The 56,045-nt window shown below is 64.9% G+C and carries 57 protein-coding genes, 1 tRNA gene, 1 other RNA gene and 2 pseudogenes (2 of these 61 cut by a window edge); 39 read left to right on the top strand and 22 right to left on the bottom strand.

Annotated elements, in window-relative coordinates:
- Window positions 1–79 carry the 5' portion of a histidine kinase gene (locus MTX23_RS03460; RefSeq protein ID WP_280975241.1) on the bottom strand. Its footprint begins 992 nt before the window's first position, so only the first 79 of its 1,071 coding nucleotides appear in the window; its start codon is at window positions 77–79; the stop codon falls past the left edge of the window.
- 12 nt (window positions 80–91) lie between these two features.
- A complete protein-coding gene (locus MTX23_RS03455; protein WP_280975240.1) occupies window positions 92–352 on the bottom strand; it encodes a hypothetical protein in 261 nt (86 codons plus the stop codon).
- 13 nt (window positions 353–365) lie between these two features.
- Here MTX23_RS03455 and MTX23_RS03450 point away from each other — a divergent pair, with 13 nt between their 5' ends.
- From MTX23_RS03450 to MTX23_RS03400, 11 genes are all read left to right on the top strand, one after another.
- A complete protein-coding gene (locus MTX23_RS03450; protein WP_280975239.1) occupies window positions 366–716 on the top strand; it encodes a hypothetical protein in 351 nt (116 codons plus the stop codon).
- Window positions 717–835: 119 nt separating this feature from the next.
- Window positions 836–1,462 carry a hypothetical protein gene (locus tag MTX23_RS03445; protein ID WP_280975238.1) on the top strand — a complete coding sequence of 209 codons (627 nt, stop codon included), beginning with the start codon at window positions 836–838 and terminating at the stop codon, window positions 1,460–1,462.
- A gap of 361 nt (window positions 1,463–1,823) precedes the next feature.
- Window positions 1,824–2,276, top strand: coding sequence for a MarR family transcriptional regulator (locus tag MTX23_RS03440; RefSeq protein ID WP_280975237.1), 453 nt, complete (start codon window positions 1,824–1,826; stop codon window positions 2,274–2,276).
- A gap of 123 nt (window positions 2,277–2,399) precedes the next feature.
- A complete protein-coding gene (locus MTX23_RS03435; protein WP_280975236.1) occupies window positions 2,400–2,567 on the top strand; it encodes a hypothetical protein in 168 nt (55 codons plus the stop codon).
- Window positions 2,564–3,802, top strand: a complete 1,239-nt coding sequence (locus MTX23_RS03430; RefSeq protein ID WP_280975235.1) for an MFS transporter — start codon at window positions 2,564–2,566, stop codon at window positions 3,800–3,802. Before MTX23_RS03435 ends, MTX23_RS03430 begins: the two co-directional genes overlap by 4 nt.
- A 360-nt stretch (window positions 3,803–4,162) precedes the next feature.
- A complete protein-coding gene (locus MTX23_RS03425; protein ID WP_280977965.1) occupies window positions 4,163–4,870 on the top strand; it encodes a TetR/AcrR family transcriptional regulator in 708 nt (235 codons plus the stop codon).
- Between the two features lie 20 nt (window positions 4,871–4,890).
- Window positions 4,891–5,862 carry an ABC transporter permease gene (locus tag MTX23_RS03420; RefSeq protein ID WP_280975234.1) on the top strand — a complete coding sequence of 324 codons (972 nt, stop codon included), beginning with the start codon at window positions 4,891–4,893 and terminating at the stop codon, window positions 5,860–5,862.
- Between the two features lie 35 nt (window positions 5,863–5,897).
- A complete protein-coding gene (locus tag MTX23_RS03415; protein WP_280975233.1) occupies window positions 5,898–6,914 on the top strand; it encodes a sugar ABC transporter substrate-binding protein in 1,017 nt (338 codons plus the stop codon).
- A gap of 71 nt (window positions 6,915–6,985) precedes the next feature.
- Window positions 6,986–9,109 (top strand): SMP-30/gluconolactonase/LRE family protein, encoded by a 2,124-nt coding sequence (locus tag MTX23_RS03410; RefSeq protein WP_280975232.1) that lies wholly within the window; start codon window positions 6,986–6,988, stop codon window positions 9,107–9,109.
- Window positions 9,106–10,203, top strand: a complete 1,098-nt coding sequence (locus MTX23_RS03405) for a hypothetical protein (protein WP_280975231.1) — start codon at window positions 9,106–9,108, stop codon at window positions 10,201–10,203. The genes MTX23_RS03410 and MTX23_RS03405 overlap by 4 nt, the downstream gene beginning before the upstream one ends.
- A complete protein-coding gene (locus MTX23_RS03400; RefSeq protein WP_280975230.1) occupies window positions 10,200–11,696 on the top strand; it encodes a sugar ABC transporter ATP-binding protein in 1,497 nt (498 codons plus the stop codon). Before MTX23_RS03405 ends, MTX23_RS03400 begins: the two co-directional genes overlap by 4 nt.
- Window positions 11,697–11,847: 151 nt before the next feature.
- Here MTX23_RS03400 and MTX23_RS03395 read toward each other — a convergent pair whose 3' ends face one another.
- From MTX23_RS03395 to MTX23_RS03385, 3 genes are all read right to left on the bottom strand, one after another.
- On the bottom strand, window positions 11,848–12,291 hold the full coding sequence (locus tag MTX23_RS03395; protein ID WP_280975229.1) for a hypothetical protein: 444 nt from the start codon (window positions 12,289–12,291) through the stop codon (window positions 11,848–11,850).
- A gap of 246 nt (window positions 12,292–12,537) precedes the next feature.
- Window positions 12,538–12,614, bottom strand: a tRNA-Arg gene (locus MTX23_RS03390).
- Window positions 12,615–12,881: 267 nt separating this feature from the next.
- Window positions 12,882–14,354, bottom strand: a complete 1,473-nt coding sequence (locus MTX23_RS03385; protein WP_280975228.1) for a HAMP domain-containing sensor histidine kinase — start codon at window positions 14,352–14,354, stop codon at window positions 12,882–12,884.
- A 368-nt stretch (window positions 14,355–14,722) separates the two neighbouring features.
- Between MTX23_RS03385 and rpmH the strand changes: the two genes are divergently transcribed.
- The 10 genes from rpmH (at window position 14,723) to dapE (ending at window position 23,536) form a co-directional block, all read left to right on the top strand.
- Complete coding sequence (rpmH, locus tag MTX23_RS03380; protein WP_008542748.1) at window positions 14,723–14,857, top strand: 50S ribosomal protein L34; 135 nt, start codon at window positions 14,723–14,725, stop codon at window positions 14,855–14,857.
- A gap of 30 nt (window positions 14,858–14,887) precedes the next feature.
- The gene (gene rnpA / locus MTX23_RS03375) at window positions 14,888–15,253 is read left to right on the top strand and encodes a ribonuclease P protein component (protein ID WP_280975227.1); all 366 of its coding nucleotides are present in this window, start codon (window positions 14,888–14,890) and stop codon (window positions 15,251–15,253) included.
- 3 nt (window positions 15,254–15,256) lie between these two features.
- Window positions 15,257–17,107 (top strand): membrane protein insertase YidC, encoded by a 1,851-nt coding sequence (gene yidC, locus MTX23_RS03370; RefSeq protein ID WP_280975226.1) that lies wholly within the window; start codon window positions 15,257–15,259, stop codon window positions 17,105–17,107.
- Window positions 17,108–17,236: 129 nt separating this feature from the next.
- The gene (yihA, locus tag MTX23_RS03365) at window positions 17,237–17,887 is read left to right on the top strand and encodes a ribosome biogenesis GTP-binding protein YihA/YsxC (protein ID WP_280975225.1); all 651 of its coding nucleotides are present in this window, start codon (window positions 17,237–17,239) and stop codon (window positions 17,885–17,887) included.
- On the top strand, window positions 17,887–18,255 hold the full coding sequence (locus MTX23_RS03360) for a DUF423 domain-containing protein (RefSeq protein WP_280975224.1): 369 nt from the start codon (window positions 17,887–17,889) through the stop codon (window positions 18,253–18,255). Before yihA ends, MTX23_RS03360 begins: the two co-directional genes overlap by 1 nt.
- A gap of 200 nt (window positions 18,256–18,455) precedes the next feature.
- Window positions 18,456–19,349 carry an acetylglutamate kinase gene (argB, locus tag MTX23_RS03355; protein ID WP_280975223.1) on the top strand — a complete coding sequence of 298 codons (894 nt, stop codon included), beginning with the start codon at window positions 18,456–18,458 and terminating at the stop codon, window positions 19,347–19,349.
- A gap of 152 nt (window positions 19,350–19,501) precedes the next feature.
- Entirely contained in the window at window positions 19,502–20,488 is a 987-nt protein-coding gene (locus tag MTX23_RS03350; protein ID WP_348637564.1) for a DUF1036 domain-containing protein, read from the top strand.
- Window positions 20,489–20,630: 142 nt separating this feature from the next.
- A complete protein-coding gene (locus MTX23_RS03345) occupies window positions 20,631–21,326 on the top strand; it encodes a pyrimidine 5'-nucleotidase (RefSeq protein WP_280975221.1) in 696 nt (231 codons plus the stop codon).
- Window positions 21,327–21,420: 94 nt separating this feature from the next.
- Entirely contained in the window at window positions 21,421–22,266 is an 846-nt protein-coding gene (gene dapD, locus MTX23_RS03340; protein ID WP_280975220.1) for a 2,3,4,5-tetrahydropyridine-2,6-dicarboxylate N-succinyltransferase, read from the top strand.
- A 103-nt stretch (window positions 22,267–22,369) separates the two neighbouring features.
- Complete coding sequence (gene dapE, locus MTX23_RS03335) at window positions 22,370–23,536, top strand: succinyl-diaminopimelate desuccinylase (RefSeq protein ID WP_280975219.1); 1,167 nt, start codon at window positions 22,370–22,372, stop codon at window positions 23,534–23,536.
- 63 nt (window positions 23,537–23,599) lie between these two features.
- On the opposite strand, the gene truA is transcribed toward dapE, so the two are convergent.
- From truA to def, 3 genes are all read right to left on the bottom strand, one after another.
- The gene (gene truA / locus MTX23_RS03330; protein WP_280975218.1) at window positions 23,600–24,337 is read right to left on the bottom strand and encodes a tRNA pseudouridine(38-40) synthase TruA; all 738 of its coding nucleotides are present in this window, start codon (window positions 24,335–24,337) and stop codon (window positions 23,600–23,602) included.
- A gap of 133 nt (window positions 24,338–24,470) precedes the next feature.
- Window positions 24,471–25,406: a methionyl-tRNA formyltransferase gene (fmt, locus tag MTX23_RS03325; RefSeq protein WP_280977964.1), complete on the bottom strand. Its 936-nt coding sequence runs from the start codon at window positions 25,404–25,406 to the stop codon at window positions 24,471–24,473.
- A gap of 135 nt (window positions 25,407–25,541) precedes the next feature.
- Window positions 25,542–26,069, bottom strand: a complete 528-nt coding sequence (gene def / locus MTX23_RS03320) for a peptide deformylase (RefSeq protein ID WP_280975217.1) — start codon at window positions 26,067–26,069, stop codon at window positions 25,542–25,544.
- 170 nt (window positions 26,070–26,239) lie between these two features.
- Here def and rmuC point away from each other — a divergent pair, with 170 nt between their 5' ends.
- The 3 genes from rmuC to MTX23_RS03305 all read left to right on the top strand — a co-directional run bounded on the left by rmuC (window position 26,240) and on the right by MTX23_RS03305 (window position 29,331).
- Complete coding sequence (gene rmuC / locus MTX23_RS03315) at window positions 26,240–27,448, top strand: DNA recombination protein RmuC (RefSeq protein WP_280975216.1); 1,209 nt, start codon at window positions 26,240–26,242, stop codon at window positions 27,446–27,448.
- 78 nt (window positions 27,449–27,526) lie between these two features.
- Entirely contained in the window at window positions 27,527–27,820 is a 294-nt protein-coding gene (locus MTX23_RS03310) for a GIY-YIG nuclease family protein (protein ID WP_280975215.1), read from the top strand.
- Between the two features lie 140 nt (window positions 27,821–27,960).
- Window positions 27,961–29,331: an MFS transporter gene (locus MTX23_RS03305; protein ID WP_280975214.1), complete on the top strand. Its 1,371-nt coding sequence runs from the start codon at window positions 27,961–27,963 to the stop codon at window positions 29,329–29,331.
- A 162-nt stretch (window positions 29,332–29,493) separates the two neighbouring features.
- Here the strand turns inward: MTX23_RS03305 and MTX23_RS03300 are convergent, their stop codons facing one another.
- The 5 genes from MTX23_RS03300 to ffs all read right to left on the bottom strand — a co-directional run bounded on the left by MTX23_RS03300 (window position 29,494) and on the right by ffs (window position 33,068).
- Window positions 29,494–29,922 carry a hypothetical protein gene (locus MTX23_RS03300; protein WP_280975213.1) on the bottom strand — a complete coding sequence of 143 codons (429 nt, stop codon included), beginning with the start codon at window positions 29,920–29,922 and terminating at the stop codon, window positions 29,494–29,496.
- Between the two features lie 147 nt (window positions 29,923–30,069).
- Complete coding sequence (recR, locus tag MTX23_RS03295) at window positions 30,070–30,675, bottom strand: recombination mediator RecR (RefSeq protein WP_280975212.1); 606 nt, start codon at window positions 30,673–30,675, stop codon at window positions 30,070–30,072.
- The gene (locus MTX23_RS03290) at window positions 30,676–30,996 is read right to left on the bottom strand and encodes a YbaB/EbfC family nucleoid-associated protein (protein WP_280975211.1); all 321 of its coding nucleotides are present in this window, start codon (window positions 30,994–30,996) and stop codon (window positions 30,676–30,678) included.
- Window positions 30,997–31,016: 20 nt separating this feature from the next.
- Entirely contained in the window at window positions 31,017–32,861 is a 1,845-nt protein-coding gene (locus MTX23_RS03285; RefSeq protein WP_280975210.1) for a DNA polymerase III subunit gamma/tau, read from the bottom strand.
- Window positions 32,862–32,971: 110 nt separating this feature from the next.
- Window positions 32,972–33,068: signal recognition particle sRNA small type (ffs, locus tag MTX23_RS03280), an RNA gene on the bottom strand.
- Between the two features lie 97 nt (window positions 33,069–33,165).
- On the opposite strand from ffs, the gene MTX23_RS03275 reads away from it, so the two are divergent.
- The 6 genes from MTX23_RS03275 (at window position 33,166) to MTX23_RS03250 (ending at window position 38,055) form a co-directional block, all read left to right on the top strand.
- Entirely contained in the window at window positions 33,166–33,585 is a 420-nt protein-coding gene (locus MTX23_RS03275) for an HIT family protein (RefSeq protein ID WP_280975209.1), read from the top strand.
- Window position 33,586: 1 nt separating this feature from the next.
- Window positions 33,587–34,537 (top strand): NAD(+) diphosphatase, encoded by a 951-nt coding sequence (gene nudC / locus MTX23_RS03270; protein WP_280975208.1) that lies wholly within the window; start codon window positions 33,587–33,589, stop codon window positions 34,535–34,537.
- Between the two features lie 75 nt (window positions 34,538–34,612).
- A complete protein-coding gene (locus MTX23_RS03265; RefSeq protein WP_280975207.1) occupies window positions 34,613–35,563 on the top strand; it encodes a sugar kinase in 951 nt (316 codons plus the stop codon).
- A 76-nt stretch (window positions 35,564–35,639) separates the two neighbouring features.
- A complete protein-coding gene (locus MTX23_RS03260) occupies window positions 35,640–36,140 on the top strand; it encodes an Lrp/AsnC family transcriptional regulator (protein ID WP_280975206.1) in 501 nt (166 codons plus the stop codon).
- 96 nt (window positions 36,141–36,236) lie between these two features.
- Entirely contained in the window at window positions 36,237–36,605 is a 369-nt protein-coding gene (locus MTX23_RS03255; RefSeq protein ID WP_280975205.1) for a hypothetical protein, read from the top strand.
- 124 nt (window positions 36,606–36,729) lie between these two features.
- On the top strand, window positions 36,730–38,055 hold the full coding sequence (locus MTX23_RS03250) for a methyl-accepting chemotaxis protein (protein WP_348637544.1): 1,326 nt from the start codon (window positions 36,730–36,732) through the stop codon (window positions 38,053–38,055).
- Between the two features lie 148 nt (window positions 38,056–38,203).
- Here MTX23_RS03250 and MTX23_RS03245 read toward each other — a convergent pair whose 3' ends face one another.
- The 7 genes from MTX23_RS03245 to MTX23_RS03215 form a co-directional block, all read right to left on the bottom strand.
- Window positions 38,204–39,703, bottom strand: a complete 1,500-nt coding sequence (locus MTX23_RS03245; RefSeq protein ID WP_280975203.1) for a phosphomannomutase/phosphoglucomutase — start codon at window positions 39,701–39,703, stop codon at window positions 38,204–38,206.
- Window positions 39,704–39,841: 138 nt separating this feature from the next.
- The gene (locus MTX23_RS03240) at window positions 39,842–40,123 is read right to left on the bottom strand and encodes a HepT-like ribonuclease domain-containing protein (protein WP_348637543.1); all 282 of its coding nucleotides are present in this window, start codon (window positions 40,121–40,123) and stop codon (window positions 39,842–39,844) included.
- A 56-nt stretch (window positions 40,124–40,179) separates the two neighbouring features.
- Complete coding sequence (locus MTX23_RS03235) at window positions 40,180–40,476, bottom strand: nucleotidyltransferase family protein (protein ID WP_280975202.1); 297 nt, start codon at window positions 40,474–40,476, stop codon at window positions 40,180–40,182.
- Window positions 40,477–40,538: 62 nt separating this feature from the next.
- On the bottom strand, window positions 40,539–41,057 hold the full coding sequence (locus MTX23_RS03230) for a TIGR02281 family clan AA aspartic protease (RefSeq protein WP_280977963.1): 519 nt from the start codon (window positions 41,055–41,057) through the stop codon (window positions 40,539–40,541).
- Window positions 41,058–41,245: 188 nt separating this feature from the next.
- Window positions 41,246–42,697: an NCS1 family nucleobase:cation symporter-1 gene (locus MTX23_RS03225; RefSeq protein WP_280975201.1), complete on the bottom strand. Its 1,452-nt coding sequence runs from the start codon at window positions 42,695–42,697 to the stop codon at window positions 41,246–41,248.
- Between the two features lie 123 nt (window positions 42,698–42,820).
- Window positions 42,821–45,358 carry an ATP-dependent helicase HrpB gene (gene hrpB, locus MTX23_RS03220; RefSeq protein ID WP_280975200.1) on the bottom strand — a complete coding sequence of 846 codons (2,538 nt, stop codon included), beginning with the start codon at window positions 45,356–45,358 and terminating at the stop codon, window positions 42,821–42,823.
- 120 nt (window positions 45,359–45,478) lie between these two features.
- Window positions 45,479–46,798 carry a UDP-glucose/GDP-mannose dehydrogenase family protein gene (locus tag MTX23_RS03215; RefSeq protein ID WP_280975199.1) on the bottom strand — a complete coding sequence of 440 codons (1,320 nt, stop codon included), beginning with the start codon at window positions 46,796–46,798 and terminating at the stop codon, window positions 45,479–45,481.
- A 178-nt stretch (window positions 46,799–46,976) separates the two neighbouring features.
- Between MTX23_RS03215 and MTX23_RS03210 the strand changes: the two genes are divergently transcribed.
- From MTX23_RS03210 to MTX23_RS03175, 9 genes and pseudogenes are all read left to right on the top strand, one after another.
- Complete coding sequence (locus tag MTX23_RS03210) at window positions 46,977–48,044, top strand: acyltransferase family protein (protein ID WP_280975198.1); 1,068 nt, start codon at window positions 46,977–46,979, stop codon at window positions 48,042–48,044.
- Window positions 48,045–48,290: 246 nt separating this feature from the next.
- A complete protein-coding gene (locus MTX23_RS03205) occupies window positions 48,291–48,902 on the top strand; it encodes a sigma-70 family RNA polymerase sigma factor (protein ID WP_280975197.1) in 612 nt (203 codons plus the stop codon).
- A gap of 509 nt (window positions 48,903–49,411) precedes the next feature.
- A pseudogene (locus MTX23_RS36340) lies at window positions 49,412–49,546 on the top strand (cytochrome c biogenesis protein CcdA); the annotation flags it as partial.
- Window positions 49,545–49,676: pseudogene (locus tag MTX23_RS03200) on the top strand (thioredoxin); the annotation flags it as partial. The pseudogenes MTX23_RS36340 and MTX23_RS03200, both read left to right, overlap by 2 nt.
- A 230-nt stretch (window positions 49,677–49,906) precedes the next feature.
- Window positions 49,907–51,313: a cytochrome ubiquinol oxidase subunit I gene (locus MTX23_RS03195; protein WP_280975196.1), complete on the top strand. Its 1,407-nt coding sequence runs from the start codon at window positions 49,907–49,909 to the stop codon at window positions 51,311–51,313.
- Window positions 51,310–52,320, top strand: a complete 1,011-nt coding sequence (cydB, locus tag MTX23_RS03190; protein ID WP_280975194.1) for a cytochrome d ubiquinol oxidase subunit II — start codon at window positions 51,310–51,312, stop codon at window positions 52,318–52,320. Before MTX23_RS03195 ends, cydB begins: the two co-directional genes overlap by 4 nt.
- A complete protein-coding gene (locus MTX23_RS03185) occupies window positions 52,320–52,448 on the top strand; it encodes a DUF2474 domain-containing protein (protein ID WP_280975193.1) in 129 nt (42 codons plus the stop codon). The genes cydB and MTX23_RS03185 overlap by 1 nt, the downstream gene beginning before the upstream one ends.
- Window positions 52,449–52,610: 162 nt before the next feature.
- Window positions 52,611–53,204, top strand: a complete 594-nt coding sequence (locus MTX23_RS03180) for a L,D-transpeptidase (protein ID WP_280975192.1) — start codon at window positions 52,611–52,613, stop codon at window positions 53,202–53,204.
- 54 nt (window positions 53,205–53,258) lie between these two features.
- On the top strand, window positions 53,259–54,296 hold the full coding sequence (locus MTX23_RS03175) for an amino acid ABC transporter substrate-binding protein (RefSeq protein ID WP_280975191.1): 1,038 nt from the start codon (window positions 53,259–53,261) through the stop codon (window positions 54,294–54,296).
- 171 nt (window positions 54,297–54,467) lie between these two features.
- On the opposite strand, the gene MTX23_RS03170 is transcribed toward MTX23_RS03175, so the two are convergent.
- On the bottom strand, window positions 54,468–55,607 hold the full coding sequence (locus MTX23_RS03170) for an acyl-CoA dehydrogenase family protein (RefSeq protein ID WP_280975190.1): 1,140 nt from the start codon (window positions 55,605–55,607) through the stop codon (window positions 54,468–54,470).
- A 183-nt stretch (window positions 55,608–55,790) separates the two neighbouring features.
- On the bottom strand, window positions 55,791–56,045 hold the end of the coding sequence (locus MTX23_RS03165; RefSeq protein ID WP_280975189.1) for an acyl-CoA dehydrogenase family protein. The gene runs 930 nt beyond the window's last position; only the last 255 of its 1,185 coding nucleotides appear in the window; its start codon lies off the right edge, out of view; the stop codon is at window positions 55,791–55,793.

The following is a 56,045-nucleotide window of genomic DNA, read 5'->3' as shown; positions in this document are numbered from 1 at the left end:
TTCGGTCGGCGCCGATAATGGCGAGGCCGATGACGTCGGCTTCTGCGGCCGGAAGCAAGTCCGCACTCAGGTCGATCATTCGTTGCCCAAATCAGCTCAGCGAGCCGCCCACTTTGGCGTAAGCCCGCGGCGGCCGCAAACGAATATGACTTTCGTCACGACCGATCCTGACTTTCGTCAGATGCCGCTGCCGCCCGAAATGCGGTTTCTGGTTCGTGAAATCGTGCAAGCCGCGGTGTGCCACATGCGGGTGCACGTGGCGATGCCAGCCGGGCCGCGCCTCACGCAGGCCGCGCCATTCGACCGGAGTGAGCTGACGGATGAGGGTCGCGCCACGAAAATCGTCGCGCACGGAGCCGCGCAGTTTGGGCGACTCGGCCAAGCCCGCAAAGCGGCGCCGCCTGAGCGCGACGCAGAAGGCGGCGCTGCACGGAGCCCTCGCCGGCCGTCTGCAGCTCTATCCGCGCGGATATGCCGCAAGCAAGACCGGACCATTCCACTCGCGACGCGCCGTGCTCGGGCTTGCGCGCGCAGGCCTGATCAAGATCAGCGCGACGATGCGCTACGCCTCGGCAACCAGGCGCGCGCGCGAGATCTTCCTGGGCACAATGGCCGGTGGAGCGGGTGAGCAGGCTGGGCCGCAGGTTGCGAAACATCGTGCCGGCGACCACTTTGATGGGGCTGCCGCTTCCGGCAGCCGAGCCACGGGCGAATAGAGCGCCGGCCGGGCCATTGTCTGCCCCTCGCCGGCGGTGAATGGTAGAAAGGCCCGGAACGCAGGGCAGCCGTCGCCGTTAAGTTGCGCGACCACGGCTGCAACAGACAACGAGGATGCATGCTCGCGCTCTGGATCATTGGGTTGGCGTTCGTCGGCAGCGGCCTCGCCGCGGTCCTGTTCGGCGTCAGCGCACTCGAAACGCCGTTCGGGAGCGCGCTGTTCGGCAGCGGGCTGATCTTCGTTGCCTCGGGGGTCGTGATCTCGGCTCTGGGCCTCGTGGTCCGGAAACTCGACCGGTTGCGGGAGGCGATCGAGACACGCGCGGAGCTGCCACTTGCTGAACCGACCGAAACCGTTCCAGCCATCGCCACCGCGACAGTGGAACGTCCGTCTCCGCTTCGATCGCGCGACGCGAAACGGCAGGCGGCGCAGGATGCCCGCGCAGCGGAAGACGCCGTCGCACCGCAAGAGCCGGCGCATCCGTTGATCGGCCGGTCGTCACGGCCTGGACGGTCCTCGTTGCCCGCGCGCCGAACGCCGGCGAGCGAGGCGCGGCAGGCACCCCCGGTCGTTCACTCCGGCACCGTCAACAACATGGACTATCAGCTGCGCGCCGACGGGACCATCGTCGCGATGTTGCCGGGGCGAAAGCTGGAATTCGCATCGATCGACGAGCTGCGAGCCCGTCTCGCCGCCCTTCCGGACGACGACGAGGACACATCCGCCGGCCAGCGTTCGGCCTGAACGCCGGCACGCCGTCTGACTGGAGCACGGCTCTCCCAGTCCACCATCTATTCGCGAAATCCCACCGACATGCGCAAGTAGGTGCCGATCGGCCTTGCCATCCTGCCGCTCGCGCTGCTCTGGTAACGCATTCGCTGCCCGCTCAGCACACACCATAGCTCGTCGAAGTTTGCACTGTGACTTCGGATGGGGGGCCGCTGCGCCTGCCCCGCCGTCGCATGACCTCGTCCCCGGTAGGACGGCGGTCCGCTTGCACGGCGTTGACCGCGACCGGAGCTGCCCGCAACGAGCAGATCAGCTCTGCAGCTAAACTGCACAGAAAATCTTTACAGATTACCTGTATATATCTATCTCCATCGGCATGAACAATTCATCGGAGTCCCTCCGGCAAGCGCGCGTCTCGGCGCTGGCTGAGGACCTGCGCCTGCTGATCGGAAGACTGAAGCGCCGGCTGCGCGAACAGAGCGATCGCGGAGACCTGCCGCCCTCCCAGGTGGCGGTCCTGCTTCGGCTCGAGAAAGACGGGCCCGCGACCGTATCGAGCCTGGCGCGATCCGAAGGGATGCGTCCGCAATCGATGAGCTCGGCGGTCGCCGCGCTCGAGGCGGCAGGCCTCGTCACCGGCAGGCCTGATCCGGAAGACGGCCGGCAAACCATCATGTCTCTCACCGATACCTGCCGCGACTGGATCCAGGCCGGGCGCGCTGCGCGGCAGGACTGGTTGTCGCGCACCATCACGGCGCGACTGTCGCCGCAGGAGCAGGACGAACTCGCCGCCGCCGTCGGGCTTTTGAAGCGGCTCATCGACGATTGATGCGGGCTTCGCCGCATCGATCGCGCCAAACTTTCGGCCGGCAGAAGGAAATGATCATGGCCCTCACGATGCTCGATCCGCTCACGGCCCTCATCGTTGTCGATCTGCAACTTCGTGTGGGGCTTGTCCAATCTGCTCGTCGGCTATCTCCTGGTCTGCCGCGTCGGCGACTTCGGCCTGCGGACCACGAGCCACGTCGCCGTACTCGACCTTGGCGGACTCCTGATCGGCGTCCTGCTGGCGCGGCGGTTCGGGCGGTTTCACTGCGGCAATGAACCAGAGCGATCATGAGAGGCGTGTTTCGATCACTGCGGAGCTTCAACTACCGGATCTGGGCCGCGGGCGCGCTGGTGTCCAACGTCGGGACCTGGATGCAGCGCGCCGCGCAGGATTGGCTCGTTCTCACCCAGCTTACGAATCATAGCGCGTCCGCCGTCGGCATCGTCATGGCGCTGCAGTTTGGGCCACAGCTTCTGCTGATGCCATGGTCCGGCTTTGCCGCCGATCATTTCAACCAGCGCCGGCTGTTGATGGCCACCCAGGCGACCATGGGCGCGCTCGCACTTATCCTCGGTGTTCTGACCGTCACCGGGCTGGTGCAGCTCTGGCACGTCTACACATTCGCTTTCCTGTTCGGCTGCAGCGCGGCGCTCGATGCCCCGGTGCGCCAGACATTTGTCGCCGAACTGGTGGGTGACCGGGACCTGTCGAACGCGATTGCGCTGAACTCGACCTCGTTCAACGCCGCGCGGATGATCGGACCCGCGGTCGCCGGCCTCATCATCGCTTCCGTCGGCACCGGCTGGGCATTCCTCTTCAACGGCGCGTCGTTCCTTGCGGTGCTGACGTCGCTGTTGCTGCTCCGCAAATCCGAGCTTCGCCCGAATGCGCGCGCCCACCGCGCCAAGGGCAGCGTCACGCAGGGCTTTCACTATGTCTGGTCGCGCCCCGACCTCAGGACGACCCTGGTGATGCTGTTCCTGATCGGCACCTTCGGGCTGAACTTCCCGATATTCATCTCGACCATGGCGGTTGGCGTCTTCCACACCGACGCGCGCGGCTTTGGCCTGCTGTCGTCGATGATGGCCGTCGGCACAATGTCGGGCGCGTTGCTTGCCGCGAGCCGCGACCGGCCGCGCTTCGCCTCGCTGTTGCTCGGCGCCGCGATCTTCGGACTGGGCTGCACGCTGGCGGCGCTGGCGCCGAATTACTGGCTGTTCGCCGCCGCACTCGTCGTGATCGGCGTCGCCGCACTCACCGTCACCAACACCTCGAACGCGCTGATGCAGCTCTCGACCGAACCCGCGATGCGCGGACGGGTGATGGCGCTCCGGCTCGGCGTCGCGCTCGGCGGCACCCCGATCGGCGCCCCGATCGTCGGATGGGTCGCCGATCACCTCGGTCCGCGCTGGGCGCTCGGCGTCGGCGCGGCCGCAGGCTTTGCCGCCGCGCTCGTGGCCATCGCCGCGCTGTCTCAAGGCAAGGTCGACGCCAAGCGCGGCAGCGTGCCTCACGCGGCGGAGTGATCAGTCACTTTTCCGGATCATGCTCCAATAGGCGCAGGACGCCATGCTCGGCTACACGGTCAGCCGCAGGGCGACCTCGGTCGAGCCATCCATCAGCCGGCGCGACACCATCCACGGAGAACCGGTCGTCAACCCCGACCTTGGGACAGAAAACGAGCGAGCGCTCTCTCAGAAAATTTGGTCGCCCCCCTTTTCCGGCGACCAGTCTCTAGGCTAGGAATTATTCAAGAGGCTAGGAATTATTCAAGGGCCAAGAGCCCACGCCCGGACCGACAACCAGACAATAGAGTCCGGGCTACACATTGGGAGGAGGCAACGTTGCGTCTCGCGCGCCAGCGACCGGGGACCAATGCATTCTCGATGGACGTGCTTTGCGCACGCATCCTTGAGCGCCACCGCGATTCCATCAAGGTCCAGAAGCCGCATCTCGCCGTTCCGAACCTCACGCGCATCATCGGCGCCACGCTCACGCTGTCCAACAAGCACGGCTTTCACGCCACCACGCTGCGCCAGCTCGCGGAAGCCTCCGGCCTCAGCATGGGCGGGCTCTACACCTACTTCGACAGCAAGCCGACGCTGCTGTCGATGATCCTCGGCGAGGTCGCCGAGACCGCTTCCGAAGTTCTCACCGCGCCACCCGACGACGTCAAAGGGGATGCCCGCAAGCATCTGCACTGGATCATCGCGACGCATGTCCGGATGAGCGAGGCGATGCAGCCCTGGTTCGTGTTCGCCTTCATGGAGGCGAAGTCGTTTCCACCGGCAGAGCGTCAGCGCGCGAAGGACATGGAGGTCATGACCGAGAAGATCATCGCCAACGTCCTCAAGCAGGGCGTCGCCAGCGGGGTCTTCACGATCGAGCAGGTCACGCTCACGGCGTCGCTGATCAAGCCGCTGCTGCAGGACTGGTACGTCAAGCGCGCGAAGTACCGCACCCGCGGCACCTCGATCGAGGCCTACATCAACGGCGTCGCGACGTTCGTCGACGCGGCCTTGGCGGCACGAAACCGGACCGGCCGCATCGCCGCCGGCTCCCGCTCCAAGCCGAAGCAGATGGCGCACTCATAGCCCGCAGGAAGGACCAGGCAATGAAGCGATTCCGATTTAATCAGCAGGAGATCGTCTTCGCCGTGTTCACCGTGCTCTTCCTCGCGTTCTCGATTTTCCTGCGCGGCTTTCTGACCCCCGAGAACATGCTGACGCTGCTGCAGAACGTCGCCGTGCTCGGTATCCTCGGGCTTGCGATGGCGATCGTCGTGATCGGACGCGGCATCGACATCTCGCTGATCGCAGCGCTCGCGGTGCCGCCGGGGCTCGTGCTGCAGATGGTGCAGGACGGCCACTCGCTGACCGCATCGCTGCTGACCGCCGTGCTGCTCACGATCGCTTTCGGCCTGATCAATGGCTGGCTGATCGCCTACGCCGAAGTCCCATCGCTGTTTGCGACGCTGGCAACCGGCCTGCTGCTCGCCGGGCTCGGCCAGGCCGCGCTGTTTCAGCTCGACGTCGTGCAGTGGAGCGACGGCATGGCCGGGTTCGAGCGGCTCGGGCAAGGCACCATCCTCGGCATCCCCAGTTCGATCGTGATGTTCGCGATCGCCTGCATCGTGGTGGCGTTCCTGCTGCGCCGGACGCGCTGGGGCGCGTACATCTACGCGATCGGCGACAATCCCTACGCCGCCCGCGTCACCGGCATCCCCTCGCGCCCGATCATCGTGCTGCAGTACGTCGTCGCGGCGCTGATCGGCTGCTTCGCCGGTCTCGTGATGGCAGCCTCCGTCAATTCGATGCCGACCCGCATCTTCAACTCGACCCTGATCTACGACGTCATCCTGGTCGTCGTGCTCGGCGGCATCGGGCTCTCCGGCGGCCGCGGCGGCGTGCTCAACGTGATCATCGGAACGCTTCTGATCGGAACGATGCTCAACGGCATGACCATCATGGATATTTCCTATGCCGGTCAGAACCTCATCAAAGGCGTGGTCCTGCTGCTCGCCGTCATCACGGATTCCTTCCTGAATCCGCGCAACGAAGAAACGGCGCAGCAGGGCGACATCTGAGTGGAACGACAACGACACCAACCAAGGAGGAAGCAGTGAAGCGCGTGATCAGGACTGCAAAGATACTCGTTGCCACACTCGGGCTTGCGGCCATCGCCGGACCGGCCCTGGCCCAAAAGGGCCTCGACGAGCCGTTCCAGAAGCCGTTCAAGGAGGCCCTCGCCGGCAAGACGGTGGCTTACGTTCCGGTCGCCATGAACTTCGACCTCACCGAAGGCTGGTATGCCGGCCTGAAGAAGGAGCTCGAGCCCTTCGGCGTGAAGTTCGAGATCCGCGATCCCAACTGGAACACCAATGCCGGCGCCCAGGCGGTGACCTCGCTGATCTCTGAAAAGCCCGCCGTGATGGTGATCCACAATCCGGACGTGCAGACCTATGCCAAGCTGCTGCAGCGCGCCGAGAACGAAGGCATCTACGTCATCCAGATCAACATGGGCTCGGCCTATCGCAGCTCGGCCTTCGTCGGCGCCAACTGGATCGAGATCGGCGAGAAGGACACCGAGGCGGTGGTCAAGGCCTGCCAGGGCAAGTCGAACAAGATCGCCATCGTGCAAGGCGCGCTCTCCGCGGCCGCAAGCGCCTACACGCTCAAGGGCGTCGAGAACGTTCTCGCCAAGCATCCGGAGATCAAGGTGGTTTCGAGCCAGGCCGCCGATTGGGATGCGGCGAAGGCCAAGGCGATCACGCAGACCGTGCTGAAGCAGAATCCCGACCTCTGCGGCATCGTCGGCTTCTGGGACGGCATGGATATCGGCACCGCGGCAGCGGTCAAGGAAGCCGGCCTCACCGGAAAGGTGTTCGTCGCGACTTCCGGCGGCGGCGAGCGCAAGGGCGCCTGTGAACTGGTGAAGTCCGGCGCCTTCGACCTCAACCTGAGCTACGACGTGCCGACGCAGGCGGCGCAGATGGCCGGCACGATCAAGTGGCTGCTGTCGTCGGGCGCCAAGGCCGGCTCGGTCAAGGGCTCGGAATACACGACGCTGATCCCGATCACCAAGGAGAATGCGGACAGCCAGACCGCATGCTGGAATCTCAGCGACCTCAAAAAATAGCCTGATTGGCCCGCAGACGTCCCGGGTGACGCACCCGGGACGTCGTTCTCCAGACTCCAACACCTGCTGGAATGCCGATGCGCGACACCCTGACGAGCCTGCGTTATCGCTATTGGCCGGACCATCTCCTCGGCGAGATCCTGTCCAAGCGATGGACCGAGACCGCAATTCCGGTGATCCTCCTGCTGATCGTCGGCTTCGCGCTGAGCCGCTCCATCGATCATTTCCTGTCGCCGTCGAGCCTTGCCGACACCGCGCGCCAGGCCGGCGAGATCGGCTTCATCGGGCTCGGCATGGCGCTCGTCGTCATCGTCGGCGGCATCGACCTTTCGGTTGGATCGATCTTCGCGCTGACCGATTTCTGCGCGCTCTATCTGCTCGACGTGCTCGGATGGCCGGTGCCGGCGGTGGTGGCCGCGACCCTGCTCTGCGGCGCGCTGCTCGGCGCCGTCAACGGCGTCCTGATCGGTTACCTGCGGCTGCGCGCCTTCATCACCACGCTGATCACCCTGATCATCTACCGGTCGACCTTCGATCTGCTGATCCAGCGTTATTCCAACGACATTGCCGCCGCCTTCCCCGACATCCCGTCCTGGAACTTCATCGGCGGCGGCGACGTGTTCGGCATTCCGAGCGTTGCGCTGGTCTATATCGCGATCGCGATCTTCGGCCATATCTTCATGACGCGGTTGCGCCCGGGCTGGCACATCACCGCGATCGGCGGCTCGCGTCGCTCGGCCTACAATTCCGGCATCCCGGTTCGCCGCACGATCGCGCTCTGCTATGTCGCGAGCGGCGTGCTCACCAGCATCGGCGCGCTATTCTTCGCCGCCCGCCTCGGCACCGTCGGCGGCGACATCGGCGTCGGCCTCGAGGTGATCGTGCTGACGGCTACCGTGCTCGGTGGCATCACGCTCGGCGGCGGCAAGGGCTCGGTCGCCAAATCGCTGGTCGGCGTGCTGATCGTGCTCTTGATCACCAACGGCCTGACGACGCTGAATGCGCGCGGCGGCATCAATCGCATGGCGCTCGCCGGGATCCTGCTGGTGGCCGCGATGGTGGACATCCGCTGGCAGAAGAACCGCACCCGGATCATCAGCAAGGTCTATGTCGCGCCGACCTATCATGCACTTCCGCCGCCTCCGCCTACCGAGATCGGGCAGGGCGGGCCGTTCGAGCAGAACGACAAGCTGCGCGACGTCCAGTTGATCGGCCTCGGCCGCATCGAGGCGCCCGAGGACGTCATCCTCGATCGCAACGACAATCTCTACGCCGGCTCGCGCCACGGCGACATCATCCGCTTCTTCGCCCCCGATTATGAGAGAATGGAGGTGTTCGCCCATATCGGCGGCCAGCCGCTCGGCATGGCCTTCGACCGGCAGGACAACCTCTACGTCTGCATCGGCGGCATGGGGCTGTACCGCATCAAGCCGGACGGCACGGTGGAGAAGGCCACCGACGAAACCAACCGCAGCATGCATTCGGTCAACGACGACAGCCGCCTGCGGCTGGCCGACGACCTCGACATCACCGACGACGGCCTGATCTTCTTCTCCGAAGCGACCGTGCGCTACGAGATGGACGAATGGCCGATCGACGGTCTGGAGGCACGCGGCAACGGCCGCATCATCTGCTACGACACCAAGACCGGCGCCACGCACACGGCGCTGCGTGGCCTGAAATTCCCCAACGGCATCTGCGTTGCCAGCGACGGCCAGTCCATCCTGTTCGCCGAGACGTTCGGCTGCTCGATCAAGCGCTATTGGTTCGCGGGACCGAACAAGGGCAAGGTCGAGGTCGTCATGGACAATTTGCCGGGCTACCCTGATAACATCAACCTCGCCTCCGACGGCAATTACTGGCTGGCGCTGGTCGGCATGCGTAGCCCCTCGCTCGACCTCGCCTGGAAGATGCCCGGCTTCCGCCGCCGCATGGCCAAGCGGGTCCCGGTCGACGAATGGCTGTTCCCGAACATCAACACCGGCTGCGTCGTCAAGTTCAACGAGCAGGGCAAGATCCTCGAATCGTTCTGGGACCTTCGCGGCGAGAACCATCCGATGATCACCTCGATGCGCGAGCATCGCGGCTATCTCTATCTCGGCGGCATCGCCAACAACCGGATCGGCCGCTACAAGCTCGAGAACGCCGACCCGAACTTCGTGCAGTATGACAAGCGCTGGGGGAAGCTGTCGTGATCGCCGCCGTCAGGGAAATCGCCAACCGCTTCCTCGGGCGCGGCGAAGCCACCATCACCGTGCCGTCCTTCGACGGCGCGCTCAAACCGAACCAGAAGCTGGAGGCCGCGACGACCTTGCTGGAATGCGAGGCGCCCGAGGACCTCGCGACCGACGGCCGCAATCTCCATGTCGCGGACGGCCGGCGCCTGCTGCGGCTTGACGGCAGCGCCGCCACGGAAATCCGCAGTTTCGAGCAGCCGATCTCGGCCCTCTGCGCGCTGGCGGATGGCGGCGTCGCGGTTGCGCTCGGTGGACGCGAGGTGCGCCTTTATCGCGATCCCTCCTCAAGCGAACCAAGCGTCAGCTTCAACGACACGACCTTCAACGCGATCAACGCACTGACGCAGGCCAGCGACGGGAGCTTGATTGCGACCGACGGCTCGACGACTTGCAATGTCGACGATTGGGCGCGCGACCTGATGGAGCTGAACCGCAGCGGCCGCGTCTTCCGGCTCGACCCCAAGACCCGATCGGCGACGCTATTGGCGTCCAGGCTCGGTTACGCCTTCGGCGCCTGCGCGCGCGGCGGCGGCGTGCTGGTCAGCGAGAGCTGGCGCCATCGCCTGATCCTGATCAAGAACGGACAAGCGCCGCAGGTCGTGCTCGGCCGCCTGCCGGTCTACCCGTCGCGGCTGTCGAAGGCTGCCGCGGGCGGCTATTGGCTCACGGCGTTCACTGCACGCACCCAACTCGTCGAGTTTGTGCTGCGCGAGCCGGCCTACCGGCGGCGCATGATGGCCGAGATCGATCCGGCCTACTGGGTCGCGCCGCGCCTGCGTTCCGGCTTCTCGTTCAAGGAGCCGATGCAAGGCGCGCACATCAAGACGATGGGCGTCATCAAGCCGTGGGCACCGCCGCGCTCCTACGGGCTCGTCATTCGCCTGAGCGAGGACGGCAAGCCGCTCTACTCGCTGCACAGCCGGGTCGACGGCATCAATCACGGCGTGGTCGCGGCGGTCGAGATGGGCGGAGATCTCGTGCTGATCGCCAAGGGGCCGGGCCGCGTCCTGAAACTGCCGCTGGCCGGCCTTGCGGAGGAGTTCGGCGCATGAACGATACTGTGCTTTCGCTGCGCAAGGCGACCAAGCTCTATGCCGGCGTGCCCGCCATCGAGGACGTCGACTTCGATCTCCGCCGCGGCGAGATCCACGCGCTGGTCGGCGAAAACGGCGCCGGCAAGTCGACGCTGACGAAGGTAATGGCCGGCGTCGTGACGCTGACCTCGGGCACCATGGCGGTCGACGGCGCCGACGTCGCGCCGCGGACGCCACTCGAGGCCCGCAACCTCGGCATCGCCATGGTGTTCCAGGAGAACAGCCTGGTGCCGACCATGACCGTGGCGCAAAACCTCTTCCTCGGGCAGGAGAAGTTCTACAATCGGCTGCGCGGCATCTACATCGCCGCGCAACAGTTCCTGCAATCGCTCAATTTCGACGTGACCCCGACCGCGACCGTGAGCGGGCTCGGTGCGGCCAAGAAGCAGATGGTGGAAATCGCCCGCGCTGTCCTGCACAAGGCCAAGGTCATCATCTTTGACGAGCCGACCGCGACGCTGACGCCCGAGGAGAAGAAGTATTTCTTCGACCTCGTTCGCGACCTGAAGAAGCGCGGCGTCTCGATCATCTTCATCTCGCACGCGCTGGAAGAGGCGCTGCTGCTCGCCGATCGCATCACCGTGCTGCGCGACGGCAAGCACGTCGTCACCGACGATGCCGCGAAGTTCGATCGTGCGGCGATCGTGCAGGCGATGGTGGGACGCGATCTCTCCAACACGCTTTACGGCGCGAAGAAGAAGAGCGTGCGGCCGGCGGGAGCGCGCGTCCTCACGGTGCAGAACCTCAAGATGGCGCCGATGGTGAAGAACAATTCGCTGTCGGTCTTCGCCGGGCAGATCACCGGCGTGTTCGGCCTGGTCGGCGCGGGTCGCACCGAAACCTTCAAGATCGTCTCCGGTGTGCTGAAGCGCGACTTCTTCCACGGCGGCGAGATCCTGCTGCACGACAAGCCGGTGCGCTATCGGGTGCCGGCGCCCGCCGTGAAAGCCGGCATCGCCTATGTGACCGAGGACCGCAAGGTCGAGGGCTTCTTCGAAACCGCCTCGATCGCCCGCAACATCTATCTCGGCCTGCTCTCCAAGTTTCCCAAGGGCCGGATGATCCTGTCGCGGCGCGAGACCAACGCGGCCGGCAAGACCTGGACCGAACGGCTGAAGGTTCGCGCCATCGGCGACGAGGCCAAAGTCGTCGAACTGTCAGGCGGCAACCAGCAGAAGGTCGTGATCGCCAAGTCGCTCGTGCAGGAGCCTGATCTGATCATCTTCGACGAGCCGACGCGCGGCGTCGACGTCGGCGCCATCGTCGAGATCCATGAGCTGATTAACCACCTCGCGGACGAGGGCAAGGCTGTGGTCGTGATCTCGTCCTACCTGCCCGAGATCATGGCCCTCTCCGACCGCATCCTCGTGTCGCGCCAGGGCAAGGTCGTCGAGGAATTCTCCGCGGTCGAGGCGACGGAGGAAAAGATCATGTACGCGGCGATCCATTGAAGGTCCGACCCTCGCGTCAGGAATCGGCACTCTTCGAGCGGCTGGCCAGCCCGCGGAGCGACAACGCGATCAAGGTGAGCACAGCGCAGATCGGAACGCGACTGGATCCCAGAAGCGAATTCTGGCGCACCGCTTAGGTTGCTGTCCCAGCCTATTGCTTCGGGCCGACAGTCCAGGTTTGCTTGAGCCGGGCCGACCTCACCCAACCCGAGACGCTATTGCTAGTCTTGGCATTTGCATACGTCACGGACGACCAGCCATCGCGGGTTTGCGCGTAGATGACGAGTTCATCCTTCGGAACGACGAAGACACCACTGATCGGACAGTGCAGATTCGGCGCCGAATAGATTTGCAGCCGTCTCGTCCCCGTCACCACGCTGGCGAGCGGCGGCGAGAATACCGGGGCGCCCTTGGCGCCCGCATGCGGCTCCTTGCAGCTCGACGGCGTCTGCGCGCGCACGGACGCGCCCAGCGAACCCAGGATCACGGCACTGCAGACGATGCAGGCGAGGATGGCTTTGTCCGACATCATTTCAACTCCTGGACCGCGCTGGCACTGATTACCCGTTGCCATGTGGCGTTTGTCGCCGGCCATGGGACACAGGTTCTGACGATGCGACGAAATTGTCGTGCTGAACAGGGCCCGGCGGCATTGCGGATTTGACCGTGATGCAAGCGGAGGTGGAGGAATGGAGCGGCCGATCGGTCGCGCCGCGTGAGCCGCACGACACGAGCCTTGGTGAAGGCGGTCAACGCCTTGGAAGGCTTCGAGCGGCTCCCGCTCGTGAGACCCGCGGCAGCACTTTGCTCGGAGAGCATCGAAGGATCACCCGATGCAGAATGGCGCGCCCGGAACGATTCGAACGTCCGACCCTCAGATTCGTAGTCTGATGCTCTATCCAGCTGAGCTACGGGCGCATCTTCGCGGCAGGGCTTGAGCCCGTGTGGGGCCGGAAAGGCCCGGATCGTCGCGAAAGAGCGCTCTAGCTACAGGCTCCCGGTCCGGTTGGCAAGGTCTGGCAGGCATGTTCAGGCGCACGATTTGGCGGGAAAAGCCGAAAACACCACCCGAAGCGGACTTTCCAGTCATTCCCGGCACGCGGTCTTGTCCGGAAGCGCCAATATCCGGGATTCCTGGACTGATTTGCCGATCATTCCACCGAATAACGATGAGAGAGCCCCGGCTTACGCCCGCGCCCGCTCGTTCCGCACCGAAAGCAGTTCCACCGGGCGGTCTGGGATCGAGATCCGGAAGGTGGCGCCGATAGTGCCCTCGACCAGATGGATGGCGCCGCCATGGGCGCGGATCAGCTCGGCGGCGATGGCAAGGCCCAGCCCGCTGCCGCCCGGGCGGCCAGAGGTCTGGAACGCCTCGAACAGATGCTCGCGCGCCTTCGCCGGCACGCCAGGGCCGGTGTCGGAGACTTCGATGATCGCCACCGTCCCCTCGCGGCGACCGGTGATGCGGATCTGCATGGTTGAGGCGTCGGGATGGCTCTCCAGCGCCTGCACCGCATTGCGCACCAGATTGAGCAGCACGCGGAACAGCTGGTCCGGATCGGCGTCGATGGTGAGCCCGCGCTCGATCGCGCTGATCCAGGTGATCGAGGCGTCCGTCGCAAGCCCCACGGATTCCCGAACTTCGGCAACCGCCGGCTCGACCAGCATCACGCGGCGGTCGGGCGCCGCCTCCTGCGCGCGCCCATAGGACAGCGTCGACTGGCAGAACGCGATGGCGCGCTCGAGCGAGCGCAGCAGTTTCGGCGCAAAGCGCTGCACCCGCGGATCGGGCACGCTGGCGAGTTGGTCCGACAGCAGCTGCGAGGACGCCAGCAGGTTGCGCAGGTCGTGGTTGATCTTGGAGACGGCAAGTCCGAGCGCGGCGAGCCGGCTCTTCTGATGCAGCATCGAGACGAGGTCGCGCTGCATGTCCGACAGCTCGCGCTCGGCAACGCCGATCTCGTCGCCGCGCTGGCTCGGCACGATGATTCGCGCCGAGCTTTCCGGATTTTCGTGGAAGCCGACCAAGCTCGCGGTCAGCCGTCGCATCGGGCGGACGAACAGGTAGTGGAGCGCGAGATAGACGAGGCCGGCGGTCAGGCCGGCGATCAGCAGCGCGACCACCAGGACGTTGCGCGAGAAGCGGTACATCGCCTGCCGCAGCGGCTTCTCGTCGATCACGACCTCGATGAACTGCGCCTGCCCCGGGGCAGGCCCGACCACGCGGATGGTCTGGTCGCCGTGCTCCAGCATGAGCTCGAAGGCATCGACGATCGCCGACCACACCGTCATGGTGCGCATGTCGACGTCGTGGTCGATCGCCGCCGGCAGGTCGGCGCTGGCGAGCAGGCGGCGCTGCTGGCCCATCTTGATGGCAACGGCGCGAGCGCCGATGCTGGTCAGGATCTGCCGCGCCAGCGAATCCGGCACCATGCCGGAGGGCGCAGCATCCAGCACCAGCGCCGCAGTGTTGGCGGCGGCCAGGCGGTCGTTCAGCCGGTTCATCCGGAAGTTGGCGATCGCCGGCACATAGATCAGGAGCCCGGCGATCATCACCAGGGGGATCGTCAGCAGCAAAAGCTTGCCCGACAGCCCGAGCCGGAGGGACGGCTTGGGCCGCTGCTTCAGCGCGGTTGCCTGATCGTCAGTCACAGCCACAAGAGAAAGCCTTGTTTGGCTCAGGGGCTGGAGGAAGATGCGACCCGGCCCCCAAGCCGGTCAAATTACGGATCGCTAATGTCGGCCGGTTCCGCCGGCACCACAAGGCGCTCCTCACCGTCAAAAACCCCGCAAAAACAGATATATTCGCCGCAATTGCGACGTTTCGAAGAAGGTCTTTTGCGTCACCCTGTGACATTGACGAAAAGGGGGCACTCCCTTATAAGCCGCGCCAACTGTCCGCGATGGCCCGGTTCTTGACCGGGGGCGGCTCGTTTGGGGCCGCAACGGCCCGTTTTGGGCCCGCCAGCATCACCGGACTTCATCTCAATTCAACGGCAAATTGCCCGGTCAGCGGAGAATTACCCGTGAAGCGGACTTATCAACCCAGCAAACTGGTGCGCAAGCGCCGTCACGGCTTCCGCGCCCGTCTCGCCACGGCCGGCGGCCGCAAGGTCCTCGCCGCGCGCCGCGCGCGTGGCCGCAAGCGCCTGAGCGCCTGAGCCCGGACATCTCCTCTCCGGAGATTCTTTATGGATCGGCTAAGGCAGCGGGCGGACTTCCTCGCCGTTGCCAATGGCGCGCGGGCGAACAGCGCAGGCTTTGTGCTGCAAGCACGCCGCCGCGACGATGATGGCCCGATCCGCGTTGGCTTCACCGTCACCAAGAAAAACGGCACCGCGACCGAGCGCAACCGCATCCGCCGCCGGCTTCGCGAACTGGTGAAGCATGTCGACGTCATAGCGATGCGACCGCACCATGATTATGTGCTAGTCGGCCGCCGTGACGCGCTGACCCGTGACTTTGCGACCATGCTAGACGATCTGCGGTCGGCGCTGCGCCGCCTCGACCGGCCTGCGCCGAAGGCGCGTACTCCGAACGGAATGACGAGACCTTAAGAGATGTCCGACAACCGCAACACGATCCTTGCCGTCATTCTGTCCGGCCTCGTCCTGATCGCCTGGCAATATTTCTACAATGTGCCGCAGATGGAGAAGCAGCGCGCCGAGGCCCAGCGGCAGACCGAGTTGCAGAAACCGGCCCCCAAGGCGACCCCAAGCCAGACCACCACGACTCCCTCGCCGTCCGCCAGCGGCACGCCCACGACGACACCGTCGACGGCCGCCGCCGGGCCGGTGATCAGCCGCGAGGCGGCACTGGCCGCGGGTCCGCGCGTCAAGATCGACACCCCGCTCGTCACAGGCAGCATCTCGCTGAAGGGCGCACGCATCGACGACATTGCACTGGTCAAGTTCCGCGAGACGGTGGATCCGCATTCGCCGCCGATCGTGCTGTTCTCGCCGTCGCAGACCGCCGCCCCCTATTACGCCGAGTTCGGCTGGGTGCCCGCGACCGGATCGACGGCCCGCATCCCCGACCAGAACACGGTGTGGCAGCAGGAGGGTTCCGGCAGCCTGACGCCGACGACGCCGGTGACGCTGAAATACGACAATGGCGAGGGCCTGACCTTCCGCCGCACCATTTCGATCGACGACCGCTACCTCTTCACCATCAAGGACGAGGTCAGCAATGCTGGCAACGCGTCGGTCACGCTCTATCCGTTCGCGCTGATCGCGCGTCACGGCACGCCGCAGGTCTCCGGCTACTACATCCTGCATGAAGGCCTGATCGGCTATCTCGGCGAGCAGGGCCTGCAGGAATACGCCTACAAGAAGATCGACGACGCCAAGTCGCTCACCTTCGACGTCACCAACGGCTGGCTCGGCATGACCGACAAGTATTGGGCGGCGGCGCTGCTGCCCGACACCACGGCCAAGCTGCATGTGCGCTACTCGTCGGAAGCGGTCGGCAACACCCACAACTACCAGACCGACTATCTTCTGGCAGCGCAGACGCTCCCGGCTGGCGGCACTATCAGCGCCAACGCGCGGCTGTTCGCCGGCGCCAAGGAAGCCAGCGTGGTCGGCATCAACTTCCCGCTGGTCGGCTTCGGCGGCTACAACAAGGAGCTCGCGCTGAACCATTTCGATCTGTTGATCGACTGGGGCTGGTTCTACTTCATCACCAAGCCGATGTTCCTGGCGCTCGACTGGTTCTACCGCCTGTTCGGCAACTTCGGCGTCTCGATCCTGCTCGTTACCGTGATCGTGAAGCTCTTGTTCTTCCCGCTCGCCAACAAGTCCTACGCCTCGATGGCGAAGATGAAGTCGGTGCAGCCGCAGCTGCAGGCGCTGAAGGAACGCTATCCCGACGACCGCGTGAAGCAGCAGCAGGAGATGATGGAGATCTACAAGAAGGAGAAGATCAACCCGATCGCCGGTTGTCTTCCCGTCGCGCTCCAGATCCCGGTATTCTTCTCGCTCTACAAGGTGCTGTTCGTTACGATCGAAATGCGGCATGCGCCGTTCTTCGGCTGGATCAAGGACCTCTCGGCGCCCGATCCGACCAATCTGTTCACGCTGTTCGGCCTGCTGCACTACGATCCGACGCAGCTTCCGATCTTCGGTCACTATCTGGCGCTCGGCATCTGGCCGATCATCATGGGCATCACGATGTGGTTCCAGATGAAGCTCAATCCGACGCCGCCGGATCCGACGCAGAAGATCATCTTCGACTGGATGCCGCTGATCTTCACCTTCATGCTGGCGGGCTTCCCGGCCGGACTGGTGATCTACTGGGCCTGGAACAACACGCTCTCGGTGCTGCAGCAGAGCTTCATCATGCGCCGCAACGGCGTGAAGGTGGAATTGTTCGACAATCTGAAGGCCACGTTCATCAGGAAGGCGACGTAGCGCTTTCAGGCAAATCAGCCTTCTCAATCACGATGCCCGGCCTTGTGCCGGGCATCAACGTATTGGAGCGTGACAAGCGTGAGACGTGGATGGCCGGGAAGCCCGGCATCAGAGCGGGGATGCTTCGGAATGACCGTCGAACCGGACGCAAGACTGATCGAGCAGGGGCGAAAGCTGTTCGCCGGCGACTGGCGCTTCATCTGGGCGTCGCCCTCGATCGCAACGCTGCCGCCGATGGCCGGCCTTGAGGTCGCCTTTGCCGGCCGCTCCAATGTCGGCAAGTCGAGCCTGATCAACGCGCTGACCGGCCGCAGCAATCTGGCGCGGACCTCACACACGCCGGGACGGACCCAGGAGCTGATCTTCTTCGAGGGCCCTGAAAAGGCCGGCTTCCGGCTGGTCGACATGCCCGGCTATGGCTACGCCTCCGCCCCCAAGACCAAGGTCGCGTCGTGGACGGAGTTGATCCACAAATTCCTACTCGGACGGGCGACGCTAGCGCGGGTCTATGTGCTGATCGATGCCCGCCACGGCATCAAGGACGTCGATCTCGACGTGCTGAAGAGGCTCGACAAGTCCGCGGTCAGCTATCAGGTCGTGTTGACCAAGGCCGACCAGGTCAAACCCAGCGAACTGAAGACCGTCATCGCCGACACCACGGCGACGCTGGCAAAGCACCCGGCAGCATTCCCCGAGGTGCTGGTGACATCGTCGCGCACCGGCGACGGCATGCCGGAGCTGCGCGCCGCGATGGTACGCCTGATCGAGGAACGGCGCTGATGAACGGCTTGCCCCGGCTCCTGACCGGCCTTGCCGCCGTCATGGGCGTCTGCGGCGTGATGCCGGCGGCGGCCGCAGCCCATTTGCCGGATGCCTCGCGGCTGGGCGCGGCATCCTCGATGCTGCTGTTTCATGCTACCGCGACGCTCGCAACCGTTGCGCTCGCGGACCGCGCCGTTGTTCATCCGCGGACCGGGATCGCCGCGGCCTGCGGCTTCGTCATCGCGGCGTCATTGTTCGCGGGCGACCTGACGGCGCGCCAATATGCCGGCCACGGCCTGTTTCCGATGGCCGCGCCGACCGGCGGAACATTGCTGATCCTGAGCTGGCTGGTGCTCGTGGTCGCAGCTGTGTGGCCGAAGCGCTGACCGGTAGCCCGGATAGAGCCGACGGATCGCACGAATGCGCGCCTGATGACAGGCTCCACCAGATCCGGCCTGCCGCTCGAGGCGAAAAGACCCGGATTGCGCTTCGCTCCATCCGGGCTACGAATAGCTCCCGCTTTGCGCACTGCCCGGCAATCAGATAGAACCGCGCCCGACCCTCCGCTGACGACGAGACCAGCTCCATGACCGACCAGCACATCAGCCCGCTCGATCAGGCCCGCATCCTGTCCGAGGCGCTGCCGCACATGCAGCAATATGACGAAGAGACCATCGTCATCAAATATGGCGGCCATGCCATGGGCGCCGAGGACACTGCAAAGGCCTTCGCGCGCGACATCGTGCTGCTCGAACAGACGGCGGTCAACCCGGTGGTCGTTCATGGCGGCGGTCCGCAGATCGCGACCATGCTGCAGCGCCTCGGCATCCAGTCCGAATTCGCGGCCGGCCTGCGCATCACCGACGCCGCGACCATCGAGATCGTCGAGATGGTGCTGGCCGGCTCGGTCAACAAGCAGATCGTCGGCTACATCAACGAGGCCGGCGGCAAGGCCGTGGGCCTCTCCGGCAAGGACGGCAACATGGTGAAGGCGTCGAAGACGACCCGCACCATGATCGATCCGGGCTCCAATATCGAGAAGGCGATCGATCTCGGTTTCGTCGGCGATCCCGAGAAGGTCGACCTCACGCTGCTCAATCAGCTGATCGGCTATGAGCTGATCCCGGTGCTGGCGCCGCTGGCGACCTCGAAGGACGGCCAGACGCTGAACATCAACGCCGACACCTTTGCCGGTGCGATCGCGGGCGCGCTGAAGGCCAAGCGCCTTCTGCTGCTGACTGACGTGCCCGGCGTGCTCGACAAGTCCAAGAAGCTGATCCCCGACCTGTCGATCAAGGACGCCCGCAAGCTGATCGCCGACGGCACCATTTCCGGCGGCATGATCCCGAAGGTCGAGACATGCATCTACGCGCTCGAACAGGGCGTGCAGGGCGTCGTGATCATCGACGGCAAGATGCAGCATGCGGTGCTGCTCGAACTCTTCACCAACCAGGGGACCGGCACGCTGATCCACAAGTGATGGCAGGCGCGGCCAAGCGATCGAGGGCCATCACGGCCGGGTTTGTCCCGGCCATCCCCGCCCTGCGCAATGAGCGCGAGAGGCTTCCCTATGCCCAGATCGTAGCGGCGCTGACGCGGTCGCAGCGGCGATCCCCGCTCGTGCGGCTCATGATGTCGCTCCCGGCCGCGATCGTTTCGCTGCTGTTCTCGTCGGCGCCGGCGCATGCCGACCTGAAACTGTGCAACCGCATGAGCTATGTGATCGAGGCCGCGATCGGCATCGACGACAAGGCCGCGACCGCGACCCGGGGCTGGTTCCGCATCGATCCCGCGACCTGCCGCGTCGTGGTGCAGGGCGCGCTGACCGCCGACCGCGTGTTGCTCAACGCCCGCGTGCTCGGCGTCTACGGCGCCTCGCCGATCCCGCAAAACGGCACCGATACGCTCTGCGTCGCGCAGGACAATTTCGTGATCGCGGCTGCGCGCCAGTGCCGTTCGGGCCAGACGCCTGCGCAGTTCACCCAGATCAGGCCGACGCAGACCGATGACGGCAACCTCGTCGCCTACCTCGCCGAGGACAGCGAGTACGACGACGAGCAGGCGCGGCTCGCCGGCATCCAGCGCCTGCTGGTGATCGCGGGCTACGACGCCGCGCCGATCGACGGCGTCGACGGCCCGAAGACACAGGCCGCGCTCTCCGCATTCCTCAAGAGCCGCGGACTCGCAAGCGACATCGTGCAGTCACCGAACTTCTTCGCCACCATGATCGACGCCGTGCAGAAGCCGTCGCCATCGGGGCTCACCTGGTGCAACGACACGCCGCACAAGGTGATGGCGGCGGTCGCGACCGATGACGGCAAGGCGGTGACCAGCCGCGGCTGGTATCGCATCGATCCCGGCAAGTGCCTGCATCCCGACGTGTCAGGCACGCCAAAGCAGATCTACTCCTTCGCCGAGGCCGTCGACGGCGACAACCGCACCATCCGCATCAAGGACAAGCCGCTGAACTGGGGCGGCACGAAGGAGCTCTGCACCCGCGACAGCAAATTCGAGGTCAACGACCAGGGCGACTGCGCCAACCGCGGCCTCACGGCGATCGGCTTCGCGCCGGTCGACATGACCAGCGGCGGCAAGACGCTGCACTTTGCGATGCCGTGATGCGGTTCAGATGTTACCCGACCCCAACTCGTCCTCACCTGCGAAAGCGGGTGATCCAGTCCGCCGCGACATCAGCGTCCCTCTCGCAGGCCGCGGCGTACCGGATGCCCGCATGCACGGGCATGACAGCCGAGAGAATGCCATGAAGACGCCCCGCACCTTCGCGCACATCGACACCTGGGTGTTCGATCTCGACAACACGCTGTACCCGCACCACGTCAATCTTTGGCAACAGGTCGATGCGCGGATCGGCGAGTTCGTCGGCAACTGGCTGGGCGTGACGCCGGAGGAGGCGCGCCGGATTCAGAAGGACTACTACCTGCGCTACGGCACCACCATGCGCGGCATGATGACTGAGCACGGCGTGCGCGCCGACGATTTTCTCGCCTATGTGCACAAGATCGACCACTCGCCGCTCGAACCGAACCCGGCGATGGGGGCAGCGATCGCGAAGCTGCCCGGGCGCAAGCTGATCCTGACCAACGGCTCGACCGACCATGTCGATGCGGTGCTCGGCCGGCTCGGCATCGGTCACCATTTCCAAGGCGTATTCGATATCATCGCCGCCGAACTCGAGCCGAAGCCCGCGCCGCAGACCTACCAGAAGTTCCTGAAACTTCATGACGTCGATCCCACCAAGGCCGCGATGTTCGAAGACCTCGCGCGCAACCTCGTGGTGCCGCACGAGCTCGGCATGACCACCGTGCTGGTGGTGCCCGACGGCAGCCGGGAGGTGGTGCGCGAAGCCTGGGAGCTGGAAGGCCGTGACGCCGCTCATGTCGATCATGTCACCGACGATTTGACTGGGTTCTTGCAGCGGCTGGGCCGCACACCGTAGATGGGGTACATCGCGGCGTCAGCCTTGACTCCGCCGCCCCAAATCCCGAAAAAGCGATCCAAATCCCCCGCAAATTCCGCTGAAGGATCGCCCAATGTCCCTCTCCGCCCTCGAATCCACCGTCAACGCCGCGTTCGACGCCCGCGAAGGCATTTCGACCTCGACCAAGGGTGAGGTCCGCGACGCCGTGGATCACGCGCTCGAGCTGCTCGACAAGGGCGAGGCCCGCGTCGCCGAGCGGGAGACCAGCGGCAAGTGGAAGGTCAATCAGTGGCTGAAGAAGGCGGTGCTGCTCTCGTTCCGCCTCAACGACATGGGCCAGATCCCGGGCGGCCCGGGCAAGGCGTCGTGGTGGGACAAGGTACCCTCGAAGTTCGAGGGTTGGGGCGAGAACCGCTTCCGCGACGCCGGCTTCCGCGCGGTGCCGGGCGCGATCGTCCGCCGCTCGGCCTTCATCGCCCGCAACGTCGTGCTGATGCCCTCCTTCGTCAATCTCGGCGCCTATGTCGATGAATCGACCATGATCGACACTTGGTCGACCGTCGGCTCCTGCGCCCAGATCGGCAAGCGCGTGCACATCTCCGGCGGCGTCGGCATCGGCGGCGTGCTCGAGCCGCTGCAGGCCGAGCCTGTGATCGTCGAGGACGATTGCTTCATCGGCGCTCGCTCGGAAGTCGCCGAGGGCGTGATCGTGCGCAAGGGCGCGGTGCTGGCGATGGGCGTCTTCCTCGGCGCCTCCACCAAGATCGTCGATCGCGAGACCGGCGAGGTCTTCCTCGGCGAGGTCCCGGAATATTCGGTCGTGGTGCCCGGCACGCTGCCGGCCAAGCCGCTCAAGAACGGCCAGCCCGGTCCGGCCACTGCCTGCGCCGTCATCGTCAAGCGCGTCGACGAGCGCACCCGCGCCAAGACCAGCATCAACGAGCTGCTGCGGGACTGAGACGCGCAGCCGGCCTTTCCATCACCGTCATGCCGAGGGGGCCGCGCAAGGGGCCCTCTCACAAGGCTGGCCCACCCGCAGCGTGACGTGTTAAGCGGGAGGTATGACTGATGCCGTCTCCATCACCCGCGATCTCGTTCGTTGCCCCTCCGTCACCCCGGCCGACGCCGGCGCGCTCGGCGTTCTGGAAAATCTGCTGAAGGCCGCAGGTTTCGAGGTCCATCGCGTGACCTTCTCCGAGCACGGCACCGCCGACATCGACAATCTCTATGCCCGCATCGGCAGCGCGGCGCCGCACATCACCTTCGCCGGCCACACCGACGTGGTGCCGCCGGGAGATGAATCCGCGTGGACGGTCGGCGCGTTCTCCGGCGAGGTGAAGGACGGCTATCTCTACGGCCGCGGCGCGGTCGACATGAAGGGTGGCATCGCCTGCAGCGTCGCTGCGGTGCTGCAATATCTGAAGGACCATGGCGGCAAGCCGCAAGAAAACGGTAACGGCTCGATCTCGTTCCTGATCACCGGCGACGAGGAAGACGTCTCGATCAACGGCACGGTCAAGCTTCTGAAATGGTGCGCCGAACGCGGCGAGACGTTCGATCACTGCGTGCTCGGCGAGCCCTCGAATGTCGAGGTGCTCGGCGACATGATCAAGATCGGCCGCCGCGGCTCGCAATCCGGCACGCTTGTTGTCGATGGCGTGCAGGGCCATGTCGCCTACCCGCACCGCGCCTCGAACCCGGTGCCGGACATTTCGCGGCTGATCGTGGCGCTGAGCGACGAGCCGCTCGACCACGGCAGCGCGCAATTCCAGGCCTCGAACCTCGAATTCACCTCCGTCGATGTCGGCAACAGCGCGAGCAACGTGATCCCCGGCCAGGCCCGCGCGAAGTTCAACATCCGCTACAACGACAATCACACCCAGGAGAGCCTGCGCCGGCTGGTCGACGAGCGCCTGGCAAAGGCCTGCGGCAATCGCATCCGCGCCCGCATCGAATGGATGCCGTCGAACTCCAACGTGTTCGTCACCAAACCCGGCTCGTTCACCGATCTCGCCGTCGCCGCGATCGAGGAGATCACCGGCCGCAAGCCGGAGCTGTCCACTTCGGGCGGCACTTCGGATGCGCGCTTCATCTCCAGCTATTGCCCGGTGATCGAATTCGGCCTGGTCGGCCAGACCATGCACCAGATCGACGAGCGCACGCCGGTGGCCGACCTGGAGAAGCTGACGCGGATATATCGGGGCGTGTTGGACAGATATTTTGCGTAGTCCAGCCGCACGGCTGGACAAAAACATCGAAAACAACCCCATGCACAGTAGGGGTTGGGGCCACTAGTAATCGACCCGCACCAGATACAGTCCCTCCGGCGGCGCGACCGGGCCGCAGGCGGCACGATCCCTGGCGGCAAGCGCTGTGGAAAGATCATCCGCGCTCCAGCGGCCCTCGCCGACCCAGACCAGCGATCCCACCATCGAGCGCACCTGGCTGTGCAGGAACGAGCGCGCCGAGGTCACGATGTTCACGGCATCGCCATCGCGCGTGACGTCGAGCTGATCGAGCGTCTTCTCCGGCGACCTGGCCTGACACTCGGTGTCGCGGAAGGTGGTGAAATCGTGCTTGCCGAGCAGCCGCTGCGCGGCCGTGTGCATGGCCACAGCGTCGAGCGCACGCGGCACACGCCAGACGCGCCCGATGTCGAGCGCGAGGTTCGCGCGGGTGTTGACGATGCGATAGAGATAATGCCGCTTCGTTGCCGAGAAGCGCGCCTCGAAATCGTCAGGCACAATGTCGGCCGCAAGGATCGCAATCGGATGCGGGCGCAGATGCGCGTTCAGCCCGTCGCGCAAACGACCCGGCGGAAAGCTCTTGGCGATGTCGCAATGCGCGACCTGGCCGCGCGCGTGCACGCCGGCATCGGTGCGGCCGGCGCCATGGACGCGGACGTCTTCACCGCAGATCGCCTTGACCGCCGCCTCCAGGGCGCCCTGCACGGTCGGCGCCGTTTCCTGGATCTGCCAGCCGGAGAACGGCGTGCCGTCATATTCGATGGTGAGCTTGTAGCGGGGCATTTTGTTCCGATGTCATCGTCCGCCTTGTGCGCAATTGCGCACTGGGGCGGACGATCCAGTACTCCGTGATGTCCCAGTTCGACTTCGAGGCCGCGGCGTACTGGATACCCCGCCTGCGCGGGGTACGACAGTGCTAGGTCAGCCTCGCCCCCGGCTTCAGCGGCGTGCCGCGCAGAAAATCCGCGGCCTTCATCGGCGCCTTGCCGGCACGCTGCAGCTCGAGAATTCGGATCGCGCCGTCGCAGCAGGCGATCGCAAGGTTGTCGTCGAGCACGTCACCGGGCGCGCCCGAGCCCCTGGCCAACTCGCAGCGCAGGATTTTCAAGCGCACCGGCTCGCCGTCGCCTGCGAGCTCGCACCAGGCACCCGGGAATGGCGAGAGCCCGTGAATGTGCCGCAGCACCACGTGCGCCGGCTTGCTCCAGTCGATCTTCGCCTCGGCCTTCTCGATCTTGGCGGCGTAGGTGACGCCATCCTCGCTCTGCTTCGTCAGCTGCAAACCGCCGCGCTCCAGCCCGCCCATCGCGCGCACCATCAGGTCGGCGCCGAGCGGCGCCAGCGCATCGTGGAGGTCTGATGCCGTCATGCTGTCCGAGATGGCGAGCCGCTCAGCCATCGCGACGTCGCCGGTGTCGAGGCCGACATCCATCTTCATCACCATCACGCCGCTCTCGGCGTCGCCGGCCATGATGGCGCGGTTGATCGGAGCGGCGCCGCGCCAGCGCGGCAGCAGCGAGGCATGCAGGTTGAAGCAGCCGAATTTCGGCGCGTCGAGAATTGCCTGCGGCAGGATCATGCCATAGGCCACGACGACGGCGGCATCCGCATCATGCGCGCGGAATTCCCCGAGCGCGTCCGGCGTCTTCAACGTCTTTGGCGTCAGAACGGGAATGCCGAGCCGCCGCGCCTCGCGCTCGACCGGCGTCGGCTGCAATTGCAGGCCGCGGCGTCCGCCCGGCTTCGGCGCGCGAGTATAGACGGCCACGACCTCATGGCCGTGCGCCACCAGCTCCAGCAGCGTCGGCACCGCGAAATCGGGCGTGCCCATGAAGATCAGGCGGAGAGGCATCAACAGCACTCGCTGCGTTCCCTCCCCCCTTGTGGGGGAGGTCTAGGGAGAGGGGTAGCGGCGGCGGTGTCCGGGGCTGCTCCACGAGAACGGTATGCGCGCATCGCGCAAGCGAAAACGCTGTTCACACCGCACCTACTCCGCCACGCGCTTGGCGGCTTTGGTAAACTTCTTCAGCACGCGGTCGCGCTTGAGCTTCGACAGGTAGTCGACGAACAGCACGCCGTTGAGGTGGTCGATCTCGTGCTGGATACAGGTGGCGTAGAGGCCTTCCGCGTCCTCCTCGTGCACCTTGCCGTCGAGATCCAGGAAACGGACGCGCACGCGCGCGGGACGCTCGACCTCCTCGTAATATTCGGGGATCGACAGGCAGCCCTCTTCGTAGACCGAGAGCTCCTCCGAGCGTGCGATGATCTCCGGATTGATGAAGACGCGCGGCTTCGGCGTCGTCTCGCCGTTCTCGTCGCGCTTGGCGAGGTCCATGGTGATCAGCCGGAGCGGCTGTGCGACCTGGATCGCCGCCAGTCCGATGCCGGGCGCGTCATACATGGTCTCGAACATGTCGTCGGCGAGCTTGCGGATCTCCGGCGTCACCTTCTCGACAGGTTTCGACACCAGCCGCAACTGCTTATCCGGCAGAATGATGATTTCTCTGATAGCCATGCGCGCGATTTAAGCCGCTGACCTGCGGGGGTCAATGCGCTCCGGAACTGGTTAAGGCATCCTTAGCCACGTTTCTTCAACTTGCGTTAACCAAGAAATTCAACGAAGGATTAATCATAAATGTTCCCTCTTCGTTCGCGCCAGGCAGCGAATCGGTTACAACGGCCGGCATGGACGAGATCCTCCTGACCATCGGTGACCTGCCCGTCCGCGTCTCCGACGCGCTGATCGCCCTTGGCGTGCTGGCATTGCTCCTGCTGCTGACCATTGCCCTGGTGATCGCGCGGGCCAGCAGGCGCGGCGCGGAACTCGCCATGGCGCAGACCATCCGCGCCGACGAGCTGGAGGAACGGCTGGCCGACATGCTGCGCGCCCAAAGCGAGGCCTCCGGGCGGGTCGACGCCATGGCCCAGGCGCTGGCCGGCCGCCAGGCTGAGATGGCGCGCGCCGTCAACGAGCGGCTGGATTCGGTCACACACCGGGTCGGCCAGTCGATGGAACAATCGACGCGCAACACGATGGACAGCCTGCGCGTGCTGCACGAGCGGCTCGGCATCATCGACCATGCCCACAAGAACCTCAACGAGCTCACCACCCAGGTGACCACGCTGCGCGACGTGCTCGCCAACAAGCAGTCGCGCGGCGCCTTCGGCCAGGCACGGATGGAGGCGATCGTTCAGGACGGCATGCCGAAGGGCTCCTACGAGTTCCAGTACACGCTGACCACGGGGAAGCGGCCGGATTGCGTGGTGTTCCTGCCCGACCAGCGGCCGCTCTGCATCGACGCGAAGTTTCCGCTGGAGGCGATGACCGCACTGCACGACGCACGCAGCGACGAGGAGCGCAAATTCGCCAGCCAGCGGCTGCGCAGCGACGTGCTGAAGCATGTCAGCGACATCGCGGAAAAATACCTGATCCCCGGCGAGACCCAGGACACCGCGCTGATGTTCGTGCCGTCGGAATCGGTTTATGCCGAGATCCATGACGGCTTCGACGATGTGATCCAGAAGGCCTATCGCGCCCGTGTCGTACTGGTGTCGCCCTCGCTATTGATGCTGGCGATCCAGGTGATGCAGCAGATCCTGAAGGACGCGCGGATCCGCGACGCCGCCGACCAGATCCGCAACGAGGTGATGCATCTCGGCGACGATCTGGCGCGCCTGCGCGAGCGCGTGGTGAAGCTGCAAAACCACTTCGGCCAGGTGAACGAAGACGTCAGGCAGATCCTGATCTCCGCCGACAAGATCGAGAAGCGGGCCGGCCGCATCGAGGAACTGGATTTCAGCAAGTCCGAGGCCCCGATCGAGGTCCCCCGCTTCGTCAAGGGCGCGACGCCCGAGCTGTTCCCCGCCCCGCGCAAGCTGCAGGCGGGGGAGTAGTATTAGGCGCTGATTTCGCCACATAATCGCTGTCATCGCCCGGCTTGACCGGGCGACCCAGTATCCCAGAGGCGGCAGATGGGATCACGCAGCTTCTACATCCTCGCAAGCCGCATCGGCGGCACGCTCTATATCGGTGTGACAAATGACCTCGTTCGGCGAGTTGGGGAGCACAGACTGAAGCTCATCAAGAGCTTTACTGAGAAATATGATGTGGTGAAGCTTGTTTACTTCGAACAGTTCGATGATCCAGAGAACGCGATTCGGCGCGAGAAACGATTGAAGAAATGGAATCGAGCCTGGAAGGTCCGTTTGATCGAAGAGCGCAATCCAGACTGGGAAGACTTGTATCCGGGAATTGCAGGTGTCTAATTGTGCGTCATGCCCCGCGAAGGCGGGGCATCCAGTACGCCGGGACGTAGGTGGCTGGACGGAATCGTCACGGAGTACTGGATCGTCCGCCCCAGTGCGCAATTGCGCACAAGGCGGACGATGACCTCACGATGGGATAGATGACCACACCCGAAGCGACCGCCCCCTCGCCGGAAAAGGCTGCATCCACCCCCCTCTCCTGGCGCGACAGTCTTGCCGTGTACTTGCAGCCGCGGGTGCTGATCGTGATGCTGCTCGGCTTCTCCTCGGGCCTGCCGCTGGCGCTGTCGGGCTCGACGTTGCAGGTATGGATGAAGGAGGCTGGCGTTGACCTCGGCACCATCGGGCTGCTCGCACTGATCGGCACGCCCTACACGCTGAAGTTCCTCTGGGCGCCCCTGGTCGATGCGCTGCATGTCCCGCTGTTCACGCAGCTCTTCGGGCGCCGCCGCGGCTGGCTGGTGTTCTCGCAGCTGCTGCTGATCGCCGCGATCCTCGTGCTGGCGATGGCCGATCCGGCGCGATCGCCGTGGTTTGCGGCCTTTGCCGCACTCCTCGTCGCGACCGCCTCGTCGACACAGGACATCGTGGTCGACGCGTTCCGCGTCGAGAGCCTGCCTGAACCCGAGCAAGCCGCCGGCATGGCATCCTATGTCGCGGCCTACCGCGTCGGCATGCTGGTCTCGACAGCCGGCGCACTGTTCATCGTCAGCGGCTTTGAATCGGCCGGACTCGCACGCCCCTCGGCCTGGATGTGGGGCTATGTGGTGATGGCCGCGCTGATCCTGATCGGCACCATCATTGCGCTGGCCGCGACCGAGCCCACGCAATCCAAGAACGCCGAAGCGGCGACGCATGCGCAGAATGCGGTCCAGCGCGTGCTCCACGCGGCGCTTGGCGCGTTTTCCGAATTCCTCAGCCGCAAGGACGCCTTCGCGGCGCTGGCCTTCGTGGTGCTGTTCAAGTTCACCGACGCGTTTTCCGGCACCATGACCGCGCCGTTCGTGATCGATATCGGCTTTTCCAAGGTCGACTATGCCGCGATCGTGAAGGGCGTCGGGCTTGCCGCAACGCTGATCGGCGGCTTTGCCGGCGGCTTCGTCGCGCGGCGCTACTCGCTCGCGACCAGCCTATGGATCGGCGGCGTGCTGCAGGCGATCGCCAATCTCGCGTTCTCCTGGCTCGCGCATGTCGGCGTCAATCAGTGGGCGCTGGCGCTCGCGATCACGGCGGAGAACTTCACCAGCGCCATCGGCACCGTGATCTTCGTCGCCTATCTGTCGGCGCTGTGCCGCAATCCGCTACACACCGCAACCCAGTATGCCCTGCTGACCGCGCTGGCCGCGGTCGGCCGTACCTACCTGTCGTCGGGCGCCGGCTATGTAGCGAAGGCCGTGGGCTGGCCGGTCTTCTTCATGATCTGCGTACTGGTCGCGATCCCGAGCCTGTTGCTGCTCGCCTGGCTGCAGCGGCGCAAGCATTTTGAAGAGCTGGGGCCGGTGAGGGTTTAGCTCAACTGTCGTCACCCGCCACCGGGTCGCGCGAACGCGCGCCCGATGACAGGCTCCAGCGGGTGATCCAGTATTCAAGAGGCGTTCTATTCGATGTAAAAGCTGCGGCGTACTGGATCGCCCGGTCGAGCCGGGCGATGACACCGAAATTGCGGCACAAACTTACTTCGTCACCACGCTCCATTTCGTGACGATGGCTTCGCTCATCTGGCCGGCGTCCTGAGCGCAGGCGATCTCATCGACCTTCACCGAGATTTCCTTGCCGGTGAGACTCCTGAGCTGCGCGGCTTGGGCCTCGCTGGTCGGGACCAATTGGAACGTCTCCGGTCCGGTCTCGAGGTTGCAGAGACCGTTCGGCGGCGGCAGACGGCGCGGCTCGCTGGTGATCTGGTAGGTCGCGACGCGCTTGCCGCCCCTCTTGGCGTCGCGCACGCGCATGGCGTTGAGTTCCCCCGACAGCACGTCACCGGCCCTGATCAGCTTGCCGGGCTTCTGCGGCGCGTCGTTCTGCTGCGCCCCGGCGCAGGGCCCGAGCAACAACGCAGCCAGAAGCGCAAAGCCCAAGCGTACGCCGAATCGGTGTGTCGTCATTTCCAATGGTTCCGTATCTGATTCGTCAGAGCGTGAATGACCGTCCCCGAATCGTCATCCAACCCTATCATGTTGTTTCAGCGCGATCTTTTCCGACTGCGCTGATCGCATGGTGATGCCGCGGCACCCCGCTGGTTGGATCGCGATCTAGAACAGCGTCCGCTGCCGCATGGCTGCGGATAGCGTACCTTCATCGAGGTAATCAAGCTCGCCGCCGACCGGCACACCATGCGCCAGCCGCGTCACCCGCACATTGGCTTCCGTCAGAAGGTCGGTGATGTAATGCGCGGTGGTCTGACCATCGACGGTTGCGTTGAGCGCCAGGATGATCTCGCTGACCTCAGGCGCGTGTGCGCGGGCCACCAGCTGATCGATGGAGAGGTCCTGCGGGCCGACGCCGTCGAGCGGCGACAGCGTCGCGCCCAGCACGTGATAGCGACCGTTGGTCGCATTCGCCCGTTCCAGCGCCCAGAGATCGGCGACATCGGCGACCACAACGATGATCGAGGGATCACGGCGCGGATCGGTGCACACCGTGCAGGGGTTTTGTGTATCGATGTTTCCGCAGGTCTTGCAGACCTGGATCTTGTCGATCGCAACCTGCAGGGCCGCGGTGAGCGGCGTCATCAGCGCTTCGCGCTTCTTGATCAGATGCAGCGCGGCGCGCCGCGCCGAGCGCGGGCCAAGCCCGGGCAACCGCGCCAGCAAATGGATCAGGCGCTCAATCTCGGGGCCGGCGACGCTTGCAGCCATTTAGGTGAGACCAAGTCCCGGCGGCAGGCCGAGCCCGCCGGTCAGCGCCGCCATCTTCTCCTGCATCGCGGCCTCCGCCTTGCGGCGGGCATCGCCATGCGCGGTGACGAGCAGGTCCTCGAGCACCTCGCGCTCCTCCGGCTTCATCAGCGAGGGATCGATCTTGACGCCCTTCACTTCCATCTTCGCGGTCATGCGCACCGCGACCAGACCGCCGCCGGAAATGCCCTCGACCTCGACATTACCGAGCTCTTCCTGCATCGCCTGCATCTTGGATTGCAGCTGCGCTGCCTGTTTCATCATGCCAAGGAAATCAGCCATGCGTGCACCCTGTCATCAGATCAATCGTCGTCGCTGTCGGAAGTTTCAATCGGATCCTCTGTCATATCCGACGCTGGCGGCTCGGCGGCGAGGCGACGCACCTCGACCACCCGCGTGCCGGGGAAGCGCGCCAGCACCTCCTGCACGCGCGGATCGGCCTCGGCGGCGCGCTGGTGCTCGCTCCGCGCCAGCTCGTTCTGCGAGCGCACGGTGGGCTGGCCCGCCTCGTTGGAGATGATCACGGTCCAGCGCCGCCCGGTCCACAGTTCGAGCTTGCGCGAGAGATCGGTGACGAGGCCGCGCGAGGCCTTCGGCTCAAGCGCGATCTCGAGCTGTCCGTCCTCGATGCGGACCAGCCGCACGTCGGCTTCCAGCGCGCTCTTGGTCATGAGGTCGCGCTTCTCGCCGGCGAGCGCAATCAGTTGCGGAAAGCTCGCAATCCGCAGCACCGGCGCGGCGTCAGTAGCCGGCGCGGCCATCTGCGGACGCGCAGCCAGATCGGCGCGCGGCGCGGCCTGCGGCGCACGGACCGGAGCGGAGGGCATCGCGGACATCGCCGGTGTTGACGCGCCGCGGGACGGTGCCGAGGCGCCCGACGTCGCAGGCGCGGCGCCACCGCCATTCTGCTCGATCATCCGGATCGCTTCATCCGGGGTCGGCAGGTCGGCGACATAGGCGATCCGCACCAGCACCATCTCGGCGGCGGCCGCCGGACGCGTCGCGGTTTGTACTTCGGTGATGCCCTTGAGCAGCATCTGCCACATCCGTGACAGCACCCGCATCGACAGTTTTGCGGCGAATTCACGCGCGCGCACGCGCTCGGTCTCGCCGAACGCGACGTTGTCGGCGGTCGCCGGCACGACCTTCACGCGGGTGACGAAATTGACGAACTCGGCGAGGTCGGACAGCACCACGACCGGATCGGCGCCGACATCGTACTGCGCGCGGAACTCGGCGAAGGCACCGGCGATATCGCCGCGCGCCAGCGAATCGAACAGATCGATCACGCGGGTGCGGTCGGCCAGCCCCAGCATCTGCCTGACCGCATCGGCCTTCACCTGGCCCGCGGCATGCGCGATCGCCTGGTCGAACAGCGATAGCGAATCGCGTACCGAGCCTTCCGCGGCGCGGGCAATGATGCCGAGCGCCTCGGGCTCGACCTCGACGCCTTCCTTGGTCGCAATGTTTCCAAGGTGCTTCATCAGCACATCGGCTTCCACGCGGCGCAAGTCGAAGCGCTGGCAGCGCGAGAGCACGGTGATCGGAACCTTGCGGATTTCGGTGGTGGCGAACACGAACTTGGCGTGCTCCGGCGGTTCCTCCAGCGTCTTCAGGAAGGCGTTGAAGGCCGCGGTCGACAGCATGTGGACTTCGTCGATGATGTAGACCTTGTAGCGCGCGCTTGCCGGCGCATAGCGCACGCTGTCGTTGATCTGGCGCACATCGTCGACGCCGGTATGTGACGCGGCGTCCATCTCCAGCACGTCCATGTGCCGGCTTTCCATGATCGCCTGGCAGTGGATGCCGAGATCGGGCATGTGGATGGTCGGCCCCTTCACCGAGCCGTCCGGCTTCTCGTAGTTCAACGCACGGGCAAGGATGCGGGCGGTGGTGGTCTTGCCGACCCCGCGCACGCCGGTCAGGATCCAGGCCTGCGGAATCCGCCCGGTCTCGAATGCATTCGAGACGGTACGTACCATCGCCTCCTGGCCGATCAGATCCTCGAAGCTGGAGGGGCGGTATTTGCGGGCGAGAACGCGGTAGGGCTTGGCGGCATCGGGCGCACCGCCGAGGTCAAAGCCGCCGTCGAGGCTCCGTTGGCCTGCGCCGTCGGGCTGATGGGAGGGGGCGCCAGCGTCGTTCATGCGTCGATCCGCAACTTGGATTTCTCTTGCAGCCGGCGTGCGGATGGGAGCCGAAATCGAGCGCCGGGCGCGGAGACCGCCAATCCAGCGCGATTCGCTCGGAAAAACAGGTAGGAGACTGACGAGCGACCCGATCCGGACCTCGTTAGGGCTGCTTCCTTCCGGACCTGACCCGGTTGGCGAGTGGCTCGTCCACCGCCAATCTCCCGGTCCCTATTTGGGGCCAAAAGAGCCGGAAAGCAAGCCGCCTGACCATGGTTTGTGGGACTTGTAAGGGAACACGGAAAGGCATTACTTCCCCCTCATGCCCGCCTCCAACTGGACGCTGCATTCGCAGCTCAAGAAAGACACCATCGACATCGGCGACCTGCCGCTGTGCAAGGTGCTCGTCATCAAGGACGCGAATTATCCCTGGCTCCTGCTGGTGCCGCGGCGCGACGGCGCGGTCGAGATCATCGACCTCGACGAGGTCGAGCAGGCGCAGCTGATGACGGAGACCTCCCGGGTCGCGCGGGCTCTGAAAGAGATCACCAAGTGCGACAAGCTGAATATCGCGGCACTCGGCAATCTGGTCCCGCAGCTTCACGTCCATGTCATCGCACGCCGCACCAGCGACGCTGCATGGCCGCGTCCCGTTTGGGGTGCGATGCCGCCGCTGGCGCATGACGCCGAGGAAGTGCAAAATTTCATCAACGCGCTTCGCCGCAAGATCTGGTTGGGTTGAAATGTCAGCATTCGACAAGTTTCCGCTCGGGCAACCGGCCTTCGTCACACACGTCCTGGATCGTGCCGCGCATCTGCGCACCAATGACGAGAAGCTGTTCGCGCTCGAAGGCCACCGCGAAGCCCGCGCCTATGTGATCTACCGCGACTCCCTGGTGGTGAAGCAGGACGCCGACGGCCCACGCGCGCTGCTGTCGTTCGAGGAGGCGCGGAGCTTCGGCGCCAACCCCGGCACGATCTTCTTGGGGCTACGCGACGGCGCGCCGATCTTCGGCATGGGTATCGCCCCGCAGGCCGCCGAAAAATTGGTCGGCCGCAGCGACGTCACCGTGACCGAGTTGCGCGGCATGGCGATGCAAGGCGCCGTCCCGGCGGAGCAGCTTTCGGCGATCGCCATGGCGAAGTCGATGGTGACCTGGCATCAGCGCCACGGCTTCTGCCCGAACTGCGGCACGCGCACCGCGATGAGGGACGGCGGCTGGAAGCGCGAATGCCCGAGCTGCAAGACCGAACATTTCCCGCGCACCGACCCGGTCGTGATCATGCTGGTCACCTACGGCGACAAGGTACTTTTGGGCCGTCAGAAGCAGTTCATGCCCGGCATGTATTCCTGTCTCGCCGGCTTCGTCGAGGCGGCAGAGACCATCGAAGACGCGGTGCGGCGCGAGATTTTCGAGGAGTCGGGCATCCGCTGCACCGACGTCAATTACTACATGACGCAGCCCTGGCCCTATCCGTCATCCCTGATGATCGGCTGCACCGCGCGCGCCACCAACGAGGACATCGTGGTCGACCGCACGGAATTGGAGGACGCCCGCTGGTTCAATCGCGACGAGGCGACGCTGATGATCAAGCGGCAGCATCCCGACGGCCTCGCCGGACCGCATCCGTTCGCGATTGCCCATCACCTGCTCGGACGATGGGTGCATCACGGAGACGCGTCGGGCAAATAGCGGGAACCGGACATTGCCCCTCCAGATGAGATCCGGGCACAGCGGCTCTGGCAAAACCATCATGACGGGCCCCGCATGAATTTTCAGACCGGAGCGCCGAAAATTCCGCCGCGCATTCTCTGCATCGGCATGCCGGTGCGAGACCTCACCTTCAGCGTCAGCGGTGTGCCGGCGCGCGGCTGCAAGGAAAATGCCACCCATTTCGACCAGATCTGCGGCGGCAACGCGCTGAATGCCGCGATCGGCATCGTGCGGCTGGGCGGCCGCGCCTCGATTTGCGGGCCGATGGGCGATTCGGCGGAGACGTCGAGCCGCTACATCTTCGACAAGCTTGCGCAGGAGAACGTCGAGACCCAGCACCTCGTGCACATGGCCGATCTCGCCACGCCGATCTCGGCCATCATGATCGATCCGAGCGGCGAGCGCACCATTGTCACCTTCCGCGACCCGGAGCTCTGGAACGTGAAGCTGCCGCCGACCGAGCTGCTGCTGGAGGACTGCGCGGCGATCCTGACCGAGAGCCGCTGCGCACCGTTCTGCACCGAGCTTTGCGCCGAGGCCGTAGGGCGCGGCATTCCCGTGGTCGTCGATGTCGACCGCGCGATGTCGATGAGCGAGGACCTGCTTGTTGCCTCGACCCATCTCGTCTTTTCCAGCGACTCGCTGCAGGAGACGGCAGACATCACCGACGACGGCCAGGCTCTTCAGAAGATCGCCAGGCTCACCCCGTCGTTCCTGGCCGCGACGCGCGGGCCGCGGGGCACAATCTGGCTGAACGAGAAGGGTGAGCTGGAAGAAACCCCCGCCTTTCCGGTCCACACCGTCGATACGCTCGGCGCCGGCGACATTTTCCACGGCGGGTTTGCGCTCGCCCTGACCGAGAAGCAGGAGCTCCGGCAGGCGCTGCGATTTGCCTCCGCAGCCGCAGCGCTGAAATGCACCCGCTTCGGGGGCGCTTATGCCGCACCGCAACGTGCTGAAGTTGAAGCGTTTTTGGACCAGCACCAGGAGGCACGACCGGCCTAGGAGAGCAGGAACCACTTGCCAGAGAAGATTTTTCTATATATGACGGATATCAACCTATCATATGGAACTTTCTTCTATGACTGACGTCGCCGTTCATATTCACCAGGATAGCCGCCGCCTCGACGCCATCGATCGCAAGATCCTGACCGTCCTGCAGGAGGACGCCTCGCTCTCCGTCGCCGAAATCGGCGACCGGGTCGGACTGTCGTCGACGCCGTGCTGGAAGCGCATCCAGCGGCTGGAAGCCGATGGCGTGATCCTGCGCCGGGTGGCGCTTGTCGACCAGAACAAGATCGGGCTGGGGATTTCGGTATTCGTCTCGGTCGAAAGCGCCGACCATTCGGACGCCTGGCTGCGCAAATTCGCCGACGCCGTGAGCGCCATGCCCGAGGTGATGGAGTTCTACCGGATGGCCGGCGACGTCGACTACATGCTGCGCGTCGTGGTCGCCGACATGCAGAGCTACGACATCTTCTACAAGAAGCTGATCAGCGCCGTGCCGCTGAAAAACGTCACCTCGCGTTTCGCGATGGAAAAGATCAAGTCCGTCACCGCGCTGCCTGTGCCGGCGGCGTAACCGCCGAGGCCCATCACCACACGGCACCGCGCCCCCAGGTAGTTGGCTGCCGCAGCGTTTACCTGAAGTTAGCGCAGCTCGCGATATTCTCCCGCCATGGAGCCGGGGGACATCATCCCGTTGACGCGATGGCCTGCATGGCTGGGCGCGGCCGCGTTGCTGATCGCGAGCTGGATCGGCATCGCTGCACTGTCGTTGCAGGTGCGCGCAGGCACGGAAGTGGTCGCGGTGGCCTTTCCACCATGGTGGGGGGCAAGGCGAGCAGTTCTGGCCGCCGCATCCGCCCATGCGTCGATCGTTCGGATGACGGCCGTTCCGACGCTGCTGGTGGTGCGGCCCGACCGCGATGGCGGGCTGAACCGACTGTACAAGGCCGGTGCCTGGCTGACCGTCGATCCGAAGGCAGTCGCTGCCTGCATCGGGGCCGATGACGAATTGGGGATTGGGGATGACCTTCGAAGGTGATGACGTGGCGGTCTTGCGCGAGACCGCCAGCAAGATTCTGCTTGTGGTGCTTTGGCTGCACGTTCCGATCGCAGCCGTCATTGGCCTCGCGCATCACTCCGACTGGCTCATGCCGACCGCCTTCATGGCGGCGATGGCGCTATCCGCGACGGCGTCGTGGCGCATTTCGGGAAACGGCGCGGCGACGCGCATGATCGTCGCCGTCGCCCTGATGGCCGGCGTGTCGATGCTCGTCTTTCAGTTCGCCGGCCACGCCTGGCAGGTCGACATGCACATGTACTTCTTCGCCGCCCTGGCGTGCCTGGTCGCCTATTGCGACTATCGGCCCATCGTCGCCGGCACTGTGGCAGTCGCGCTGCATCATCTGACGCTGAACTTCATTCTCCCGGCCGCCATCTATCCCGGCGGCGCCGATCTTGGCCGTGTGGTTCTCCATGCCGTCATCCTCCTGATCGAGGCCGGTGTTCTGATCTGGCTCGCGCACACGCTCGCCCACCTGTTCAAGACGACGGCCGAGAAGGCGACCGAGGCCGAGGCTGCCAGCGCTGCGGAAGCGCGCGCCAATGCCGATCGTCTCGAGGCCGAGCACACCAAGCAAAAGCGGGATGCAGCAAGACGCGAACTCGCCGCCGGCTTCGAGCGCAAGATCGCCGGTGTCGTCGAGGCCGTCGCGGCGGCAGCGCGCGCGATGCAGGCGCTCTCGGCATCCATGGACGGGAGCAACGCGGAAACCATGCGCCAGGCCACCGCAGCCGCCTCCGCATCGGCGCTGGCATCGACCAATGTGGAAACCGTGGCGTCGGCGACCGAGGAGCTGACCGCTTCGATCAACAACATCGCCGAGCAGGTGACCCGCTCCACCCGGATCGCCGCCAAAGCCGCGGGGGACGCGCGCCGCACCAATACCGTCGTGGATAGCCTCGCCGCCGGCACCCAGAAAATCGGCGAGGTGGTGACGCTGATCCAGAGCATCGCCAGCCAAACCAACCTGCTGGCGCTGAACGCGACGATTGAGGCGGCTCGTGCCGGCGAGCACGGACGGGGCTTTGCGGTGGTCGCGAGCGAGGTCAAGGCGCTGGCCAATCAAACCGCCAAGGCGACCGAAGAAATCGCAGCGCAAATTCAGGATATCCAGACCGCGACTGGCGAAGCCGTCCACGCCATCGAGGCTATCGGCGGCACCATCGCCGAAATCGACCAGATCTCCGGCGAGATCGCGGCTGCGGTCGATCAGCAAGGCATGGCGACTCGGGAGATCTCCGGGAACCTGCAGCAGGCTGCCGACCGCACCAGGGATGTGAGCAAAGGCATCCTGAGCGTCAACCAGGCATCCGAACAGGCCGGCAAGGCAACCGCACAACTCCTCGATGCGGCCAACGGCCTGTCGTCCCAATCGGAGTGGCTGAAGTCCGAGCTCGACGGCTTCCTGGGCTCGCTGCGGGCGGCGTGAGGCGCCTGTTGCCGATCCACTCAACTGTCGTCGCCCGCGAAGGCGGACGATCCAGTATCCCAGAGACGGCCGTTTTCGACGGAGAAGCCGCAGCGTACTGGATCACCCGCATGCGCGGGTGATGACAGGCTTGCATGCGGCAATTCCGCTAAATCTTCTGATTGTATTCGCCGACCTCGGGATGCGTGCGCAGCACGGAATCCATCGCTTCGAACATGTCGCGCATGCGTTGCTCGCTGACGGGGCTTTCGACGACAACCACCAGCTCCGGCTTGTTCGAGGATGCGCGCACCAGACCCCAGCTGCCGTCCTCGGCGGTGACGCGCACGCCGTTGACGGTGACGAGATCGCGGATCGGCTGGCCGGCGACCTCGCCGCCCTTCTGCACGAGCTGCTCGAAGTGCTTCACCACCGCATCGACGACGCCGTACTTCGCCTCGTCGGCGCAATGCGGCGACATGGTCGGCGACGACCAGGTCTTCGGCAGCGCGTTCTTCAAATCGGCCATCGACTTGCCGGGGGCGCGGTCGAGCATCTCGCAGATCGCGATCGCCGAGACGAGGCCGTCGTCATAGCCGCGGCCGAACGGCTTGTTGAAGAAGAAGTGGCCTGACTTCTCGAAGCCAGCGAGCGCACCCAATTCGTTGGTGCGGCGCTTCATGTAGGAATGGCCGGTCTTCCAATACACCGTCGTCGCACCCTGCTTTTGCAGCACGGGGTCGGTGACGAACAATCCGGTCGACTTCACGTCGACGATGAACTGCGCGTTTTTGTGGATCGCCGACATGTCGCGCGCCAGCATCACGCCGACCTTGTCGGCGAAGATCTCCTCGCCGGTGTTGTCGACGACGCCGCAGCGGTCACCGTCGCCGTCGAAGCCCAGGCCCACATCGGCCTTGTGCGCCAGCACCGCATCGCGGATCGCGTGCAGCATCTCCATGTCTTCGGGATTCGGATTGTACTTCGGGAAGGTGTGATCGAGCTCGGTATCGAGCGGGATCACCTCGCAGCCGATCGCCTCCAGCACCTGCGGCGCGAATGCGCCCGCCGTGCCGTTGCCACAGGCCGCCACGACCTTCAGCCTGCGCTTCAGCTTCGGGCGGTCGGTGAGGTCGGCGATGTAGCGCGCCGGATAGTTCTCGTGGAATTGGTAGGAGCCGCCGGCCTTGTTCTTGAACTCGGCGTTGAGCACAATCTCCTTCAACCGCGCCATCTCATCGGGGCCGAAGGTGAGCGGACGGTTGGCGCCCATCTTCACGCCGGTCCAGCCGTTGTCGTTATGCGAAGCGGTGACCATCGCAACGCAGGGCACGTCGAGGTCGAACTGCGCGAAGTATGACATCGGCGTGACGGCAAGCCCGATGTCATGCACCTTGCAGCCCGCCGCCATCAGGCCCGAGATCAGCGCATATTTGATCGAGGCGGAATAGCCGCGGAAATCGTGGCCGGTGACGATCTCCTGGCGGACGCCGAGCTCCGCGATCAGCGCGCCGAGCCCCATGCCCAGCGCCTGCACGCCCATCAAGTTGATTTCCTTGTTGAACAGCCAGCGCGCGTCATATTCGCGAAACCCGGTCGGCTTCACCATCGGCTCGGATTCGAAGGCATAGGTATTCGGGACCAGCGCGGATTTCGGCTTGGGGAACATTGATCGGCCTTATCGTCGAGTGCGGAGGAACATCGCCGCAGCCATAGCGAATGCGGCGCCTGAGCGAAAGATGAGACTGGTGGCTGGTGGCCGACAATTGCGGCAGAAATGGCGGTGACCAGACGGAGCAAGACCGGCCTATCCGGTCAGACGCACGATCTCCTGCTCGACCACCGCTCTCAAGGGCGGCAGCGCAAGCTCAACTGTGTCCCAGACGAACTGCGCAGCAACGTCCTCGTAGTCGTGCCGATAGACGTTGCCGGCCCCCGCCATCTGTTTCCACACAATCCCAGGGTGTCTTGCCTTGAGATCGGCCGGAAGGCGTCGCGATGCCTCCGAAATGATTTCCAGGCAGCGCGTTTGCTGCGTAGACGGATCGAATGTCCGCCTTAAACGTCTGACGATCGAGACCTTCGACAAACTTCGTCGCAAGGTCGACGTGATGCAGAATATCGAGCAGTGCGCCTTCAGCGCGATCAGAAGGCATAGATGGCGTCGGCCGTAGCCGTGGGTCGGACATGCGATTTCAGGGCGTCACGATTGACCACGTCAACGGGCCCATCAAAAAGTCCCGAGATATACTGCTTGAGATCAACGTAGTCGAAGATTGTTAGTCGGGCGCTCGGATCGATCTCGATCATGATGTCGATATCGCTGTCCGCGCGGTGATCGCCCCGCGCGACCGACCCGAATAGGGCAGCATGCGTCACGCCCCGCCGGCGCAAGGCCTGCTCAGAACGGCGTAACGTATCAATCGCATCGGAACTGTTCATAAGCAAAATATAGCACGCTGGGGCAGCAACCGGGAGGGCAATCTCCACGCGAGCCGGTTGGCTTACTGTTCTAGAACCAGACGGCCGTTGGCATATTCGAAGCGCTTCAGCTTCGACAAGAAGGACAGGCCGAGCAGGTTTTCCGACAACGCCTCGTCGGGCAACACCATGGCATCGACGTCGCGCACGATGAGGCCGCCGAGTTCGATCATGGCGATGCGGGCGCGCGCGGCCTTGATGGTGCCGTTGGCAGTGGTGACGCGTGAGGTGTAATCACCTGGCACAGGACGCAGGCCGAAGCGCGCGGCGGAGGTCTCGTTCAGCGCAACCACCGATGCACCCGTGTCGACCATGAAGCCGATGCGCTGGCCGTCGATGCGGCCGTCGGTCGCGAAGTGACCGCGAGCGTCCGGCGGAATCGTCAGCGTGCGGCCGCTGGTCGGCGCCATCGTGACGGCGGGGCTCACACTCTTTTGCGCTTGTGCGGTGGTCGCGGCGGCGGGCGTCATCTTGCTGGCCATCTGTGCCATGAACGTGCCCAGCCCGATCATGATGGCCGCGAAAATCATCAGGTTACGCATGACACCAACTCGGAAAGCCGAAAATGCAATTTGACCACGCCGGACACCCCGCCGCGAGTGACGTCGTGGGACCAAGCCTTTCATTTTGATGAAAAGGATGAGCGAAGGGTTAATGCGAACCAACGGAAACCCGGTCGAGGCGGCCGAGCGGCATCGATTGCCTCGTCCCGGAGTGCCTCGCGATCGTCTCAGGCGGCCTTCGCGACCGGGCTCGGCATCACGGCGTGCAGCGCGTAATAGACCGCGCCGGCGATCGCAACACCGAAGAACCAGCCATAGACCGCCCACCAGGACGGCAAGAGCGAGGTGAAGTTCGGCAGGATCGACGAGAACAGCGCGCCGACTGCCGCGGCGACGAGCGCGCTGACGTTCCAGCCGCTCTGGAAGCGGTATTCACCATCTTCCTGGTAGAGCGCCGGCACGTTCACCCTGCCCTTCGCGATCAGATAATAGTCGACCATCATGATCCCGAAGATCGGCCCCATCGTCGCGCCGATCAGCCCGACGAATGAGGCTGCGCTGCCTTCCCATGGCGCGAAGGGATACAGCACGAGCGCAATCAGCGCCGCGATATAGCCGCCCTTCTTGAAGTCGATATGCCGCGGGAACACGTTGGAGAAATCGAACGCAGGCGATACAAAATTGGCGACGACATTGATGCCGAGCGTCGCCACCGCAAAGGTGACCGCGGCCAGCAACGCCAGGAACCAGCTGTCGAACTTCGCCGAGATCTGGTCCGGATGCAGCAGCACCTCGTGATAGACGTTGAACGCTGCGATCGTGGTGACACCGGCGACCAGGGAGAACAGGATCAGGTTGACCGGCAAGCCCCAGATGTTGCCCTTGCGGAGCACCGTCGCATCGGGCGCGTAGCGCGAGAAGTCGCAGAAGTTGAGATACAGCGCGGCGAAATAGGTGATCCAGGTCGCCGCGACCGCGCAGAGCGCGGGCAGCGTGCCGGGCTCGCCGGGCACGCCGGCATCCTTGGTCTTCTCCAACAGCACATCCTGCGGAATCGGCGCAGTGAGCGAGATGCCGCCGGCGGTGATGCAGAGATAGATCGCGAGGATCAGCATCATCAGCCACACGGCGGGTCCCGCCCAGTCCTGGAAGCGGCGTACCGTTTCCATGCCGCGCTGGATGATCAGGAGCTGCAGCGCCCAGATCACGACGAAGCAGATCACCTCTAAGCCGGAATGCCCAAGCACATGGGTGGACTGGTGAAAGGACTTGAAGGCGTCGATGCGGGTCAGGAGCGCGACGATCGCGCCCGATGCTGCCGCCGTCTGCGCGCCGTACCAGAAGCAGGCAACGACGGCGCGCACCAGCGCCGGGAGGTTGGCGCCCCAGACGCCGAACGACGCGCGGGCCAGCACCGGATAGGGCACGCCGGTCTTCACGCCGGCATTTCCGATCAGGCTCATCAGGAAAAAGATCACCAGCGAACCGACGCCGATCGCTAGGATGAAGTTGACGAAGCTGCCGCAGAGCAGGAACAGGCTGGCCGCGAGATAGTAGCCCCAGAGGCTGTGGACGTCAGAGGTCCAGACGTTGAAGATGCTGAAGGCGCCCCAGTTGCGTTCCCTGGCCGGCGCCAGATCCTCATTGTAAAGCGATGGCGATGCGTTTTTGATCTCCAAGGCGGCCTCCCCGAGGTGCAAGCCTGTGATCCCGACGCACAAATCTAACCACCGTTTGCGGGCGCCCGCCAGCGCAACGACCGAGGATGATCGGGAAAAGTGGCTCCCGCCGTTCGAGACCGATTAAGTGCCGCGCGGCTTCACCCGCCGGGTCGGCATCGCACTGGCGGGATCCTCAGGCCAAGGGTGGCGCGGATAACGGCCGCGCAGGTCGGATCGAACAGCGGCGTAGCTGCCGCGCCAGAAACCCGGCAAGTCGCGCGTCACCTGCACCGGCCGCTGCGCCGGCGACAGCAGTTCCAGCACCAGCGGCACCGCGCCCTTGGCGATCGAGGGATGGGTGTTGAGCCCGAACAGCTCCTGCAGCCGTACCGCGATGGTCGGCCCCTGCTCCGCCTCGTAGTCGATCGCAAGCTGCGTGCCGGTCGGCGCCTCGAAATGCGTCGGCGCCTCGCGATCTAGCCGGGCCCGCAGCTCCCATGGCAGCAGCGCCATCAACGCATCAGACAGGTCTCCGGCGGAGAGATCCTTCAGCGCGGTCTTGTCGTACAAGGCAGGCACCAGCCAGTCGTCGGCGCAGGCAGCAAGCGCGGCATCGGACAGGTCGGGCCAGCTCTCGCCCTCAGCCTTGCGCAGGAACATCACGCGGTCGCGCCATTGCTTCGAGTGCTTCGACCAGGGCAGCCGGTCGAGGCCTGCGGCGATCAAGCCGTCCGCGAAGATGCGCGCAGTCTCAGCCGAGGGCGATAGCGGCATCGGCGCCTCCGACAGCGTGATCGCATGCAGCGAGCGCCGGCGGCGCGCGCGCAAGGCCATCGCGTTACGATCGAAGGTCACCTCTTCCACGATCTCGATGTGGTCGGCGAAGCGCTGCTCGATCTCCTCCTGGGTGATCGGCGCCGCCAGCAGGATGCGGCCGCTTGCGGCCGTGCCGGTCAGCTCGGCCACGGCTATATAGGGAGCGCGAGCCAGCGCCGAGGTCTGCTCGACGGCCGCGCCGCGGCCATTGGCAAGCACGAAGCTGCCATTGCCGCGGTTCTTCGCGACACGGTCCGGGAAGGCGAAGGCCAGCATGACGCCTGTGGAGAGATCTCCTTCGTCAATCGCCGCAGCCTTTGTGAGCCCCCCTCCCCGGCCCTCCCCAACAAGGGGGGAGGGAGAAGCGGAACGCGTGTCGGATCGCTCTACTTGCGCGGCCCAGCGCTGCGCCATGCTGCGCGCGCTCGTCGCACGCTGCGAGCGGTCACGGCGGAACTGATCCAGCCTGACGTCGAGATCGACGTTGTCGCCGCCGAGCCCGCGCTCGGTCAGGACGGCCGCGATCTCCGCCGCCTCGTCCGCCGCACCGAACCGCGCCGAATCCACGATCATCCGCGCCAGCCGTGGCGGCAGCGCCAGCGCGCGCAGGCTGTTGCCTTCCGCGGTGATGCGGCCGCCGCCGTCGAGCGCGCCGAGCTCGGTGAGCAGCGATTTCGCCTCCTTCAGCGCCGGCGCCGGCGGCGGATCGAGGAAGGCAAGGCCAGCGGGATCGCTGACGCCCCATTGCGCGAGATCGAGCACCAGCGACGACAGGTCGGCGGAAAGAATTTCGGGCGCGGTATAGGCCGGGAGCGACGCGGTCTGCGGCTCGTCCCACAGCCGGTAGCAGACGCCGGGCTCGATACGGCCGGCACGGCCGCGCCGCTGGTCGACTGCCGCGCGCGAGGCGCGAACGGTTTCCAGCCGCGTCAGCGCAATGTCGGGCTCGTAGCGCGGCACCCGCGCCATGCCGGAGTCCACCACGATGCGGACGCCCTCGATGGTGAGCGAGGTCTCGGCGATCGAGGTCGCCAGCACCACCTTGCGGGTACCCTTCGGCGCCGGCGCGATGGCACGATCCTGCACGCCGGCGTCGAGCGCGCCGAACAGCGGCACGATTTCGACCGAGGCGTCGTGCACGCGCTCGGCGAGCAAGGTCTGGGTGCGGCGGATTTCGGCCGCGCCCGGCAGGAACGCGAGCACCGAACCGGCGTCGGCACGCAGCGCTGTAGCGATCGCGTCCGCCATCTGGCGGTCCAGCGGCACATCCACCTTGCGGCCGAGATAGCGGGTCTCGACCGGAAAGGCGCGCCCCTCGCTTTCGACCACCGGCGCATCGCCGAGCAGGTTCGCGACGCGGGCGCCGTCGAGGGTCGCCGACATCACGAGAATGCGCAGGTCCTCGCGCAGGCCGGTCTGCGCGTCGCGCGCCAGCGCGAGCCCGAGGTCGGCGTCGAGCGAGCGCTCGTGGAATTCATCGAATAGCACGGCAGCCACGCCGTTGAGCTCGGGATCGTCGAGGATCTGCCGCGAGAAGATGCCCTCGGTGACGACCTCGATCCGCGTCACGCGCGACACCTTCGAGCCGAAGCGGACGCGATAGCCGACGGTCTCGCCGGCACGTTCACCGAGCGTCTTGGCCATCCGCTCGGCGCTGGCGCGCGCGGCGATGCGGCGCGGTTCCAGCACGATGATCTTTTTGCCTTTCGCCCAGGGCACATCCAGCAGCGCCAGCGGCACGCGCGTGGTCTTGCCGGCGCCGGGCGGGGCCACCAGCACCGCGGCATTGTGGCCGGCGAGCGTGCGGTCGAGATCATCGAGCACGGCGTCGATCGGCAGCGGCGTATCAAACCTGCACGGCAAAACCAGTCATCCGTCATCACCCGCGCAAGCGGGTGATCCAGTAACCACCATCATGCCCGGCCGCAAAGACCGGGCATACTGGATACCCCGCCTCCGCGGGGTATGACAGTGGTATTGAGGTTAAGCCCGCGGCGACGGCGCGCGGCCGACACTGTCATAGGCAAAGCCGTGCGCGGCCATGTCCTCGGGGCGATAGATGTTGCGCAGGTCGATCACGACCGGCTGCTTCAGTTCTGTCTTCAACCGATCGAGGTCGAGCGTGCGGTACTGCACCCATTCGGTGACGACGACCATGGCGTCGGCGCCCTTCACGCACTCATAGGGGTCGTCGCAATACTCGATATCGGGCAGCTCCTTGCGAGCCTGCTCCATGCCGACCGGGTCATGCGCACGCACCTTGGCCCCCATGTCGAGCAGACCGGTGACGAGCGGGATCGACGGCGCCTCGCGCATGTCGTCGGTGTCAGGCTTGAAGGTGAGGCCGAGCACCGCGATGGTCTTGCCGCGCAGGCTGCCGCCGGAGAGGCTCGCGACCTTGCGCGCCATGGCGCGCTTGCGGTTGTCGTTCACGCCGAGCACCGCCTCGACGATCCGCAGCTGCACGTCGTGGTCCTGCGCGATCTTGATCAGCGCGCGGGTGTCCTTCGGGAAGCAGGAGCCGCCGAAGCCCGGCCCTGCATGCAGGAATTTCGAGCCGATGCGATTGTCGAGCCCGATGCCGCGCGCGACCTCCTGCACATCGGCGCCGACCTTCTCGGAGAGATCGGCGATCTCGTTGATGAAGGTGATCTTGGTCGCGAGGAATGCGTTGGCGGCGTATTTGATCAGCTCGGCCGTGCGCCGAGCCGTGAACATCAGCGGCGCCTGATTGAGCGACAGCGGCCGGTAGATATCGCCGAGCATCTTGCGGCCGCGCTCATCGGACGTGCCGACCACGATGCGATCGGGAAACTTGAAGTCGCGGATCGCGGCGCCCTCGCGCAGGAATTCCGGATTGGAGGCGACGACGACATCCGCCGAAGGATTGGCCTCGCAGATCAATCGCTCGACCTCATCGCCGGTGCCGACCGGCACGGTCGACTTGGTGACGACGACGGTGAAGCCCTTCAGCGCCGCGGCGATCTCGCGCGCCGCGCCATAGACATAGGTGAGGTCGGCGTGGCCGTCGCCGCGCCGCGACGGCGTGCCGACCGCGATGAACACCGCATCGGCCTCCGCAACGGGCGCCGCCAGATCAGTGGTGAATTCGAGCCGCTTGGCCTTCACATTGGCCGCGACCAGTGCGTCGAGGCCGGGCTCGAAGATCGGGATCTCGCCCCGATGGAGCGCCGCGATCTTGCTCGCATCCTTGTCCACGCAGGTCACCTGGTGGCCGAAATCCGCAAAACAGGCGCCCGACACCAGCCCCACATACCCCGTGCCAATCATGGCAATGCGCATGAAACAACCCGCTTCCTATGGTTAACGACCCCTGGGATTCGTGCGCCTCTTAGAACATTTACCGGCCAAGGGAAACGTGGAAAAGCACCGGTCCCGCGGCATGTCATTTGTATGAATAAAGGAGAAAGCAACCGATCGGGCCGATGATGCACCCGATCACGCCGAAAACAGGACAAAGATGACCATAAACGGCACAGCCGCTGGGACAGACCGTTCCGCCAGGACCGCCGGCGGGCGCGTTGACTGGGTCGACTACGCCAAGGGCATCTGCATCGTCATGGTCGTGATGATGCACTCGGTGCTGGGTGTGGAGAAGGCCGCCGAACAGACCGGCTTCATGCATTATGTCGTGATGTTCGCGAAGCCGTTCCGGATGCCCGACTTCTTCCTGATTTCCGGGCTTTTCCTGTCGGTCGTGATCGATCGCGATTGGCGCACCTATCTCGACCGCAAGGTGATGCACTTCGGCTATTTCTATGTGCTGTGGGTGACGATCCAGTTCGGCTTCAAGGCGCCGTCGCTCGCCGCTGAATCGAGCTGGAGCGAGGTCGGGCTATTGTATCTCGAATCCTTCATCGAGCCGTTCGGCACGCTGTGGTTCATCTATCTGCTGCCGATCTTCTTCGTCGTCACGAAACTGACACGCAACATTCACCCGCTTGTCATCTGGCTGATCGCAGCAGCGCTCGAGATGACACATCTGACGACGGGCTGGACCGCGATCGACGAGTTCTGCGCGCGCTTCGTCTATTTCTTCACCGGCTACATCCTCGCCGATTACGTGTTCGCGCTGTCGGATCGCGCCCGGGCGCGGCCTCTGCTTGCGCTTCTCGGGCTCGGGCTCTGGGCGCTCGTCAATGGCGGGCTGGTGGCGCTCGAGGTGAGCGAATGGCCGATCGTCTCGCTGGCGCTCGGGCTCTCCGGCGCCTGTGCGATCATCGTGATCGGCACGCTGCTGGCGCGTGCGCATTGGCTCGATTTCCTGCGCTTCTGTGGCGAGCACTCGATCGTCATCTATCTCGCCTTCTTCCTGCCGATGGCCGCGACACGGACGGCCCTGCTGCGGATCGACGTGATCCACGACATCGGCCTGGTCTCGCTGATCGTGACCGCCGTCGGCGTCGCCGGCTCGCTCCTGATCTGGCGTCTGGCGCTGGCGGCCCGAGCCAATTTCCTGTTCGAACGGCCCGATGCATTCTGGATTGCTCCAAAAAAGGCAGCGCCCGCCTTGCAAGCGGCCGAGTAAGCCCCCGGTAGTGCCGGAAGTCACAGCCGGATTCGTTCCGACCGGGGGAGAGTCCGGCCCATCGAATTTTCCGCATATTGAAATGATTGGCCTTTTGGCCCCGAATGTTTCGTCGCCGGGGCCGCGACGAAACAATTCTCCTGCTCACGAAACCATTTTCCGCTTTTCGCGCAGACATCCGGAAACGGGGGGTAACTAACAATTCTCCCAACGAACCGCCGCCAAACGGCGAATTGGGAGCCCGTCATGCCGAACGTCATCGCCATCAACCCCGCAGCCAAGAAGCAAATTGCCGCTGCCCGCGCGACCTCGGATGAAATGCTGCTCGCGAGCATCGCCAAGGGTGACCGCACTGCGATGCACGTCCTGTATTCCCGTCACAACGTCCGGGTCTACCGCTTCGTGCTGCGCATGCTCCGCGACACCACGATCGCCGAAGACCTGGTCAGCCAGGTGTTCCTGGACGTCTGGCGGACCGCCTCCCAGTTCGAGGGCCGCTCGCAGGTCTCGACCTGGCTGCTGTCGATTGCCCGCTTCAAGGCGCTGACCGCACTGCGCCAGCGCAAGCACGAGGACATCGATCAGGAAGATGTGCTGGAGATCGCCGATGGCGCCGACACGCCGGAAATCTCGCTCGATCGCGCCACCACCAGCGAGATCCTGCGCGCCTGCGTCGCCAAGCTGTCGCCGGCTCACCGCGAGATCATCAACCTCGTCTACTACCACGAGAAGTCGGTCGAGGAGGCCGGGCTGATCATCGGCATCCCGCAGAGCACCGTGAAGACCCGGATGTTCTATGCCCGCAAGCAGCTCGCCGATCTCCTCAGGGGTGCCGGCGTCAACAGCGTCGCGGCATAAACACGAGCAAATTCAATGCATTAGGCAAATTCTAAGTGAGCCGACCAATAGTCCGCGAAACCAAAAGAGTCCGGCGACGAAACAATTGAAACACACGACGACATCGGCCCGAAAAACTCGATCGTTACACCTTTAACCAACGACGCAACGCCACCATTTACTGAACCAGTTTCGAGACCTCCCAAGCTAACCTCCCAAGTGACCTCCAACGACCCGGCCGGGATGCCCCCCAAGCCGGGTCGCTCCATTTCTAGCGGGTCCTCAAGCGAAGCAGACCCTGGTTCGCGAAGATCATCCGTTGAGGCGATGTCCGGCGTCACTGTCGGATTGATCCGGATCCGACAAGGCTTTTGGCGCGGCTTCGTGAAGTCGAGCGCGGCTCGTCTCACACGGACGTGACGGCGTGAGCGAGCGAAGCGCCGTAACAGCACGAGCTATTGCCGCGAACATCATCAGGCGTCTCCGGCACAATCCTCCGACAGGCCGGGACTTATGATGGACGGACGACGATGCTCAGCCTTGCCCTTGCGCTGCTTGCCGGTGTCGCGACCGTCGCCGCGCCTTGCACCCTGCCGATGCTGCCAATCCTGCTCGGGGTATCGATAGGCCAGACCCGCAAGGCGCGGCCCGCGATGATCGCACTACCGCAATCAGTATTGGCCCGCACAGTACATCATGGACCAGAACGGCAAGATCGTCTTCGGGCACGACGGCGAAGGGCAGTATGAGCAGATCGACCGCACCATCGCACGGCTGCTCAACGTCAACAGCTAGAAGCGCTGCGCTCGCACGAGTGGAGCAGCTATTCCGCCAAGCTGATGCCTGAACAACGAAGTGCGAAACACGATGCGATTGCACCCATCGCATCGTGTTCCTCGGACAATCCGTCCTGTATTGTCGTCACCCCCGTCGTGGTAGGGTTCACCACGGTTGGGCGCGGTCCCGAAGACGAAAGGCGGTCTTCGGACAAGATCGCGCTCCGAATGGACGACGGACGGTGCGTCATGTTCGAAGGTTGGGATGCGGTTGCGCTCGCACGCGCACAGTTTGCTTTCACGATGTCATTCCACATCGTGTTCCCCGCATTCTCGATCGGGCTTGCGAGCTACCTCGCGGTGCTCGAAGCGCTGTGGCTTGCTACCGGGCGCGAGGTCTACATCAACCTCTTCAATTACTGGCTGAAGATCTTCGCGGTGGCTTTCGGCATGGGCGTGGTGTCGGGCATCGTGATGTCCTATCAGTTCGGCACCAACTGGTCGGCTTTCGCCGACAAGACGGGCCCCGTGATTGGCCCGATGATGGCCTATGAGGTGCTGACCGCGTTCTTCCTCGAGGCAGGTTTCCTCGGCGTGATGCTGTTCGGGCTCGAACGCGTCGGCCACAAGCTGCATTTCCTGGCGACGCTGATGGTCGCGGTCGGCACACTGATCTCGGCGTTCTGGATCCTGTCGGCCAATTCCTGGATGCAGACGCCGGCGGGCTATACCGTCAATGCCGACGGGCAATTCGTCGCCGCCGACTGGCTGAAGGCGATCTTCAACCCGTCATTCCCCTACCGTCTCGTGCACATGGTGCTGGCGGCCTATCTCACCACCTCGCTCGTGGTCGGCGCGGTCGGCGCCTTTCATCTGCTGCGCGACCAGCATCTCGCCGGCCCCCGCGTGATGTTCTCGATGGCGATGTGGATGGCAACGCTGGTGGCGCCGATCCAGATCCTTGCCGGTGACCAGCACGGCCTCAATACGCTGGAGCATCAGCCCGCCAAGGTGATGGCGATGGAAGGCCACTTCCAGAGCCACAAGGACGGCGCGCCGCTGGTGCTGTTCGGCTGGCCCGATATGGCCGATGCCAAGGTGAAATATGCGATCGAGGTGCCGAAGCTGTCGTCGCTGATCCTGAAACACTCGCTCGACGCTCCGCTCGCCGGCCTCGACACCGTGCCGCGCGAGAACTGGCCGCCGGTGCCGATCACCTTCTGGGCGTTCCGCGTCATGGTCGGTCTCGGCTTCCTGATCATGGGGCTCGGCCTGTTCAGCCTCGCGATGCGCTGGCGCGGAAGAATGTACGAGACGCGGCTGCTGCATCTGTGCGCGGTCGCGATGGGGCCGGCCGGCTTCATCGCCGTGCTCGCGGGCTGGATCACCACCGAGACCGGGCGGCAGCCGTTCACCGTTTACGGGCTGTTGCGAACCGCCGATTCGGTCTCGCCGCTGGCCGCGCCTGCGGTCGGCTCGTCGCTGATCGCCTTCGTCATCGTCTATTTCGCCGTGTTCATCGCGGGCGTGGTCTACATCCTGCGGCTGATGGCGCAGCCGCCGCATCATGGCGAGCAGGGCCCGTCGCATGACCTGCCGGCGCGCGCCGCCGGCATCACGCCGGCCGCAGGCGCTGCCGTGGAGGGCGCACGATGAGCGTCGCCGCAGACCTCGCCACGATCTGGGCCTTCATCATCGCCTTTGCGGTGTTCGTCTATGTCGTGATGGACGGGTTCGATCTCGGCCTCGGCATCCTGTTTCCGTTGTTCCCGCAGAAGACCGACCGCGACGTCATCATGAACAGCGTGGCGCCGGTGTGGGACGGCAACGAGACCTGGCTGGTGCTCGGCGGCGGCGGCATGATGGCGGCGTTTCCGCTGGCCTATGCGGTGCTGATGCCGGCGCTCTATACGCCTGTCATCGCGATGCTGCTCGGTCTCGTGTTCCGCGGCGTCGCTTTCGAATTCCGCTGGCGAACGCAAAAGGCGCGCAACAAGTGGGATCTCGCCTTTGCCGGCGGTTCGCTGCTCGCGGCGCTGGCGCAGGGGATTGCACTTGGTGCGATCCTGCAGGGCGTGCATGTCGAGGGACGCCAATATGCCGGCGGCTGGTGGGACTGGCTGACGCCGTTCAGCGTCCTGACCGGCGCGGCGCTCGTGATCGGCTATGCGCTACTTGGCGCGACCTGGCTTGTGATGAAGACCGAAGGCGAATTGCGCGACCGCGCCTATCATCTGAGCTGGGTGCTCCTGATCGCGATGCTCTGCGCGATCGGCGCCGTCAGCATCGCGACGCCGTTCCTGCATGTGCAGTACACCCATCGCTGGTTCGCCTGGCCGAACATCATCCTGACCGCGCCGGTGCCGATCGCGGTGGCCGCCGTCGCCGTGCTGCTGCTGCGCGCGCTGACCAACAAATACGACTATCAGCCGTTCTTCCTGTCGCTCGCGCTGTTCGTGCTGTCCTATGCAGGGCTCGGCATCAGCATGTATCCGTATATCGTGCCGCAGAGCATCACGATCTGGCAGGCGGCCGCGCCGGAGAACAGCCAGATCTTCATGCTGATAGGGGTCGCGGTGCTGATCCCGCTGATCCTCGGCTATACCGGCTGGGCCTATTGGGTGTTCCGCGGCAAGGTGCGGCCTGGACAGGGGTATCACTGATGCCGCCGGATCCTGCTCCTCGTCCGCTCGGCCAGCGCCTTCTGTGGTTTGCAGCGCTCTGGCTCGGCGGCGTCGGTACGGTGGCCCTGGTCTCTTTCGTCCTGCGACTCTGGATTGCACCGACATGAGGTTTGGCGGGCGGCCACCACGACGATCCCAAAAGGGGAAGCATTACAGCGAGATACCACCTGTGCGTGCCCGAAGCTTGCCATCAAGCTGTCACTGAGATTTGATGTTTGCGCGATTTGGATGGAGCAGCCAATTGGCTGCGCCGACAAGGAGTGCTGTGCATGACGAAACTTCGTCACCTGGTCTGGATGGTGACCGCCGCGATCGTTCTGGTGCTGTCGACGTCGCAAGGCTTTGCGCAGAGTCGCCCTGACGTCGACGAGCCCGGCCTTGTTCCCGACGATAACTACCAGCTCGATCCGGAATGGCAGAAGCAGGTCGTGTACTACCGCACCAACGAGGCGCCGGGCACCATCATCATTTCCACCGCCGAACGCCACCTTTACCTCGTGCAGGGCAATGGCCGCGCGCTACGCTACGGCATCGGCGTCGGCCGCGAAGGCTTCCAGTGGCAGGGCCTGCTGAACATCACCCGCAAGGCGGAGTGGCCGGACTGGACGCCGCCGCCGGAGATGATCGCGCGCCAGCCCTATCTGCCGCGCTTTATGGCCGGCGGCCCCGGCAATCCGCTCGGCGCACGGGCGATGTATCTGGGCACCACGGTCTATCGCATCCATGGCACCAACCAGCCCGACACGATCGGCACTGCGATCTCCTCAGGCTGCTTCCGCCTCGTCAACGCCGACGTCATGGATTTGTACGACCGCGTCCCGGTCGGCACCAAGGTGATCGTCCGGCAGAAGCCCCAACTCTAACCTCCAGCCCACCTTCGTTACCCTACCCTTTTCCCTCATTGGCGAGAGACATCCATGCGTACATTTCGAGGCGGCCTGACGATCGGGCTCGCGGTCGCCGTGCTGGTCGCGGCCGCCGCCTTCACCTATGAGCGCTACGACACACGCACGCTGAAGCGCACGCTACGCCGCGGCGAGGTGCTGTGCGGCGTCAACAAGGGCCTGCCCGGCTTCTCGATTCCCGACGACAAGGGGAACTGGACCGGCTTCGACGTCGATTTCTGCCGCGCGGTGGCGTCGGCGATCTTCGACGATCCATCGAAGGCGAAATTCGTCCCGCTCGACGCTAGCGAGCGCTTCAAAGAGTTGCAAAACCGCAAGGTCGACATCCTCTCGCGCAACTCCACCTGGAGCATGTCGCGTGAGACCAACTACGACCTCTATTTCCCGGCGGTCGCTTATTATGACGGTCAGGGCTTCATGCTGCCGCGCTCGCGCAATATCGATTCCGCGCTCGACCTGAACGGCAGCAAGGTCTGCGTGCAGTCCAACACCACGACGCAGCTCAACCTTGCCGACTACTTCCGTGCCAACAACATGAAGTACACGGAGATGAAGTTCGACAAGCTGGACGACGTCGTAAAGGCCTACGACTCCGGCCAGTGCGATACCCTGACCTCGGACGCCTCGCAGCTCTATGCGCTGCGGCTCAACCTCTCCAAGCCGAACGACCACATCATCCTGGCCGACATCATCTCGAAAGAGCCGCTGGCACCGGTGGTGCGCTTGCGCGACGACGACTGGATGATGATCGTGAAGTGGACGCTCTACGCCATGATCAACGCCGAGGAGCTCGGCGTCACATCCAAGAACATCGACGAGGCGCTGAAGTCGAAGAAGCCCGAGGTGATGCGGCTGGTCGGCACCGAGGGCAGCTACGGCGAGGACCTCGGCCTGACCAAGGACTGGGCCGTGCGCATCATCCGCCATGTCGGCAATTACGGCGAGGTCTACGACCGCAACGTGGGCAGCGGATCCAAGCTGAAGATCCCGCGCGGTATGAACCAGCTCTGGAACGCGGGCGGCGTCCAGTACGCGCCGCCGATCCGGTGACGGCGGTTTAGCGGACGCGCTCTCCCACAGCCTCAACTGTCATCACCCGCGAAAGCGGGTGATCCAGTACGCCGCGGCCTATCCGTTCAAACACGACTGCCTCTGGAATACTTGGTCGCCCGGTCAAGCCGGGCGATGACAGTGTGATGCGTGGCGACGCTTTGCGCCCGCTCAATACCCCTTCCCACGCGCCAGCTGGTCGGCGTGGAAATTGCTGTCGCCGAACAGTTCCTGGCAGACGCGGGCGCGCTTCATGAAGAAGCCGATGTCGAACTGGTCGGTCATGCCCATGCCGCCATGCATCTGCACGCCCTCCTGCACGGCCTGCGTCGCGGTGGTGCCGGCGCGCGCCTTGGCAACCGCGACCGCCGCGCCCGCCTTGTCGGCGTCGGCATCGAGCGCCTGCAGCGCCTTCAGCACAGCGGCGCGGGTGATCTCGATCTCGATATAGAGCTGGGCGGCGCGATGCTGCAGCGCCTGGAATTCACCGATCGCCTTGCCGAACTGCTTGCGTTCCTTGAGATAGGTCACGGTGCGGACGAACACCTCTTCGCTCAGGCCCACCATTTCGGACGCGACCGCGCCACGGCCGACATTGAGCACGCCCTCGAGCAGCCCAAAACCCTGGTCGATCTCGCCGAGCACGCTGTCGGCATTGACCTCGACATTGTCGAACACGATGCGAGCCGCATTGTGCGAATCGACCATCGCGGTACGCTCGACAGCGAGCCCCTTGGCCTTCGGATCGACCAGGAACAGGGTCAGCCCGTTCTTGTCGCCGGCGGCGCCCGCCGTGCGCGCGGCGACGATCAGCAGATCGGCGGTGTGGCCATCGACCACGAACGCCTTGTCGCCCGAGAGCTTGAAGCCGTTGCCGGAACGCGCTGCCTGAAGCTTGGTCTGCAGCGGGCGATGCTTGGCGCCCTCGTCGATGGCGAGCGCGACAAGCAATGAGCCATCGGAAATCTTCGGCAGATACTGCGCCTTCTGCGCCTCGCTGCCGCCACGCGTCAGCGCCGATGCCGCCACCACGGACGTCGCGAGGAACGGCGACGGCATCAAGGTGCGGCCGATCTCCTCCATCACGATGCCGGCCTCGACGCAGCCGAGCCCGCTGCCGCCGAACTTCTCCGGCACCAGCAGGCCGGAGAAGCCCATCTCGGCAAAGGTCTTCCAGAGCTCGCGGGAGAAGCCGGTGGCATCCTTGCTGTCGCGCAGATGGCGCAGATGCGACACCGGCGCCTTGTCGCTGATGAGGCCGCGCGCGCTGTCGCGCAGCATGGATTGTTCTTCGGTGAGGACGAGAGCCATTGATGGGTTCCGAATCTACGACGATGAATTTTCTGACGGTTGAACCCCCTCCCCCTAAAGGGGGAGGGTTGGGGTAGGGGTCTTCCGCTTGCTCCGTGCTTGCTGCTGACCCCCGCCCGTCGCGCTCAGGAGCGCAAAAGCGCTCCCGTGCGCGCCGACCTCCCCTTCAGGGGGAGGTGAAGATCACGCTCCCGGCAAATCGAGGATACGCTTGGCGACGATGCCGAGCATCACCTCGCTCGTGCCGCCCTCGATCGAGTTCGCCTTGGTGCGCAGCCAGGCGCGCGGCCGGGCGCCGCCCTTGGAGCGGTCGCTTTCCCATTCCAGCGCATCGATGCCGCCCGCCGACATCAGGATCTCGTAGCGGCGCTTGTTGAGCTCGGTGCCGTAATATTTCATCGCCGACGAGAACGCCGGATGAGACTGCCCGGCCTTGGC

It is taken from the genome of Bradyrhizobium sp. ISRA436, from assembly GCF_029910015.1.
In the GTDB taxonomy this organism is placed as follows: Bacteria; Pseudomonadota; Alphaproteobacteria; order Rhizobiales; family Xanthobacteraceae; genus Bradyrhizobium.
Note: the sequence above shows the minus strand (reverse complement) of the source record. Positions and strands in the feature narration are given on the sequence as shown.

What these genes read in the sequence shown, in the direction of transcription:
- MTX23_RS03445 (WP_280975238.1), top strand. Translation starts at nt 836, where the DNA reads ATGCTCGCGCTCTGGATCATTGGGTTGGCGTTCGTCGGCAGCGGCCTC.
- MTX23_RS03440 (WP_280975237.1), top strand. Translation starts at nt 1,824, where the DNA reads ATGAACAATTCATCGGAGTCCCTCCGGCAAGCGCGCGTCTCGGCGCTG.
- MTX23_RS03430 (WP_280975235.1), top strand. Translation starts at nt 2,564, where the DNA reads ATGAGAGGCGTGTTTCGATCACTGCGGAGCTTCAACTACCGGATCTGG.
- MTX23_RS03425 (WP_280977965.1), top strand. Translation starts at nt 4,163, where the DNA reads ATGGACGTGCTTTGCGCACGCATCCTTGAGCGCCACCGCGATTCCATC.
- MTX23_RS03420 (WP_280975234.1), top strand. Translation starts at nt 4,891, where the DNA reads ATGAAGCGATTCCGATTTAATCAGCAGGAGATCGTCTTCGCCGTGTTC.
- MTX23_RS03410 (WP_280975232.1), top strand. Translation starts at nt 6,986, where the DNA reads ATGCCGATGCGCGACACCCTGACGAGCCTGCGTTATCGCTATTGGCCG.
- MTX23_RS03400 (WP_280975230.1), top strand. Translation starts at nt 10,200, where the DNA reads ATGAACGATACTGTGCTTTCGCTGCGCAAGGCGACCAAGCTCTATGCC.
- MTX23_RS03395 (WP_280975229.1), bottom strand. Translation starts at nt 12,291, where the DNA reads ATGGCCGGCGACAAACGCCACATGGCAACGGGTAATCAGTGCCAGCGC.
- rnpA (WP_280975227.1), top strand. Translation starts at nt 14,888, where the DNA reads ATGGATCGGCTAAGGCAGCGGGCGGACTTCCTCGCCGTTGCCAATGGC.
- yidC (WP_280975226.1), top strand. Translation starts at nt 15,257, where the DNA reads ATGTCCGACAACCGCAACACGATCCTTGCCGTCATTCTGTCCGGCCTC.
- yihA (WP_280975225.1), top strand. Translation starts at nt 17,237, where the DNA reads ATGACCGTCGAACCGGACGCAAGACTGATCGAGCAGGGGCGAAAGCTG.
- MTX23_RS03360 (WP_280975224.1), top strand. Translation starts at nt 17,887, where the DNA reads ATGAACGGCTTGCCCCGGCTCCTGACCGGCCTTGCCGCCGTCATGGGC.
- argB (WP_280975223.1), top strand. Translation starts at nt 18,456, where the DNA reads ATGACCGACCAGCACATCAGCCCGCTCGATCAGGCCCGCATCCTGTCC.
- MTX23_RS03350 (WP_348637564.1), top strand. Translation starts at nt 19,502, where the DNA reads ATGTCGCTCCCGGCCGCGATCGTTTCGCTGCTGTTCTCGTCGGCGCCG.
- MTX23_RS03345 (WP_280975221.1), top strand. Translation starts at nt 20,631, where the DNA reads ATGAAGACGCCCCGCACCTTCGCGCACATCGACACCTGGGTGTTCGAT.
- dapD (WP_280975220.1), top strand. Translation starts at nt 21,421, where the DNA reads ATGTCCCTCTCCGCCCTCGAATCCACCGTCAACGCCGCGTTCGACGCC.
- dapE (WP_280975219.1), top strand. Translation starts at nt 22,370, where the DNA reads ATGACTGATGCCGTCTCCATCACCCGCGATCTCGTTCGTTGCCCCTCC.
- truA (WP_280975218.1), bottom strand. Translation starts at nt 24,337, where the DNA reads ATGCCCCGCTACAAGCTCACCATCGAATATGACGGCACGCCGTTCTCC.
- fmt (WP_280977964.1), bottom strand. Translation starts at nt 25,406, where the DNA reads ATGCCTCTCCGCCTGATCTTCATGGGCACGCCCGATTTCGCGGTGCCG.
- def (WP_280975217.1), bottom strand. Translation starts at nt 26,069, where the DNA reads ATGGCTATCAGAGAAATCATCATTCTGCCGGATAAGCAGTTGCGGCTG.
- rmuC (WP_280975216.1), top strand. Translation starts at nt 26,240, where the DNA reads ATGGACGAGATCCTCCTGACCATCGGTGACCTGCCCGTCCGCGTCTCC.
- MTX23_RS03310 (WP_280975215.1), top strand. Translation starts at nt 27,527, where the DNA reads ATGGGATCACGCAGCTTCTACATCCTCGCAAGCCGCATCGGCGGCACG.
- MTX23_RS03305 (WP_280975214.1), top strand. Translation starts at nt 27,961, where the DNA reads ATGACCACACCCGAAGCGACCGCCCCCTCGCCGGAAAAGGCTGCATCC.
- MTX23_RS03300 (WP_280975213.1), bottom strand. Translation starts at nt 29,922, where the DNA reads ATGACGACACACCGATTCGGCGTACGCTTGGGCTTTGCGCTTCTGGCT.
- recR (WP_280975212.1), bottom strand. Translation starts at nt 30,675, where the DNA reads ATGGCTGCAAGCGTCGCCGGCCCCGAGATTGAGCGCCTGATCCATTTG.
- MTX23_RS03290 (WP_280975211.1), bottom strand. Translation starts at nt 30,996, where the DNA reads ATGGCTGATTTCCTTGGCATGATGAAACAGGCAGCGCAGCTGCAATCC.
- MTX23_RS03285 (WP_280975210.1), bottom strand. Translation starts at nt 32,861, where the DNA reads ATGAACGACGCTGGCGCCCCCTCCCATCAGCCCGACGGCGCAGGCCAA.
- MTX23_RS03275 (WP_280975209.1), top strand. Translation starts at nt 33,166, where the DNA reads ATGCCCGCCTCCAACTGGACGCTGCATTCGCAGCTCAAGAAAGACACC.
- nudC (WP_280975208.1), top strand. Translation starts at nt 33,587, where the DNA reads ATGTCAGCATTCGACAAGTTTCCGCTCGGGCAACCGGCCTTCGTCACA.
- MTX23_RS03265 (WP_280975207.1), top strand. Translation starts at nt 34,613, where the DNA reads ATGAATTTTCAGACCGGAGCGCCGAAAATTCCGCCGCGCATTCTCTGC.
- MTX23_RS03260 (WP_280975206.1), top strand. Translation starts at nt 35,640, where the DNA reads ATGACTGACGTCGCCGTTCATATTCACCAGGATAGCCGCCGCCTCGAC.
- MTX23_RS03255 (WP_280975205.1), top strand. Translation starts at nt 36,237, where the DNA reads ATGGAGCCGGGGGACATCATCCCGTTGACGCGATGGCCTGCATGGCTG.
- MTX23_RS03250 (WP_348637544.1), top strand. Translation starts at nt 36,730, where the DNA reads ATGGCGGCGATGGCGCTATCCGCGACGGCGTCGTGGCGCATTTCGGGA.
- MTX23_RS03245 (WP_280975203.1), bottom strand. Translation starts at nt 39,703, where the DNA reads ATGTTCCCCAAGCCGAAATCCGCGCTGGTCCCGAATACCTATGCCTTC.
- MTX23_RS03235 (WP_280975202.1), bottom strand. Translation starts at nt 40,476, where the DNA reads ATGAACAGTTCCGATGCGATTGATACGTTACGCCGTTCTGAGCAGGCC.
- MTX23_RS03230 (WP_280977963.1), bottom strand. Translation starts at nt 41,057, where the DNA reads ATGCGTAACCTGATGATTTTCGCGGCCATCATGATCGGGCTGGGCACG.
- MTX23_RS03215 (WP_280975199.1), bottom strand. Translation starts at nt 46,798, where the DNA reads ATGCGCATTGCCATGATTGGCACGGGGTATGTGGGGCTGGTGTCGGGC.
- MTX23_RS03210 (WP_280975198.1), top strand. Translation starts at nt 46,977, where the DNA reads ATGACCATAAACGGCACAGCCGCTGGGACAGACCGTTCCGCCAGGACC.
- MTX23_RS03205 (WP_280975197.1), top strand. Translation starts at nt 48,291, where the DNA reads ATGCCGAACGTCATCGCCATCAACCCCGCAGCCAAGAAGCAAATTGCC.
- MTX23_RS03195 (WP_280975196.1), top strand. Translation starts at nt 49,907, where the DNA reads ATGTTCGAAGGTTGGGATGCGGTTGCGCTCGCACGCGCACAGTTTGCT.
- cydB (WP_280975194.1), top strand. Translation starts at nt 51,310, where the DNA reads ATGAGCGTCGCCGCAGACCTCGCCACGATCTGGGCCTTCATCATCGCC.
- MTX23_RS03185 (WP_280975193.1), top strand. Translation starts at nt 52,320, where the DNA reads ATGCCGCCGGATCCTGCTCCTCGTCCGCTCGGCCAGCGCCTTCTGTGG.
- MTX23_RS03180 (WP_280975192.1), top strand. Translation starts at nt 52,611, where the DNA reads ATGACGAAACTTCGTCACCTGGTCTGGATGGTGACCGCCGCGATCGTT.
- MTX23_RS03175 (WP_280975191.1), top strand. Translation starts at nt 53,259, where the DNA reads ATGCGTACATTTCGAGGCGGCCTGACGATCGGGCTCGCGGTCGCCGTG.
- MTX23_RS03170 (WP_280975190.1), bottom strand. Translation starts at nt 55,607, where the DNA reads ATGGCTCTCGTCCTCACCGAAGAACAATCCATGCTGCGCGACAGCGCG.